Genomic DNA, 47,811 nt, shown 5'->3' with positions numbered 1-47,811 from the left:
TTGCAGTCAGGATGCCTACCACAGTGTTGCCGCTTGTCACGGGCAGTCTTCTAAACCCATAGGTACTCATGGTTTCCAGTGCTTTTCCTAGTGTTGAATTGATACTTATTGTTAAAACCGGCGTTGACATAGCTTCCCTGGCTTTTAAACCGGTCTTGATGATGCCGTAGAGGTATTTAACGAGATCATGTTCGGTGATGATGCCGTAGATAGTGTTATCCCTGTTCAATATGGGGATAACGCCTATGCCATGCACGATCATTGCTTCAAGCACGTTGATTAATGTATCGTCAACGTATAAGCTAATAGGGTTTTTCACCATTATGGTCTCAACGATTTCCTTCTCAAGGGCTGAGTAGATATTGTATTTATGCCTGTTGGCAACGATCTTGAAGTATTCTCCACCACCGAGATAACTAATTAAGTCTCCAAGGGTGAGTAAACCGTGAAGCCTCCTATCACTTAGTGAAACAAGGAGGCTTCTCCCATACGTGGATATCTCCTCAAGGGCCCGCCTTATCACGGTTGAGGGAGAGACTATCCTGGGCTCTCTTCTAGCAATAAAGTAAAGCTCCTTCTCTACCTTGAAGATATTGTCATCAAAATTGGGGGTACCATCGCTTCTAAGTAGCCTGTATGGGTCAGTTTTCCTGAGAGGACGGGGCTTCCGGGGTATTGGTACATTCATTTCGACACCAAGTATATAAATATTTGTTCCAGCATTAATTAATGTTTCCACTTAGAATATCCATGGAATACCTATTGAAATATATATATATACTAGATATATAAAGATATATAAAACTATAAAGTTCATAAATCCTGCGGATTCAAGATGTCATTAAACAAGGTATCACATATAAGGAAGGTGAATCCAGGCACCAAGATATATTGGAAAACCCTATAAGAGGGCAGAAACGTTTATTAAGGTCATTGAGGAAATTTTATAGACAGTTGAGGTCGAATGTTGGAGAGGTTGCTGAAGCCTAGGGAGTTCTGCGAGATTGTTGGGATTAGCTACAGGACTTTTAAGCGGTGGGTCTCTGAAGGCAGAGTGAATGTCGTGCGAACGCCTAGTGGCAGGATGAGAGTACCGTACTCTGAGGTAGAGCGCATCCTTGGAGGGAGGCCGGAAGCCAGAGAAGTAAGGGCAGTAGTATATGCCCGGGTGAGCTCCAGCGACCAGAAGAGCGACCTAGAAAGGCAGGTACAGTACCTTACGCAGTACTGCTCTGCGAAGGGGTATAGGGTGGTCGACGTCTTAAGTGATGTTGCTAGCGGGCTGAAGGCAGACCGCAGAGGGCTGCTCAAGCTCTTCAACTACGTAGTTAGCAGGCAGGTAGACGTCGTTGTCGTAACGTATAGGGATAGATTAACTCGTTTTGGTTTCGAGTACCTAGAATACTTCTTCAGGCAGTACGGGGTCAGGATAGAGGTCATCTATGGTGATGAGCCTAAGGACGCTCACCGAGAGCTTGTGGAGGATCTACTATCGATAGTCACCTCATTTGCTGGCAAGCTCTACGGTATGAGGAGCCACAGAAAAAAGAGGCTCGTTGAGGGCTTCAAAAAGCTAGTGGAAGAGGTCGAAAAGGGCGCTGGCGAGAGTAGCTAGAACCATTGTAGTCGAGACGCCGCCCATTCCAAGGAGACTCTTCAGGGTCTTCGCCGAGCTCGAGGGCGTGTACCGGAACATGGTCGAGCAACTCACGTTATACGCTGTGAGGGAGGGCGTACCCTCCTTCACAAGGCTGAAAGCTTTGAAGTATCGCGAGCTAAGGAGTCTCTACCCCCATCTCCCCTCCCACTACGCTTACACAGCATGCCAGGACGCCTCTGCTAGAGCCAAGAGCTTCCTCAGGCTGAAGAAGAAAGGGCTGGTTGAAAGAGAGCACCCAGAAGTCAACAGCGTCTCTATTTGGCTGGACGACCACCTGTGGAGAGCAAACAGTTTGACATCTATCGAAGTAGCTACCCATAGGGGCTGGGTACTCCTCGAAGTTATACCGCACAAGCAGTACTGGAAGTACGTGAATAAGGGCTGGAAGCTTGCTTCTGAGGCAAAGATAAAGCTGGACAAGAGGGGTAGAAGACTAGTAATCTACCTAACCTTTGTGAAGGATGTTGAGGAGCATAGGTCACGCGGCTTTGTGCCTGTTGATGTTAACGAGAACAATGTCACCGCACTGATCGACGGCTCTGTATATCTCTTCGAGACAAATACTGGGAGGATAGTTCTCGGCTACTACTACCGTAGGAAGAGGATTCAGGAGAAGTACGATAAGCTCTACGGTGTGAAGTCCAGAATTAAGAGGAAGATCCTGAAGAAGCTTAATGAAAGGAGGAAGAAGCTGGATGCTAGGTGGAAGATCGCGAACATAATTGTGAGGGAGGCTTCTAGAAGAGGCTATGCCGTAGTCATGGAGAGGCTTGGGAGGAGACCGGCTGAACATATGATTGCTAGAATAAGTGATGAACAGCTGAGACACAGGGTGTTTCAGGCATCGTTTAAGGGCGTACAGAGGGCAATTGAGGAGAAGGCGAGGGAGTACGGCGTACCAGTAATCTATGTAGATCCCAAGAACACGTCTAGGCTCTGCCCGGTCCACGGCTCGGAGATCGCCTACGAGGACGGGTCTAGGGTTGGGAGGTGCACCAAGGGCGGTGAGATTTGGCACAGAGACGCGGCAGCTGTGTGGAACTTGCTCCTCAAAGCCCTGCGGGGCGATGGGAGCGGTGCTCCAAGCCCCGCGGGCCTCAACCTAGATGGGAGCCCCGTGCCGTTGGGCTCGACAGCCGCCCATGAACCCACGGTGATAGCACGTGACCTGTGGGCGAGGCGGAAGTCCCTAGAGGCGACCCTAAATGACCCTAAAAAGCACAGAACAGCCCTCTAGGGACAAACGGCGCTTAACTTTATAACGCTCCTTGTTGAATCTTTTATAACCAGGTATGCCGCCGTAGCTCAGCCCGGTGGAGCGCCGGCCTCGTATCGGCTTATTTAACCGGAGTCGCTGGAAAGCCGGTGGACGCGGGTTCAAATCCCGCCGGCGGCTTCTTCATAAAGTTCTAAATTATTTGTCTAATCCTTATTTCATGTATACTTGTCTGAGGCTTTGCATATGTCTCAACAACTATATCGCCAGGTCTCAGATAATTCTGTTTAACTAGTGTCTCAACCAGTTTTTCAACGCCCACCTCATACTCCTTTTCAAGGTTATCCTGGATGACCTGGGACATATCAGTGATTTCCAATCCATACTTTATCGATAGCTTTTCAGCCAGGAACCGGTTACTTACGCCTATATAGACTTTGATCTGCGGCCTATATTTTGAGACTAGTGTAGGCATTCTACCAGTCTTACTATAACCTACTATAGTGCCTCCGAGGCTCTCAGCTAGTAGTACGAGTCCCTGCACGTATTTATCCAGGAGATTCATAGCTTTGATTGCGCCTCTATACTCGGATATTAGTGCCCTGGAAAGCTCGGACTCGGCTGCCTCAATAATTCTCCTAGTCCATCTAACTACTTCAACAGGGTATTTCCCAATAGCTGTCTCATTAGTGAATAACACTGCGTCGACGAGATCTTCCACGGAATTATATAGGTCTACTACATCACTCCTACTAGGCCTTGGATTATTCACCATGGACTCCAATATCTCTGTTGCAATAATCACGGTCTTACCATGTTTAATTGCCTCCCTTACTATCTCCTTCTGTATCAATGGTAGTTTCTCGAGAGGGAAGTGAAGCCCTAGATCTCCTCTTGCAACTATCACTCCATCAACCACCTCGATTATCTCACCCATATTTATGAATCCGCTCCTCGTCTCTATCTTTGCTATGAAGCCGGGCATCCATCCATGCCTGGATAATACATCCTTCGCCAATTCCACATCCTTCAGGCTCCTAACATAGCTTAGAGCGACGAAGGTCGCTTTTACATCGCTAGCGAACTTAAATACTCTTCTATCCACCTCACTGGGAAACGCCACCGGGTACTCCTTCCCCTCTATAACAACCTTCTTCCTGGGTTTCACAACCCCATCGTTTAACACTACCACCTCTACGAAGTCCTCACCTGTGTTAATTACTCTGAATGATATCTCGCCGTCCCCATAGAGTATAATGTCCCCGGTTGAAGCGGCTGTGTAAAACTCCTTGGCTGGAACAATAATTATCTTTTTCTCTCCACCACCATTACCCGGGTTCGATGAAATTACAACGTTATCGCCTTGCTTTACAGTGAACTCCTGGAAATCACCGCTTCTAACCTGGGGACCCGGTGTATCCAGTATTAGTGGAATAGCTTTGCCGAGATCACTGGACGCGTCTCTAACTAGTTTAACATATTCTATCCAAGTATTCTCATCACCATGAGCACAGTTGATCCTAAACCCGGCTACACCCTCCTTGATCATTTTCTTAATTACATTGTAATCACGAATGCTGGGTCCAAGGGTCGCTATTATTTTCACCCTACCCAACACGAGGCACCTACAGCTTGTTAATTACATCTATTAGTTTAACCCCCTTAACAAGCCCGTGTTCTCTGGCCTTACTTGTTGAATCGCTTATTTCTTTAGCCAGCATGTCCTCGACTGTTCTAACACCCTGGACTTTCACAGCAACCACGCCGAGTCTCTCAGCTGCCTGTACATCGAGAAGCCCACACATGGCAAAGCCTTTTTCACCTATTAGAATAACTGCAGGTGGACTATTTGGAAGCGAGATCTCGATCCCGATTAACTTCTTACCCTCCACATTAACCTCTCTTATACGTATAAAATCTGAAACACTCATCATAACCCCCAGCATGCCATGAGACTCTTTATATACTGGGGTTTCTTAAATATGCTGGCTCGTTAAGGATATATGAATATAGGAAGCGGTGCCCGATCCCAGCTCAGAGCGGCTGCGAGGCCTCTCGGACCTCACTGCCGCTCTGACGTGGCCGGCTTAACTTCCGGGTTCGATATGAGACCGGGTGTTGCCCGGCCACTATGGCCGGGTCGGGCACCGTAGTTCCATTATATTCATTACTGGGGTTTTAAAATCTTACTTTTTTCAACAGCGTAGATACCCCTTATTTTAACTACGCCCCCGCATTTCGGGCACTTCCCTTTATCAAGCCCTATGAAATCCCCCGCCTCAAAGTCTTTCTCAAGCCTGTATCCACAGCTACTACATTGTATAAGTACCCTTGTAACATATTCTTCCCTCGGGGATTTCTTCGGGCGAGACTCCAAGTAGAGGTAGACTATAAGTATCACCATCAGTATTACCAGTATTATATTAGATAAGGTGTTCAGGTCTATACTCATACCATTCACCCGGGTATCCCCATGGTATTCCCTATCCCGGCAACTATTATCGTTGAATTCGGTTTTGTATGTTCCTCTATAATTCTTTCAAGGTACTTTAGGGTTGAGTCAGCTGCTTCAAATATCTCCTTACGCATAACCGTTATCGCCTCGCGAAGATCCATCTTGATGACAAGCGCCCTTAATGGAATTCCATATTTAGATGCCGCCCTCTCAATAGCTATTTTCTCAGGACCGGGATCGCCTATTGCTGCCCCAACTCCCTCAGCTATCGAGCCTGATTTCTCGCCCTCGAGCTTTAATGCAGCATCCACCGTGATCATTAAGTCAACACTGCCCTTGAGCTCGTCTACTAATCTATTTATCACCGCGCCCGGGTGACCCACATTGCTTCCAGGCCCCTCAGCTTTCACAACATAGATCCTTCTATCTTTATACCAGACCTCGGTTATCGAGGTATCATCTAGAATCCTTGATGATATCTTCCTCCCGGATTCTATCAGCCTATAAGCTACCAGGGGGCCGATTCCATCGCCTATAGGCTTACCCGTTGCAAAGGCGTCGAACGCTTCATGATACGTGTTCACGTATTTCAGTATCTGCGGCATCTGGAGCTGTAGCTGCATTATCAGTATCCAATTATTCTCCTTCTCACCGGTTAGCAGGTAGTGTCTAACCACCTTATATATTACGTGTAGCGCCCCCACGATTGAGAGAGTTGTCTCTACAAGGCTTCTCTCATACTTACCCGCATGGGGTATTTCAGCCTCAATTAACCTTCTCACAGTTGTATCTGTTATACGAATCAGGTGATCCATCCTCTTTATAATGTCAACAGGCTCTATCCCGACGGGTTCTATAGTGAAGAACTCGATGACCCTATCGATAAGCGGCTCCGGTGATTGAATACCGAGGTTTCTAAGCATAACTTTAGTCTTCTGCTTATCCTCCTCCAGTATGCCCTTGATCAAATCCAGCTTCATTCTTATATCTGTGACCCAAATCTTCATCTGTATCTTCTGGTTCAACCCGGTTATAATTAGAAAGAACATTATAAGCCAGATAACCTGTATTATTAGTGAAGCAGTATCGCCATCCATCTAATTCACCGCTACTATATTCTTCTCATTAGCCATGATATTTATTAGAAGAGAGATTTAAATAGTCGTAACAATAACTTCCCTATGAAGTATTATAAATGTGTGCTCGAACTGTGAAACAATGCCATTGGATTTCTCGAGTAGAACAGGGTATTCATGCAGCAACCCGGCTTTACTCATATAGTATATTATTGACCCAGTATTCCCGCTATATTTGAGTAACCATCTCTCAGCGAATGGAAGGGTCTTCCTCTCATCCATTATCTTCTCATAAACCTCCATAACGCTTTGAGGTAGTCTACTCTTCCTCTTCTTAAGAGAATATATTGTAACCTGCTTCCCCTCTTCCACGAGGCCGACTCCCGTAGAGGCAAATGGCTCCACAGCATAGACCCCGGGTCCAAGCCTCCATCCCGAGAAGAAGTCATCGTAGTTGGGTATGCTGAGCCCGGAATGAATCATATACTGATCTATACTGTGACCACTGAGGTTTCTCACAGGGTTGAAACCCATCGATTTAATAGTCTCCATGATTATCCTCCCTATCTCATTAGCCTTGATCCCTGGTCTTACAGCTTCAACAACCCTCTCCAATGCAAGCCGTGAAGCCTCTACGAGGCCCTCGTAAGCAGGGTTGAATGAGACCGTGGCAGCTGTGTCAGCTATATATCCCTTCACATGAACCCCTATATCTATCTTCACAACTGAGCCGTCCGGTATTCTACCGGTGTCACCAGGTACAGGGGTATAGTGTGCTGCAACCTGGTTCACACCGATGTTCACGGGAAATGCTGGCTCTCCACCGAGCTCCCTTATCCTGTTCTCAACATGTTCAGCTATTTCTAGGAAACTCATACCGGGTTTAACTAGTTTAACAGCTTCCTCCCTCACAGTCCTGGCTATCCAGCCCGCCCTTCTCAGCATTTCCACTGCTTCATCAGTAAGCATACCACTCACCATGGATGTATGGAGCTATCTTGATCAAGAGATATATAGTTTTACTTAATTATATTATGAACACTGGGTGAATCCAATGGCTGTAATCAAGTATCTTGGACACAGCTTCTTCGAGATAGCTCTTACAGGCCTTGATGGAGCTGTGAAAAACATAGTCATAGATCCATGGGTCGAAAACCCGTTAAGTCCGGTTAAACTAGCCGACTACAAGGGTAGAAGGCTCGATTACATTATAATCACACATGATCATGAGGACCACCTCGGGAACGCCATAGAGTTAGCCAGGGAAACCAGTGCAACCATAATTGGCATATATGAGATAGCATTGTACAGCGAGGAGAAAGGAGTAAAGTCCATAGGGGGAAATATCGGTGGTTCATTGAGGATCCCGGATCTCGAGGTAATTCTAACACCGGCTACACACAGTAGTAACAAGGGGGCACCGGTAGGGGTTGTTATACGAGGAAAGGATATAACATTATACCATGCAGGGGATACCGGGTTATTCAGTGAAATGACCCTTATAGGAGAGCTGTATAAACCCGATGTAGCCATGCTACCAATAGGAGGACATTTTACAATGGGTGTTCGTGAAGCAGTCAAAGCTGTTGAACTAATAAAGCCAAGGATAGCTATACCAATGCACTACAATACGTTCCCACTAATACAAGCCAACCCAATCGAATTCAAGAACATGGTTGAATCCAGAACAAGCACAAGGGTAGTGGTGTTAAAGCCGGGAGAGACGCTGGCATATCCGTGAAAACAATCACAGCAAAGGCACAATCCATCCTCTGATTAATAACATGTTTAAAACCACATGTTTTTACAACTGAAAGCCTCGTCCTCGTCCTTTATGGCGGGAATGGAGTGTTTATTAGGTTTTAGTGCTTGCACTATAGCTGGATGGTGGAGTGTTACAATCAAGCCCTCAGATAGGCGGGCTCTGTTCACCCCGACTACCCCCCCCAGATGACTTAAACCCTGAATAGATGCAGGGAACAGTAAGCCACCCTCTCAGGGCGGAGAGGAGGTCAGAATTTAATCTTGGCTAAGATGACTTTAAAACCGAGTGGTGTCCCCCACCCCTAACACTTGTGGTCATCGAGGCCGTGCGGCTCTCCTCCCACAAGCTCCTCTAGGTGGGAGCGGGGCTGTCGTTTCCAACTATGTTGTCAAAGGGGTATAAACCTGTATTACAACCAAAGGCCTCACCCATTAGGGCTGGAAGAGGTTGATTAATTTATTAGACCGGTGATCCACAATATAAAGTAATAACTTAAGATTAATTTAGAACCGGTGATCCCATGGATACGGATGAAAAGGTGAAATTGGCTACACGCAATGTCCTCGAGGTAATAACAATCGAGGAGCTCAGGAAGATCTTCGAGGATAAAGAGCGTCCAAAAGGATACCTCGGCTTCGAGCCCAGTGGATTAGTCCATGTTGGATGGCTTGTCTGGATGTTTAAGGTCAGGGATCTCGTGAACGCCGGGGTCGACTTCTACATCCTGGAGGCAACGTGGCACGCCTACATCAATGATAAGCTAGGTGGGGACATAGAGATGATCCGTAAGGCTGCTAGATACACGAGGATAATACTAGACGCGATAGGTGTACCTGAGACAAGGATTAAGTATGTTGATGCCGAAGAGCTGGCAAGTGATAAGGAGTACTGGGGATTATTATTGAAGGCGGCGAAACATAGTAGTCTAGCGAGGGTTAAGAGGGCGCTTACTATAATGGGTCGTAAGATGGATGAGGGAGAGACAGATTTCTCGAAGCTGATATATCCATTGATGCAGGTGACAGATATATTCTACCTAGATCTTGACATAGCCCTTGGTGGAATGGATCAGAGAAAAGCCCATATGCTGACTAGAGATATAGCTGAGAAACTAGGACGCAGAAAACCAGTTGCACTCCATACCCCGATAATCACGGGGCTCCAGGGCCCCGGTGGGAGAATGGAGGGCAGGGAGTACGATGAAATAGCCTCAGACGTTAAGATGAGTAAGAGTAAGCCTGAGACAGCAATCTTTGTCCATGATCCACCAGAAGTCGTCGAGGAGAAAATACTTAAAGCATACTGTCCACAGCGAATCACAGAGTTGAACCCTGTGATAGAGTTAAATAAATACCTGTTATTCCAGCAAGAAGGCTTCAAGCTAGTGGTTGAAAGACCCGAGAAATACGGGGGAACCATAGTGATCGAGAGTTATAATGACCTGGAAAGAATGTATGTGAAAGGCGAGATACACCCATTAGACTTGAAGAAGGCAACAGCAAATGCATTGAATAAGCTCCTAGACCCTATAAGGAGACGAATAGAAAGTGATCCCATGGCAAAGGAAATCTTGGAAGAATTGCTAAAGGCAAAGGTTACAAGGTAGAATCATGGATTAGTTACTAGGGAAATTAATATCATAAGCTTCTAGCTTGTGAATCTTTAAAACCCGGCTAATTAATCACAGTAGATAATGGGTGGGCCGGTAGCTCAGCCTGGAAGAGCGCCGCCCTTGCATGGCTTCCAGGCTGCACCGAGGTCGAGGAAAGGCGGAGGTCCCGGGTTCAAGTCCCGGCCGGTCCACTTTACACATCACTCTTAAAGGATTCTAGGAGTTGGTTTTCATAGCGGTTTATGGTGGTTGATTTTGCCGCTTGACATCATGCCCCCCCCCCCCGTCTTCTCTCTACGCCGCCTACGAGGGTCTGCCTCCCCTAAGGAGGTGGAGAACTCCCTCAGGCGGCCTCCTCGCATCACTCATCGAGTTCATCACAGCGTCCTCAATACCTGCTTACAATAATAAATACCTTACAGCTTTTTGAGAAATAAGGACTAGGTAAAAAGGCGAGAAAAACGTCATGAACTCGTTGACTTAAACAAGGATAAAAAAGATGGGATAAGCACAAGTTTTATTGTCTAATCCTCTCCTCGACAACGATCATTGTAACAGTCGTTCTTATATCGGGGTATCTCCTTATCTTATTCGTAACTATCTCCCTTATCTTTTCAAGGGCATCTGTCTCAATTTTTAATACTATATCATATGTCCCGTAAACTACATATGCCTCCTTTACCTCGGGTATCTTGAATAATTCATCGAGGACCTTGGCCTCTGTACCAATCTCGGTTTGAAGAAGGATTATTGCAGATGATTTCGCCATCTCACTCCCCATTATAATATATATGAAGAGGAATAATAAAGATTTCTTTACAAGGTGTTACCATTTATTATAGAATATTCTAGTAAATACCGGTTCACGGTACCCATATAAAAGAGCTTGAAGATATCTGAATCCATGGTGAAATCAGCCCACTCCATGGTGTAATACCGTTTGAATACAAGGATATATGTCCTACTATACCACGAGGATGATCCCTCAAAGAATACCGCGGTTAAAATGGTGAGGATGAACATAGCCAGAGTAATTAGTCCAAGAGAGTTGAAGTATAAGAGGCCAGTCATATTAAACCCGTTTTCAAACGACTACCTAGGCCCGTGGCTTCGTGGAGAAGTGGAGGCCCGTGGAGTACTGGTGGTAGATGCTAGCTGGAGAAAACTCACCTATTCTAAATTCCATGGGTTGAAAGGCATTCATGTAAGACTGCCGCCATTGCTACCGGGCAACCCAGTCAACTATGGTAAGCCATGCATGCTCTCAAGTGTGGAGGCTGTTGCAGCATCACTATATATAACTGGGTTCACCGAGGACTATAGCGAACTATTAAATACATACAAATGGATGGAGACATTCCACGAGCTCAACAAGGAACTACTAAAGGCTTATGCATCAATTAAATCCCTTAGTGAATTAGAGTTAACAATAATCGAGTACTGGGGCAGTAATAAGCCCTGCTAAATCAAGCAAATCAAGCTGGGGCGCGGCCGGGTAGTAACCCGCATTCTGTTTCAACCCCACATTCGTCTATGCGGCCCACACCGGTCGCGTGGCCCTCACCCCGGGACCGGGCCTTGCTCCGTACGGGACGGCCGTTTCAACGCCTCCACCACCGTCCTCCATGACTTAAGACCCCTGTTGCCAGAGGCCACTCATTTCATCGCCACATGGTGGTGGCCGTGTCGTTTCTGTGCCGGAGCCACGGGGACTACCCGTGCCCCTTTCGGGGCCATACTGCCACGGGGAGTGCGGAGTTTCCTCACTCCATCACATATCCGGAGCGTTGGTGGGGCACCCGGCCGCATTTTAATCTATTCGTTTACGCCCTAATTAAACTAGCTGAAAAACGCTCTCACGAAAAGAATGGGGATATCTCTAAGGGAATTTTTCCATAGAGTCTTTTCCACCGGCAACCTAGGGGTAGAACCTTAGGTTTCAATTAAGATCAGTTTATAAACCCCAATGGAAACCCCCACCCCTTCACTTCCACTGGAGACTATAACCTTATGATTTATTAAAATGACTAATTAAGTGATCTCATTAGTTGATCAATCATTATACAAATATATCATTATACAAACTAAAGACTGCGATCTCTTCAATATAATTGATTAATGGAGTTTCTTCGATATTGATTTGCAGTGGAAGTGAAGGGGTGGGGGTCTTGGACCTCCTGTTCCACCGGCATCCTACCCCTGGAACCAAAAGTTCTTCGAGTGGGAAAAAAGTGAAGTCTATTGAAGATCCGCCCCACTCCAGTCGCATTCCAACCCTGGAACCAGAGGTTTATGATTGATCACCTATGGTTTTCCAGTCGCAATCATACACCAGAAGTTTCGGTTCTACCCCCTTGTTTCCACTGGAGGCTTCAATGTGGGAAAGCTTATATATCTTAACCCCTTGTTTCCTAAATATGGTGAAACATGTGGATTCGGTGAGAATCCTGAATATTGGCAAAAAACCACTTGAGGATTACATTGTAGAGGTAATATTAATGTTCCAGGAGGGTAGCGACAAGCTCGTTTTAAAGGGCGTCGGCCCCAATATAAGTAGGGCTGTTGACCTATACAACATGCTTGTCTCCAGGATGGGGAGCAGTATCGAGCTCGTCAACATAGGGATCGGGAGTGAGAAGGTTCGCGGTAGGATTAAACCCTATATAGTTATCGAGATCAGGAGGAAGTACTAGCGAAGTCGCCTCTATTAACCATGTTGATTGAATGAAACATGTTTAGCTTGGACCCTATGTCAGTAAGGTAAACCAATGCATCTACTTCACCATTGATTATCTTATCTATTGATTCCTCGAGCCTTCGCGTGGCCTCAATAGATACTAGTTCGGGGTATCTATCCCTGAGATACCCATAGACCTCTATTCCTCTCTTAGATGGAATAAGCTTTAGTCTCTTCTTCGAGACGAATACATAGCCATGCCTTTTAATGCTCTCAATTATCTTCGAGTAGGTGCTTGGCCTTCCAAGGCCTAGTTTCTTCATCAATGAAACTAATTCACCCTCAGTGAAGAGCGGCGATTTACTTGAATCCACCACGGATATCTCTTCCACGGGGACTTCAATGGATTCCACGGCATCCAGCTCCTTGTAAACTCTGGTTTTCTCGAAGACGTTGAAGCCCTCCTCAACTATGTTGGTTAGCAACTCTATCTCGCCGAGTTTAAACTCGTCGAAGTATACTGCGTAAATAGATTTAACGGCTTTAAACGGCTTCAGCTGGCTTGAGATGAACCGCTTGAATATTAGGTCGTAGAGCTTTAAGTGCATCCCTGTTAAAGGTATCACGGTGTTAATCACTCCCTCAGATACAGCCTTCAACAAGTCGTCGAGATCGTAGGGGTAGACAGGCCTTATTGCTTCATGCGTGCCCGGCGAGCCCCAGTGGCTTGGCCGTGCGTAGTCCTCCAGCTTCTTCCCCTCGATATACTTCATCGCGATGCCTATGCCTGTATTACTTACATAGTGACTATCAGTCCTGTGGTAGGTTATTAGTCCAGCTTCAAATAATTGCTGAGCGATACTCATCACTATACCAGTATGTAGATTCAGTTTGGCGGCGTCGCTTAGGAGCTCGTCTGTTGTATACGGTGGTTTAGGCGTTATAGTAACTATCTCCCTACCTACCCTAACCAGTTTAAGCATCTTGGCCGTCTTCAACTCCCTGATTACCTCTGAATTCTTCCCCATGAAAACACTGTAGATGATGTTCAATGGTGAGCCAAGCTTAAACCGTATCTTCTTACACTTGTTTCTCATGTACTCCTCGTACCTATCTATCACGAGCCCCAGTGTCGGTGTTTGAACCCTGCCTGCACCAAGGAACCTTAATCCATATATACCCTGTAACTCCTGGCTCAGCTTGAATCCAACCAGCCTATCGAGTACTCTCCTGTATATCTCGCCCTCGACTAGTCGTTGATTAATACCCCTCTTGTTGTTAATGGCTTTAAGGAACTCCTGTAGTGTTATCTCATGTAGCTCTATCCTCCATACTTTCTCATTATAATACTTTACGGCTAAGTAGACGTCGTAAGCTATCTTTTCACCTTCAATATCGGGATCGGTCGCTATATATACCTCATCGACCTCGCCGGCTATCTTTCTCAAAGCGGCTACAATTGTCCTTGAATCACTGAATAACCTGCTACCGCATCTTGGACAGTGATCGCCTGTAGTGAACTGTGTCCCGCATAACCTACACTTCTTTATGTACTCGTATACCGGTGTAACCCTGTTATCAGCGATGACAACGCCATAGTATCCCTCCTCGCCAGTTGTTAGATCGAAGATGTGTCCACGGGTTGGTACTATGTTTAAGTGAATTATTTCCCCGCCTATTTTAACAGGGATCTCGTAGACGGTTACATCGCCGAGCTTCCTGGCAACCGGTTTGCCGAAGAATCTAGCTATCGTCTTAGCCTTGGTTGGTGACTCTACTACCACTAGGATAGACCTGTAACTCATCCCAGGGGAGGAATCATTATTCCTCCTGCTCGATTCGATCGCCTTGATCTCAGAGTCTAGGTCGACACTGGCTAGGTCTATGAACACCAGCTCCTTGTTCAAGCCCTTCAGCCTGGCTTCAAGGCCTTTTACAGTGTTGTAGAGGGCCCTGTACTCAAATACTATTGAGAGCCCATGGGTCATCCTGGAGCCATATAACCTACTTGTTCTACCGCTAGCCTGTATATATGTCATTACATCTGGTATTAAGGCGTAGTAGTCGCCGCCAGCTCTCACCAGTGTTAAGGTACCAATATCCATGATCCCCTTCTCATCCAGGATAGACCTGGTTCTCTCCAGTGTTTCCCTGTAATACTGCTTTATCACCTGGTACTTTGAATAAAGCTTCTCACTGGCCTGCAGGGCCTCCTCGAGTATTTTACCAGTTAAGGCCAGCTTAACAAGTCTCACCTCGCCAGGGGTCAACGTGTAGAGGAGCCTCCTTAACTCTAACACTCTGTTTCGGGCATCGTTGCTGTCAACCAGTTCAAGGAGTACACGGATCATCATGCCTGGGTTGGCTAGGAGTGACTCTAGGCTGGTGGCGAAAACCGGGGATCCGATGAATACAACATACCTTATAGCCTCCGGGGCATCGATGCCTCTAACGCTTGACCCATAATAGCTTGCCGAACCGGTTAGTATGTCGAGCTCCCCCTTGATCAGCCTTGCTACATTACCCGGTGTTGCATCCCCTATTCTGAATCCTTTATCTGCTAGAATGTTCACAGCCTTATCTAATTCCTCCTTGAGCATGTTCTTAAACGGGTGGTGTGGCGCTATATATATTATTCCTCCTGGACCCAGTTTCTCAATGATCCTGGCCAGCTCCCCATGTAGCTCGCCTGGTTTAATCAGCATGTATGCATCGGTGACGTCTCTCCCGTAGATGGTCACGCCTGATATATCAACATGGAGTAGCTCCTTAAGGATCCTGCCCATTAAGCCTTTCATACGGCCGGTGGCTGATGCAACGATGAATTGCGCGTGGCGTGTACTAGAGAGTGTTTTCTCGATGAGCGAGTCCACCTCTATGTACTCCTTTACTAATTCAGCGTACTTATCGTTGTTGTTGAAGGCCTTGTTAACCATTAGCCTCCAGAGAAGGCTAATCCTCTTCTTAGCCAGCTCGATGACTTCATCACTATAGCCCAGTATCCTCAGTAGCCTCAGTACATTCTTCTCACTCCTCACTACGCTGTCAACATCGTCAGCTATCACTATATCTGGTCTACTCCTTGAAAGCAGCTCGGACTTCCTCGATAGGAAGCCGTTTGTTGCGACGAGTATGCTATACTCTCCTTTTTCAATCCTAGATAATACCTCCTCCCTTTTCTTCTTACTCATGGATGAATCATAAGCGATCAAGTTGACCCCATTAATCCCGGTCCTTTCAGCTGCCTCCACTAGTCTACGATGGATCTGGGTTAAGAGGGTTCTCGTTGGTGTTATATAGACAACTCTCTTACCTCTCCTAGCCGCGTAAAGCGAGTAAATGATCAGTAGTGTTGTCTTACCCATACCAGTTGGCGCGATCAACACAGTGTTCTCCCCGGAGACAAGCCTCTTAGCCCAGATCTTCTGAGCCCCCCATACACTAAGCCCGTTACTAGCCCTCCTGAAGAACTCCTCGAAATCGCCCAGTCCACTTGATGTAATATCCCTGAGTATACTCGTTAAACCACTATTAGCACACCTGCTACAGAAACCACGTAACTCTACTTCGCTTGACAAGATATCTCCGCCACATACTGGGCAGAAACCCTTATATAAAGGGTTAAAGGCACCAGGCAAATCAATCCCTCACTAGATCAATGGCTTCAACATGATGGATTTAAAAACAGGGGAACCGGTACTACGATATTTATTCGTATTTGTGAAAATAGGGTACGTATTCAGTAGCATGTTTATAATTTGACTAAATGGTCACACTACCATTACGGCGTCTATAAAATCATAGTACCCATACTTGTAAGAAGTGACCTATATAGTCATCGTGAAAATAATAAAATTAAAAACATATAGAATCGATAACACGTTTGTAATGGGCCTATCCCTATTGAAATACGAGGTATTAGCAGGATTTGTTTTTAAAGTTTCAAATAATGATGAATATGACGAAGATGAGGAATAATTAGATGAGTAGTAATTCTTAGCATTACATAAAGCGAAAAGTTTTTATAGAACCCCCTTTATTTCAAAAATCCCAGTATATAATCTAAGGAAGAGGTGGAATATATGGCACAACCACAAAGTGCAAACACCGTGCTAGTAGGTAAGAAGCCTGTAATGAACTATGTTATTGCAGTATTAACTCTGGTGCACCAGGGTGTAAGAGAGATATATATCAAGGCTCGTGGAAGAGCCATCAGCAAGGCGGTTGACACCGTAGAGATAGTGAAGAACAGGTTCCTACCAGGCAAGGTCGATGTAGAAGAGATAAAGATTGGCAGCCAGACAGTGACCAACCCGCAGGGAAGAGAATCCAGGGTCAGTATCATTGAGATAAAGATAAAGGTAAAGGAGTAAACACTGTATTTTTACAGTTTTTCCCAACTCATTAACCATTCACCAGAAGCCGGCTGTAGGAGATGCCTAGGATATTCTCGGGTTCAATACTAATAGAGCCAACAGCTCTATCACTATCTAAACACATAGATCTCCTAAAGTTTCTAAGAGGTTTCATTAACGAGATAGGAGTACTCCACAGGCCTGGAGCAATTGACACCCGTGTATCCGGGAACATGCTTACCATAGCACTATCCCCCTACACAGAGATTGTTGATTCCAGAAACATTGAAGAACTCGAGGGATTACTGGAATACGTTAGGAGAGAAATAGGCAGAGTATATATAGCTGAAAGAGATACCTGGCTCGACTTCACCAGTATACCGGTCGACGACCTCCTGGACTTGTTAAACACGGTTAAGAACAGGGGTAGTGGATGCATCGGTTCTACATGTTATGTTATCGATGACGCAAGCGTGGAATGTAGGAGGATCATCATAGTTGATGAAAGACTAGTCTACTTAGCTGGATTACATGGCCACATCTTCACAGACTTCAAGGTCGAGCCCCCAGGTAGTAGCATATTCAACTATATGTATTGTGAGACAGACAGTGGACACCACTCACTCATATCGGGAACCAGGGATGCGGGGGTTGTATCCCTTAGCGTTAAAGTGCCCCCGGGTCTAGACGACCTTATCCAATGGGCATTACTGGGGCTGGTCTACCTCCAGTAATAGATGTCTAGCATTAACCAGGGATTAAATGAGCTCGCTAACTAAGTATGGTAAGGATTCACTCATAGTCCTTGGCGTCGAATAACTCGTCGAGACCCGTGGTCTTCCTTCTTCTAGCCTGGAACTCCTCACTGGTCTTCTCAAGTACTATCTCGTACAGGATGGCCTCCTTCCCACCCGGCTTAGGCCTTAGCAGCCTCCCAAGCCTCTGTATAAACTGGCGTCTCGAACCGGTGCCGGAGACTATTATACCTACGTTGGCATCAGGTATATCTAGTCCTTCATCACCTACGGTTGTAACTACTAGTATACCCTTCTCAGATCCCTTGAACTCCTCTAGTATGTGCTTCCTCTCGCTGGTGGGTACCTCACCAGTTAATAAGTATGCGTTAAGCCTCTCGCTTATTTCCCTGGCTTGATCCACATACTGAGTGAAAATTATGACCTTGCTCCCGTTCTCCAGCTCCCTTCTAGCTATCTCCACAGCTTTCTCTATCTTAGCCCTAGCCCTTGCAAGTATACTCCTCATCTGGCTATGTACCCTGAGGGCTTCCCTGGCTTTTTCATTGGTTCGCGCCTCCTCTAGGACCTGTTTAAACTCCTTTCCATTCACGAGACTATAGTACTTCCTCCTTAGTTCATCATATAGTTTTCGTTCTTCACTACTCAGCTTAACCTTAATAGTCTCCACTCTGTAGCGTGCGAGGTAACCCATTGCCACTAGGTCCTGGGGTGTCTTATAGTATATAACACCCCCGAGTAATGGGAACAACTCTTCGTGTCTCCCATCCTCCCTAAACGGTGTTGCCGATAACCCCATACGGTACCCAGCTATACTATGCACGGCTATATGCTTGAACTTGTCTGCTGGGAGGTGGTGTACTTCATCGACTATTAATAAATCGAAGAATGGCGAGATCTCGTTTATCTGGCGAAAGCCGCTTTGATAAGTTGTTATGGTTATCGGCGCGATCTTCTTTTCCTCGCTATAGATCAAGCCTATCATTGACTGTGGTATACTAGTGTACTCTAGTATAGCTTTCCTCCACTGCACCATCTGCTCCTTAGTGTATACTATTATAAGACTACGGACAGCCTTTTCAATTATTGCGGCAACACCGATTAATGTTTTACCCGAGCCCGTGGGCAGGGCGATGATCCCGCGGTAATTGTTCTCAATCCATTTACTCAGAGCCTCCCTCTGGTAATCCCTCAAGGCTATATTCCTCAGTTCTGGCTTGACTTGGAGACTTTTAGATGCAAGTATCCCTAAGGGGTCTTTAACGGGGATGCCAAGCCTCCTAAGGCTCTTCCCTAGTAAATCAGAGTTCAACGGGAGTATCTTGAAGACCAGGGTTGACGGAGTTTCAGAGCTCCGTTTAGCCTCTACTAGGGAGAGGATGTGTTTTAACCTAGGGTATATGGTCTTAGGTACATGTAGAATTACATATCCCCTGACATTATCCCACTCGATTAGGGGCGAGTACTCGTCGAAAGCCTTCTTTAGATCCTCTAGTGGGCCTTCGAGTTCGGCGTTGAAATCCCTGAGGAGGTTTAACACGTCTTCAACGCCATAGTTATTCCTTAACGCCTTCTCGGGGTTCAGTGAGAACAAGCGGTATCCATCCCTATACCCGATGTAATCGGAGATCTTGAGTAGCTCTCTAAACTCGTCTTCTTCAAGCCACCTCTTTACCTTAAAGTAAACCAATTCACTCACCTGTAAGCACTAGTATATCCTCGTATTCTACCGGCTCGTAATCCGTTAACACTGGCTTATCCATGCATGTCATATAGAATACCCCGAGGGCGTATGTCTTATCAGTATAGAACTCAGCGGCACCTCCAAGACTCCTAACCACCTTAGAGTAGTTTAATAAACGGGTGACATACTCGTCTACAACTGTGTCTAAGCCGAGTTTCACTGAGACCCCGAGAAGCCTGACCACTACTTCTTCACCCGTATTTTCAAGGTGTAGGTATATACATATTCTTCTCTCACCACATGGTCCACACGTTCTAATGTACTCGTAGCCCATTGCCACGGCATCGTCTAGTATCTTCGAGAGGTGTTCTAGGCTGGTGATCAATGCTAGTTTTTCATCTAGTTTGAACACGGGTTGTTAACCACCTCTATGAATGGTCGTCGCGTGGGTTTTACATCACTTTAATCAGCTCTTAAAACCCTCTTCATCCCATTGAGTCATTATTATTTTTATATTCCTTATTTAAAGATAAATAACTAAGGCTTATTTAATCAGGAGAGGGCAGGTATGATTAGGATTAAAGGTAGCAGGGTGCTAGTTGTAAAGCGCCCCAGCGAATCCGAAGTGAGGGCTTTCGCTGAAAAGCTGATGGCAGCTCACTCGAAGAGTAAGGCCGATAGAACCAAGATGAGGCTTATGGCTAGTGAAGTACTTAGATTGCTCAAGCCTAATTTATCTTACAAGGATCTATACGAGATAACCGGTATCCCTGAGTCCGTGCTCTGCAGGTATGTGAGGGGCTCTATAATCCCTGGCTTCGAGCAGGCAGCCTTCATACTCTCAAAGATATCTCTCTCAATAGACTTAAGCTACCTGCTCAGAGACCTAGTGGAGAAAGAGAAGAGCCCTATAATAGACTTGCTAAGAGTCCTTAAAGACCCCTATGTGGCTAGATTGCTTTCCATAATATTGATCCTGGAGTTAACAGGTAAAGAAGTCACAAAGATCATAGCTACAGCCGAAGCAGTGCTCCCACTAGCCACAATGCTTTCACTAGAGTTCAATGCACCAATAGTTCTAGTCAAGAGGAAGAGTTATCCGGGTGTTCAATACTATAGTACTTCATTTATGAAGAGCCCGAAAGATATAGAGACCCTCTATCTTGACAGGGATTTACTGAGTAGAAAGGATAAGCTATTGATATTATCCGACGTAGTGTACTCTGGTAGAACATTGGAGGCGGTATTGGAGCTGGTCTCCAAGTCGAGGGCTGAGATCACTGATGTAATAGTAGTACTTGGCTTAGGCGAGATTTGGAGGGAACGCCTAGAGGAGTATAATATAAAGGTACTTACGGTGATCCCGTTTACCATGTAACCATGATATGGAGATTTAAATAGGGTATGTATCTTAAGCATCATTCCGTATCTAGGACTTAAAGAGGGAAAGACATAGTTATAAGCATGTATTAGATCAAGAATATCTAGGAACTAGGTGATTTGGAATGCCGGCCATGATAGAGGAGACAGTTAAAGTAGACTCAAAGGGCAGGATAACCATACCAATAGCTGTGAGAGAGCTCTTTGATATAAGGGAGGGAATGTACATGTTGATCATAGCTGATAAGGAATCAAGGGAGATAAAACTGGTTCCACTGCCTGTGGCAGCCAGGCTAGCTAAGCTAAAACTACTCGTCGAGGATAGGACGGGCGTCCTTGCTGAGTTAACCAGGTTTATTGCAAGCCATAACGTTGACATAGTGTCAACTAAGTGTGTCGTGTTGAAGCGCGAGGAGCTTGGGGAATGCGAGATGATTATTGATATAAGTAAAACTGGTTGGAGCGATCCATCTATAATAATAGAGAACCTTAAGAAGCTAGAGCCGGTTAAAAACGTTGAGTTAGCACAGCTAAACATTTAAACCTGGGCCTGCCCTAATGGTTCCCAACGTAATCAGGATAGGATGTTGTGGATTCCCGGTGTCAAGAAAAAGATACGTTAAGGAATTCAACGTGGTTGAACTCCAGAATACTTTTTATAACCTTCCATCTAGGGAATGGTGTAGAATGCTCCATGAATCCCTTCCACAGGGCTTCGAGATAACTATTAAGGCGTGGCAGGCTGTAACACACCCATCGACCTCGCCGACATGGAGGAGAATGAGGAGTAAGCCTAGAGGAGAGCTCTTGAACTACGGGTACCTGAAATATACCAGGGAGAATATTGATGCCCTAACAGAGATCGTTGAAAGGGCTAGAATACTTGGAGCTGGAATAATAGTTTTTCAGACACCCTCGAGCATGCCTTGCGACAAGGAGAGCCTTGAAAACGTTGGTCGCTTCTTTAAAGAGGCTATTAATATTGCCGGCGAGGATGTGAAGCTTGGATGGGAACCCAGGGGAGAATGCAGTAGGCGAAGAGAGGTTTTAGAGTTGATCAAGGAGAATGGGTTAATACACGTTGTAGACCCGTTCAAAGCAATGCCGGTAAGCCTGCCTGGTGGAGTAGCATATTTCAGGCTCCACGGGATCGGGGGAGAAGTTAACTACAGGTATAGGTATAGTGATGGAGACCTCATGGGGCTCTATAAGTTGATTACTAAGCTGAATCCACGCGTAGCATATGTTATGTTCAACAATATATACATGTTCGAGGATGCTTTAAGGTTCAAGAAACTCGTTGAATCAATGAAAACGTGATGAACGCCCTATCCGGGCGACCGTTTAAACGGGATGAGCATTAACGAACCCTGTCTGATCCAGTGTACAGCTAATTGTTAACCATCCTTAACCATTACCGGGGCTCGTTTTCACATTAGCTGAAACGTATTTGAGCAGGGATATTTTCCTACTTAACTCGGTCTCCAGCCTATAAACCTCTGTGCCTGGTAGACAATTCCTTAAAGCACTACCAGGTAGCATCCATGTCGCAGGGCTTATCCTGCCCCATACCACTTTGGCGAGCACCCTGTTCCCCCTCCTCATCACGTATATAAGCCCGTCGCCAACCTCTATAACCGGGGGTCTAGCCACCATATTCTGCACTGGTAGGATAGCCCATACTTCTACACATATTGTTTTAAATAATGGGGTAGCCTCGTTTAAGGCTGATATAATATTCTTCACTGAATCATCAGCTTCCTCTAGTTTAAACCTGTAAACAGCCCTCACTGAGTCCGGGGTTAGAATAGTTGTTACAAACCCCCTACTTCTAAAGTGCTTCTCCAGCTTTGTAACCCTTCCGATTTCACAGGTAACATCTACTAGTACCGTGGCTACAGTGTTCATTAGACCACCTTTCTCAAAGTTAGGGATCAGCCGGGGACAACTTCTTCACTGCTTCAGGGCTGGATTACTCATCACTATTATAGTATAGATTCAACACGGGCTTAAATCCTGTATACCTGGAGACATTGGTTGAGTCAGAAACACGGACCTTCTTCACTAATCCGTGAAGTGGCGATTCATCATCTTTAATAACGTAAGGTTATTAAGGATTAATATGCTTTAGTAACACGGCTTAGGGTGATAGTAGTGTCTATGCCGTTTTCAAGGAAGACAATGATAGTGATGCAGGCGGTCTCCATATTATTGTTTGCACTAGTCTCAGCCGCTATTCCGAAGTATGCTTTCATAATATTCCTATTATACTTCTTAGTGTTCATGTTTCTCGCTATTAGGGCTACTAAGAGAACCATGAAGATCCCTCCAAGAAATGAATTAGGTTCGCCATTATTCAAGGAGCTCAATGCTCTCCAAGTAATGTTATCCGATAAAATATTTCAGGCTGAGATGAGTAGGCAGATGAAGCCTATGTTTATAAACCTTGGGCTAGTGTTCCTCTTATTCATCCTGCTCCCGGTATATAACAACTACATATGGCCCTTCATTAGCGGGGTCTTAGGGTTGACCGGCGAGTCTGTCCTAGTAAACTTCATACGGTTTCTAGGGCTATACCTATTCTTCCTGGGTGTTATGCAGGGCATGAGATACATGCTTATACGTGGGCAGTCTTCAACGCCGCCGGTTATCCCTGCTAGGGTGTTCGCAGTGTATAAGAAAGGCGTTGTATTGGATGAAAGACAATTTGTAAAGTTCACGGAGGATATATGCTTCAGAGTCGACCACGATAGGAAATTCGTAGAACTCGTGAACACTAGGGGTAACACTGTTTTAACCAGGCTATACACTCTTGAGGTTGGAAAGCTCACCGAGAAACTAAGGGAGGCAGGTGTAAATGAGTGTAAACAATAGGCATAGATGCGTGGTCTGTGGAAGAATATTCCCGAGGGGACAGGGCATAGTAATCAATAAGGAGGGTGTTGTCCTGGAATTCCATAGTTCCAAGTGTGCATCCAAGTTCTTCAGTATGCTACTGGAGAGAATACCGTTCGAAGAAGTATCGCCATATATTAGGAAACTCATTAATGAATTCAATGAGTTAAACGAACAGAAGGCAAGGGCCAGGGCTAAGAAGATATAGTTTTGAAAACTATTATATTCTCCATATATATAGTGAAGATAATTGGATGAGGATCACTTGCCCCCAAGCGACCTTGGATAGGGATGAAGAAATTACCGCGGACTGACAGTCCTGATCGAGCCCGTAATAGTGCTACCGGAGACTCCATGCTTTATATGGGTGTAATAATAAATACTTAAACTAGGTGAGGTAGCCCTCGATCACTGATGAGCCATGTGATGAGGGCAGGGTTTAGCCGAGGTTTTAGCATTTCGCATGTGTGCCAACCTTCTCCCTGATCCTCTCCAATGCTTCATCGCTTAGCCCGATATTGTCCAGTACCTCCAGTGCCTTCCTAAATGCCTCGTCATCATTTGATGCTTCAACGTTGACTACTATATTCGTGCCTTTGACACATAATCTATAGCGTTGCTCGTTTAGTAAGCTGTATTTCTCTAGTATGATCAGGTCCCTGGATGAAACCATCTCAAGCCCCCTGGATCTCATTAAGGGTTTTCCTGAGTATAGAGTATGTTTCTTGGAGACTTATGGGAAGGGTCTTGACCCCGGCTATTACACCCATGAAATTTGTATCACCGACCCAGCGGGGTACTACGTGTATGTGTACGTGTCCAGGCACCCCGGCCCCGGCAACCCTGCCGATATTGACTCCAATATTGAAGCCATCCGGGTTGAATGCCTTCCTGATAATCTTCATTGATAGCTTAACTAGTTTAACCATCTCTAGTAAGGCTTCATCTTGGAGATCTTCGAGGCTTCCTATGTGGTCATATGGGGCGATCATGACATGGCCGGAGTTATAGGGGTACGCATTCAATACTATGAATGAGTATACGCCTCTATAGATTATGAGTGCTTCGTTATCGTTCATGGACTTCAACCGGCAGAAAAGGCATTCGCCAATCTCCTTCTCCCCACTGTTGAACCGTTTAATATACTCGTACCTCCATGGATTCCAGAGGATCCTCATCTAGCAGAACCCTTCAAGGTGCTTCATTATCCCTTATAGACACCCACTTTAAAAACATATGTATCCTTATCCGCTGGGTTAGGAACATCCCGGCAACAGGGAGCATAGAGTCCTAAACCACTTGTTTTTAAGTAATTTATTGAATCATAAAACTAGTGGTTTCGGAAACGTTTTCCAGGTGTTTCACTATGGGTGAGACCCCGGTAGAGAAATACAGGGCTATTAGTCCGGCCGAGTTCTTCTACAAGTACCGTGAGATAGCTGGATTCTCCAATCCAGCTAGAGCTATTTATCAGACTGTCAGAGAGCTAGTTGAGAACGCCCTCGACGCCACGGATGCGCACGGTATAATGCCTGATATAAAAATCTCTATTAGGAAGGTGGATGAGATACAAGAATTCTATAGGATCACTGTTGAAGACAACGGTATAGGAATACCTCCAGACGTAGTTCCAGATGCCTTCGGCAGGGTGTTATTCAGTAGTAAATATGTGTTAAGGCAGACACGTGGAATGTATGGTCTTGGAGTGAAGATGGCTGTCCTCTATGGGCAGATGACCACTGGGAGACCTGTAGAGGTGATCACCAGTAAACCGGGTTTTAAGAGGATATACTACTTCAAGCTCAGGATAGATGTTAATAGGAATGAGCCAGTGATAATTGAAAGGGGCTCCTGGAGGAAGAACAGGGAGTGGCATGGAACCATAGTATCTATAACCATAGAGGGGGATTGGGGTAGAGCGAAGCCAAAGATTAAGGAATACTTGTTTAAGACGGCTATAGTGACTCCCTATGCCAACATAGTGGCGTTGACCCCTGATGATGAGATAATATACTATCCGAGGATAATAGATAAAATACCCAGGCCACCTCTCGAGGTCAAGCCGCATCCCCACGGCGTAGACCTCGAGCTCTTGAAGCAGATTATTTCGAGCCATAACTACACTAGTGTTGAGGAACTACTCATCAAGGGATTCCAGAGCATTGGGGAGGCAACAGCTAAAAGCATCCTGCAGCAGGCCGGGATAGACCCTGGTAAACCCGTCTCAGAGCTCTCGGATAACGAGTTGCTATCGCTGGTTAACACGCTTAAGTCCATGAAGGATATCAGGGCTCCCTCGATAAAGGCTATTTCACCTCTTGGAAGCGATGTAATTATAGCTGGCTTGAAACGCGTATTCCAACCCGAGTTCGTCTATGCTGTCTCAAGACGTCCACAGGCATATCAGGGACACCCCTTCATTGTCGAGGCCGGTATAGCCTATGGCGGTAAGACGCCGATGAGCGATGATGATAAGCCAATAATACTTAGATACGCGAATAAGATTCCATTGCTCTATGATGAGGGAAGCGATGTCACAACGATGGTTGTCAAGGAGGATATAAGTTGGGACCACTACATGGTCAGCTTCCCAGCCCCCATAGCAATACTTGTACATGTGTGCAGTACAAAAATACCCTTCAAGGGTGTTGGGAAGGAGAGCATAGCAGATATCCCCGAGGTTAGGAAGGAGATAAAGCTAGTACTCATGGACGTGCTCAGAGAGCTTAAGAAGTATCTTTCAAAGAAGGCTAAAGAAGAGGAGTTGAAGAGGAGGGCCGAGCATCTGACAAAGTATATCCCGGAGGTGGCTAGAGGGCTCTCGGTGATAGTGGCGAATGGTAGTAAGGACTTCGAGGTGAAGCTGGTTCAAAAGCTGGTCTCAATAATATCTAGGCGTACAGGTATGCCTGTATCCGAGATACAGCAGGTACTTGAATCAATTAGAATAGGGGCTTAGGTGATTGTATAATGGTGTCCGCAATCGATCTTGAGGCGAGGAAGAAGGCGGCTGAGTTAATGAGGAAAATATTTATGAATATAGTAAGTGAGATAGAAAGGGAAGGGCGTCCAGTACTCGTGTTACCTAAGAGAACCCTCTCCAACACCATATACGATTATAAAAATAAGCTTCTCTTGCTTGGTCCTGAGACATCGAAGAGAAGCTTCATGGATGTCAATGAAGCAAGGAAGTTCATGCAAACGGTTCTCGTGGCCTCGATAATTTATGATTCACTAGTTAACAACGAGTATCCCACTATCCGTGACCTCTACTACAGGGGGAAGCATAGTATAAGCTATAGGAGCGGAGGGAAGGAGGTCCATGAAAACACGTGGGACGAGCAGAAGGAGTCTGATGGGGTGATAAGGGATCTAGAAGTATATCTCAACATCTTAAGGGAGGAGCTCCTCATACTCAGCAAGGAGAAGGGTAAGGTCGTAGGAAACCTCGTTATAAGGAGCGGTGATGACGTGATAGATTTAAGCCGTATGGGGCATGGTGCATACTCAATTGAACCTACCCCTGACCTAATAGAGTTCAAGGATGTTGATGCAGAATATATCCTAGTAGTTGAGAAGGATGCGGTTTTCCAGCAGTTACATAGGTATGGCTTCTGGAAGAAGCATAAGGCTATATTGATCACTAGTGCGGGCCAGCCTGACAGGGCTACAAGACGTTTCCTGAGAAGGCTCAGCGATGAGTATAATCTACCAGTGTATATCCTAGCCGACAGCGACCCCTATGGGTTTTACATATATAGCGTCTTCAAGATAGGTAGTATAACACTGTCATATGAAAGCGAGAGGCTTGCAACACCTAGGGCTAAATTCATAGGGGTCATGATGACCGATGTCTTCGGGGACGACATCTTCAGGGAGATGCTCAGGGAAAAGGATTCCAGGAGCAGGTTAAACTCCATTGTTAAGGGACTAGATAAGCTGGCTAAGAAGAAGCCCTACCTCTCGGAGGCGGAGAGAAGAAACTATATAATCAAGGCTAAACAGCGAGATCTAGAGAGAGCAGTAGAGCTAGTGGGCTACGATATAGCGGATGTATGCCTCGACAACACAGAGTTGAAGAGCAAGCTGAAGAAGAAAGAAGGATTAACAGGCTACCCATGGTTCCAGACACCGGAATGGATCAGGGAGCTCTGCATATTCTTCAAAACACTGAGCAAGCTTGAAATAGAGGCGATGGCGAGCAAGGGATTGAAATTCCTAGCTGACCATTATATTCCAGAGAAAATATCCGGCGGGGACTGGATAGATTAGGGATGGGTTTTCATAGCGGTTTATGGTGATTGATTTCGCCGCTTGACATCATGTCCCCCGTCTTCTCTCTACGCCGCCTACGAGGGCATGCCTCTCCTCGGGCGAATAGGTTGTTTCATTAAGCGGTTTTCTCTCCTCTTACAACTGCTTGTTGAGTTCATGGCGCTGCTCTCAATATAGGTAATGGCTGAAAAACTATAAGTTATTGCATACATATAACACCAGCGTACCCCAATATCAACAACTATAAATCTACATAAAACGAAACAGCGTCAAGAGGCATTGTTCTCTGGGCTATTTGCTTGAACTATTGACCTCCTCCCCGCTCTAGAGAGCAGGATTTTCAGTTGTAATTGCATTCAGTTGAGACAGGTTTTATCATCCTTTTAGTCAATCCCGTGGTTTCATCACTGTTGATTTTTAATCTTCATAGACCTATTAATAGATTTTAATGGCTTGACGGTGGTTTCCATGGGTTACTGGGTTTTAAAGTGTAGGGAGTGCGGTATCGAGTGGAAGCTGCATGTTAGTTTTCCATTGAAGAAGGAGTTTAAGCAGTTATACCACTACTGCCCTAACTGTGGGAGGAATACTTTCCACGAGATACTTGTTTACGTTGAGGAATAGAATGCGGAAAAACTATTGTTTATACGAGAATAGGGGTCTGGATGCAACGCTAACTGGGAGAGTCATTTCTACCCTGGGATACTCCTTGACTTCTTCCTCGAGTAACTTTATGAATTCCTCCAACTTCATGACCCGTTGATCATTGCTTCTCCTTACCCTGATGTTGATGGTTCCAGTATTAACTTCTCTCTCGCCTACCACTATTATGTATGGTATCCATTCTTTCCCGGCATCCCGTATCTTTTTCCCAAGGGTTTCATCCCTGTCGTCGACATCTACCCTGAACCCATGTGAGAGTATCTCGCCGGCTATTTTGAAGGCGTGTTCATTATATTCTTTTGAAACAGGTACTATTCTTACTTGGACCGGACTCATCCAGGTTGGTATGTACGGGGTTTGACCACTTGCCTCTATTAATGCCCCGGTATCCAATACCATGTAGATATATCTCTCAACACCGCCCAGCAATGCGGTATGTATTATGACTGGATGGTGTTTCTCTCCCTTCTCATCTACGTAGGCTATATTAAACCTCCTACCGTTCCCTACATCTATCTGGAAGGTTGCTATCTCCCTCGGTCTCTTCAGGTTGTCTATTATATGGTATTCAACGTTGAGTACCCAGTAATATATCCCTGATGGTATCACCGCGAGGAGGACGGGATATTTCTCCCTCTTAACGAACTCCACTAGTTTATCTCTGTACTTCTCCAGGAATTCATCGGTTATATTGTATAGTGCCACATAGCTTCTCCCAGCCTTCCCAGCCTCCTCATGTATCTTGGCTTGAACCCTCATAGATACGTCGATCGCTTCACCTATGTTCCTGGTTAAGATATGGAGGTCTGGCATGTAGAACTTTCTCAGCCTGAAACATAGGGCTAGTTCACCGCGTTGCTCAAGCCTGTAACTATCGGCTACCTCGAACACGCCGAAGGGGAGGTCCTTATAGCTTATAACCCAGTCCCTGAGCATCGCGAACTGTTGATGGCATGCAGCATACCTGAGAATAAAGCGGTCTTCATCCAACTGGACCTCATATAATCTATCACCGAATAGGACAGCGTGCTCATATACGGGTTTCTCCTTAAGGTTAAACATATTGCTACCCATGACTTTGAAGACCGGTATACCTAGGCTCTGGGCAACCATCCATGAGTACCTCATTACAGCCTCCATTATTGCAGTTGCATGGGGTCCATACCTCATGTGTCCATGGTCACTCATTGGCTCCCATTCGAACCCGAACTTCCTACAGTACTCGTTTACCCTATTCTCGCCACCGGTGAGCTCTTTGCCGAATACCTCCTTATCTACGAGGATCTTTAACTCCGGGTAGTTGGTGTAGTCGAAGCTTGTTGGATCATGTAAGCTGCCATCAGGAGTCATAATGTAGAACTTCTTCTCGATAATCCTCTTTGCAACGGTCTCGGACTTCTTAATGGTCTTTGAGAGTTCGCTTAACGGGTGTCCATAGCATTCAAGAGTAAAAGACTTATACCATCCAAACGGAGCCTTATATACTTGTAAACCGGTGTTCTTCAACGCGGTGTAGAAGGCGTTGAGTATTTTTACAGCCTCGAATGGTGGGGCGAGATCCGGTGAGAGATGTGCGTAGGGGTATAGTAGTATTGAGGATGCCTTAACCTGGTTGAATACGTTGATCACCTCGTTGACGGCACTGGATATTATGGATTCATCATCACCTCTCTCAATACTGGTGAAGACCACCAACACGTTTTCAAGCATGAGGGTCTTTCCGCCTTCTTCCAAGGGCTCCGGTTCCTCTACAGCTGGCTTAACAACACTATAGCTAAATCTGCGTGCATGAATAAGTAGTATCCTCAATGTGGACACCTTTTATCTAAGTGTTATCTAGGGGGATATTAAAATATGTATTGATATATTGATTTACCATATACTAAAGGTTACGTGACCACGTTATCCTATATTAGGCTAGAAAACAATAATTTAGAAAAGGTGCTGGATTCATGAGTGAGGAGAAGGAAACCATAAAGGAGCGTTCCTCGGGCTTCATCTCTGTGAGGGATATACCTGGCGTAGGATCCAGTATAGCTGATAAACTAGAGGCAGCTGGATACTTATCGGCCTGGAGCATTGTTGTTGCACGCGCAGAGGAGTTGGCTGAGAGAACCGGGCTCCCAGTTCTCACTGTTCAGAAGATCATTGAGAATGCACGGAAGATGTTGGGTATAACGTTTAAGACCGCTAGGGAGGTTAAACAAGAGAGATCGAATATCGGGAAGATCACGACGGGGAGCAAGAGCCTTGATGAACTACTTGGTGGGGGAGTCGAGACGAAAACCATCACGGAGTTCTTTGGTGAATATGGATCCGGGAAGACACAGATTTGCCACCAATTGAGTGTAAATGTCCAATTAACCCCTGAGAAAGGCGGCCTCAATGGTAGGGCTGTCTACATTGATACAGAGGGCACATTCCGCTGGGAGAGGATAGAGGCGATGGCAAGGGCCCTCGGCTTAGACCCTGATAAAGTCATGGATAATATATATTATATGAGAGCATACAACAGCGATCACCAGATAGCTATAGTGGACGAATTATTTACGTTCGTACCGAAGAATGACGTCAGGCTAGTAATCCTTGACAGTGTCACAAGCCACTTCAGGGCTGAGTACCCTGGTAGAGAACATTTGGCCGAACGCCAGCAGAAGTTAAACTCCCATCTACACCAGTTAATGAGGCTGGCTGAAGCATACAATGTTGCTGTAGTTGTAACAAACCAGGTAATGGCTAGGCCAGATGTATTCTACGGTGACCCGACAACGGCTGTAGGAGGACATGTATTGGCGCATACACCGGGGGTGAGGATTCAGCTAAGGAAGTCTAAGGGCAATAAGAGAATTGCAAGAGTAGTTGATGCTCCTCACTTACCTGAGGGAGAAGTAGTATTCGTGATAACTGAGGAGGGTATCAGGGACTCCGAGGAAGAGTAAGAGTAGGTGCGATCTGTAATCTAACACATACTGTCTTTTAACAATCATTGCTGGATGAATCATACCTTGGTTGACTATGCTACAGGATCAGCTCGAGTAATCTAAGGATAGGGGTATCCCCGACGAGAAGGAATATTATGGTTCCAAGGAACAATGGGATTATGTAGGGTATCCCGTATGAGACCCATATATATATCGTATCAGGAACCACGCCACTTTCGATAAGCCTTTTAAACATCTCCCTATATGCCCCGGGATCTTCTTCTTCGACATCATAATGTAGTCTATAAGTGGTTTTCACACTGTTATCCTTCAACTCTATGAGTGTTAATGGATAGTAGAACTCTGTCCCCAAGTATTCATTCAGCCTCATTGGTTTAGCTATAAATGGGTAGATAAACCTGTATTTCAAAGGCACCTCCTTTAACAAGCCCCTATACCTGATTAAGATGTAGGCCCCGTATAATAGTGAGACCAGCACTATGGATAAAGTAGAGTATACCGTGATCGAGAGCGGTGGAGGTAGTAGTGACCTTGGTAGAAGGCTTGAATGAGGCGGTACAGGGTATAATAGGGTTAGTGAGAATATAACGTAGACATCTCCCTCACCCATTAATCCGGCTAGATACATTGCTATGAATAAAGCTGGAACCATGAATGAGAATGCGAGGTATAGTGGAGGGGGTTTATACATATAGATGGTCAGAGAGCAGAACACTATGGAGCCACCGGTGAATACGTAGACTAGGTTATCACTTATCTCGCGTCTCTTGTAATCTTGTATGGAGAACACGAGTAAAAAGCCGAGGAAATAGATTATTTTAATAGCCTCTACTAAGTTGGATAACTCGTACTGCATAGTCAATCACTAGTATTCTCTGACTTCCTCTCCCACCTTAAGCATGCGTCTTTCAGCCACGATCCTTCATTATCTTCTCCAGGTTCTCCTCGAAGGGGGGATATACAATTCCTTTCTCAGTTATTATGGCTGTCACGAGGTCTGGATCGGTTATGTCGAACGCGTAGTTTAACGCGTTTACTTCTTCAACCGTTATAAGCTTATCCAATACATATTTCACCTCCCTTGGATTCCTCTCCTCTATCACCACATCGTTAATGCTACTCGACAAGTCTATTGTACTAGTGGGCGCTGCAACGTAGAATGGTATATTGTTCCTTTTCGCGGCTAGGGCTATCATATACGTGCCTATCTTATTAACCACATACCCCTCCCTTGTCACTCTGTCTGCCCCCACTATTACAGCGTCTACTAGCCCCCTCCTGATGACGTAGCCAGCCATGTTATCGGTTATTAATGCAACCGGTATACCCTCCTTCCAGAGCTCCCACACCGTTAACCTAGCTCCCTGTAGCATGGGGCGGGTTTCAGTAGCTATAACCTTTATCTTCTTGCCCTTATACCATGCAACCCTCATAACTGCTTCAGCTGTCCCGAAGGCCGATGTGGCTAGTGCTCCTGCGTTGCAGTGTGTTAGTATAGTGGCACCATCCGGTATTAGCTCGGCGCCGTACTCGCCGATCCTTATATTAGACTCTATATCCTCCCACATTACTTTAAGGGCTTCATCCAGGATCCTCTTGGCTATCTCGCTTGGTGAAGTATTCTTCTCAACGTTTTCTTCAAGTATCTTCCTCAACCTATTCAATGCATAGAATAGATTATGTGCTGTTGGACGGGTTCTCCACAATGTATCAATGGCTTTCCCCACACTCATAGCGAAGTCTCCTAGAGGTAGACTGCTTACTCCAACAGCATAGCTTCCAACCGCTAGGGCAGCGGCGACACCTATTGCCGGTGCCCCCCGTATCTCCATCTCGATGATCGCCTTGGCAACTCTCTCAGGGCTGTTGCTGCAGTAGACCTCTTCTTTAAATGGGAGTTTAAGGGTGTTCACCCAGCATACAGCGTTGGATTCTTTATCGTACCATACAGCCCTTATTTTAAGTGGGTAGGGAGTACTCATTGTCAATCGACATCACCTGATTCAGATAACACAATCTTAAGCTTAAATTATAACCTTGAAACCCGATACTAATGCTTGATACAGCAAGGTGTTTAAGTTGAGTAAAGTGGATGGTTTCGAAGTAGTCTTTAATGATGAGGCGTGTACGGCGTCGACGAGCGATCAAAGAGTAGTCAATATGCTTGAGGAGAGATGGATCGGTAAGAAACGGGGCAGGGAGCTCATCCTGGAGCTCGTCGAGGTCGCTTACTTAATCCTAGAGGGAAGAGCCACTGTGAAGACTACGGATGGCAAGTATATTCGAAGCCTTAACGAGCTCATGCAACATGAATACAAGTGCTTTAAGGACTTCTTCTGGCCCCAGTTACTCGTCTACAAGGATTTAAGGGATAGAGGTAGGAGGGTAAGGGTAGTAGACCAGGAGAGGTTCCTCATTAAAGATAAGTCAGGTGATTTAAGGCTGGTACTGGTTCTCGAGGAGAAGAAGATGAGGGGTATAACGGATATAATGAGGGAGGTGGAGAACGCTAGAAGCAATAGTCTTCAACTAGTTCTAGCAATAGTTAGCCTCCAGGGGGATATAACATACTATGAGGCAAACAAGATAGCGTTGGAGGTGGTTTAAACAGTGAGTGAGGAAGACGTATTGAACCCCCCGAGGGGGATGAGGGATCTAACAGGTGTCGATGCTGAGTTACACGAGTACATGGTTGAATTATTTAAGGAGACGGCTAGGCGAAACGGGTTCAAGCCTATTATAACGCCTACAGTAGAATACTTTAGGTTATTCGAGAAGAAGAGCGGCGAAGAGATAAAGAGGTCTATGTATGTCTTCCAGGATAAAGCCGGTAGAACACTCGCGTTAAGACCCGAGGTCACTGCAAGCGTTGTTAGAGCGTATCTTAAGGAGATGAGGTCTCAGCCTAAACCCATTAGGCTATACTATGTAGCCCAGTGCTTTAGATACGAGGAGCCGCAGAAAGCGAGGTACAGGGAGTTCTGGCAGGGGGGATTAGAGATCATAGGCGACCCCGATATAAATGCTGATGTCTCAGCTGCTTTCACAGCTAGCAACTTCCTTGAAGAGCTTGGTGTGAAACACTACTATGTAGTAGGTAATGTCGCAACCTACAGGGTCATCATGGATAGAATAGGTATCCCGGAGGAAACACAGGACCTGGTGCTACACTTAATCGATAAGGACAGGGTTGGCGAAGCCCTTCAGGTGCTCAGGGATAAGACTAGCAGGGAGGATGTCGTTGAATTATTCAGGAGGCTCCTGAATAGCGGGATAGATGAAGCATTAAGCGTTATAATGGACTTCAAGGGGCTGGGCGAGGGATACTCTATCATAGAATCCGAGCTGGCTAAGACAAGGGAGTTCATAGAGTTGTTGAATCAGGTGGGATTTAACGCTGCATACGAGCCTAAATTGGTTAGGGGGCTGGCCTACTACACCGGGTTGATCTTCGAGTATAAGACAAGTGGTGGATTAAGTGTGAGCATTGGTGGGGGCGGTAGATACGATGGATTAACAAGGGTGTACGGGGGAGAATACGAGTATTCTACCGGTTTAGCACTGGGACTGGATAGAATTATGCTGCTACTGGACCCCGGTAAGATACTTCCCAGTAAAACCACCGTGCTAATCTCAATACTAGAGGGTGTTCCACTTAAAGCCGGGTATGAACTAGTGAGGCGAATCAGGGTTAAAGGGGTTGAAGTAATCCCGTATAGGGCGCGCTCGTTATCCAAGGCGCTGAGCCTGGCGAACAAGATTAACGCTGGATTAGTAGTGATAATTGGTAGGAAAGAGTATGAGTCAGGCTCTATAACAGTAAAGAATATGATCACGGGTGAGCAGAAATACATAGGGTTAAACGACATCAATGCATTCTTGGACTGCATAAAGGGCGCCGGGGCGCAGCAGCCCCAGGATGATGCGGGCTAGACAATGTTCTACCCGTGTTTATTAAAACCCATTTACATAAACCATAATTATAGAGTTGAAAAAGGTGCATTTCTATGACCAGGATAAGTCTTGAGAAAATAAGCGAGTATGAGTGGAAGATACCTAGGAAGTATAAGCCCTGTATGAAGACTGACGCTGTGGTCTTCGCGGATGAATACCTGCTCGATAAAATGGAGAGCGATTTAACTTTAGAGCAAGCGGCAAATGTTGCATGCCTGCCAGGTATAAGGCTATACTCGTATGTGATGCCCGATGGACACCAGGGCTACGGGTTCCCAATAGGGGGGGTAGCAGGCTTCGATATCGAGGAGGGTGTGATAAGTCCTGGAGGAGTCGGATACGATATTAATTGTGGAGTAAGAGTGTTAAGGACCGAGTTGGATATAGAAGATGTTAAACCCCGCTTAAAAGACCTCGTTGAGGCGTTATTTAGGAATGTACCAAGCGGTGTCGGCTCCACGGGGCATTTAAGGCTGAGCTTTAACGAGCTCGACGACGTGTTAAATAGGGGTGTTGAATGGGCTGTAGAAGCCGGGTTCGGGTGGAAGAGGGATTTAGAACACATCGAGGAAAACGGTAGGATGAAGAGTGCTGATGCCAGCAAGGTGAGTAAGGTAGCCAAGGAGAGAGGTCATGAACAACTGGGCACACTTGGCGCGGGCAATCACTTCCTCGAGATACAGGTGGTTGAGGAGATATATGATCCCGAGGCCGCTAAGGTGATGGGTATAACGAGAATAGGGCAGGTCACATTAATGATCCATACTGGTAGCAGGGGCCTCGGGCATCAGGTGGCAAGTGATTACTTGATGATAATGGAGAGGGCGATGAGGAAGTATGGTATACAGGTACCTGATAGAGAGCTCGCAGCACTACCATTTCAATCCAATGAGGCACAGGACTACTTTAAAGCCATGTCGGCTGCAGCGAACTTCGCCTGGGCTAACAGGCAGATTATAACGCATTGGACAAGGGAGAGCTTTAAGCAAGTGTTCAAGAAGGATCCGGAGGCCCTTGGAATAGAAATAATATATGATGTAGCACATAATATTGCTAAGATCGAGGAACATGTTGTAAATGGCGAGAGATACAAGGTAGTAGTACACAGGAAAGGAGCTACAAGGGCGTTTCCACCCGGTCACCCCGATATACCTGGCGATTACAAGTCTATAGGTCAACCTGTGTTGATACCTGGTAGTATGGGTACTGCAAGCTACATACTCCTGGGTACGGAGAGTGGGGCAAGGACATGGTATAGTGCTCCACATGGGGCGGGCAGATGGCTCAGCCGTGGAGATGCCATCAGATCCTATAGCCCGGATAAAGTAGTGGATGAGTTGAGCAGGAAGGGAGTAGTATTGAAGGCGGCTACTAGGAGAGTTATAAGTGAGGAGGCCCCCGGGGCATACAAGGATGTTGACAGGGTTGTATTAGTAGCGCAAAAAGTAGGGATTGCAAGGCCCATCGTGAAGATGCGTCCAATAGGTGTTGTAAAAGGATAACGAGTACCCATCCATATGTTTTTCTATACCTGGACCTTAGAGCGCTATGGATAATTTGGTGATCCCCACACTAACTCATTAATATAAGATATCTAGGCATAGATCTCCAGATGTCCTGAGGGGTGGGTCGATGTCGAAGAAGAGGGAGAAAGCCGAGAAGGCTCTGCCACCCGAGCTCGCCTTAACGTCGCCGGACTTGACTGGGGAGTCGCTAGCCAAGGTCGAGAAGGAGATCGTGAGGGCCGAGGACCCGTACGTGACCCCCAGTACTATAGCACAGAAGTACGGGGTCGAAGTGAACACCGCCAAGAAGATCCTGAGGCTTCTCGAGGAGAAGGGTCTCGTGAAGCCGGTCTCCCGCACGAGGAGGACCCGGGTCTACGTTATCGTGAAGTAGCAGCGCGGCCTTCCCTCACCCCCTTCCTACCCGAGAACGCTGTTCAGGCTTGCGCCGCTTGAGGACCCGCCTTCTGTCTGCTGGATCTGGCCGGGTCAGGCGACCCTGCTCCGGGCAGTCCGGTTTTATCGGGTTGCTAGACTACTTGGTTGCAGAGTGCTGGCGTAGGGCTTATCGCCGCGCCGGCACATCTCTAGGAGTGGTGGGGATGCGAGAGGTCCCTTTAAGCGAGTACCTCGAGTTCGTCTCTAGAAACAGGGAGGTCGTTGTCGAAGACCAGGTGATAAGGCTCGACCCTATAGAAGTCAAGCGGCTAGAGCCCCTCCCAGAGGAGCTCACAGACGTGTCGACAACGGTCTGGAGCTTCCCGGTCAGGGGGAGCTGGGCCACCCACAGGGGGGACTACAGGGGCAACTGGGCGCCGCAGATCCCCAGGGCGCTCATACCCATGTACACGAGGCCCGGTGACGTAGTACTAGACCCCATGGTGGGTAGCGGGACTACGCTGGTAGAGGCAAAGCTCCTGGGTAGGAACTCGATCGACGTCGACATAAACTACAACGCGGTTATGCTCGCGCTCCACAGGCTCTACTACCTCGAGAAGGCCCTCGCGGATTACTTGAAGAGGCTGAGGGAGCGGGCCGGGGCGGGAGGCGGAGGTGCGGGCCCGCCGCCAGGGGTTAGGTATTTATCCTGGTGCCTCCGTGTTTAACAGATGGCTTGCGGGCTCGGAGGGTTTGGAAGGTGTGGTTCTTCGACCCGGCGTTCAACGATAGGGTTAGGGCGTTCCGGGAGGCTGTTGTCGAGTGGTACAGGAGCCACGGGGATAAGAGCCTCCCCTGGAGGACCGCGAGGAACCCCTGGCACGTGCTCGTAGCGGTCTTCCTCCTGAGGAGGACGTCCAAGAGCAAGGTCGTTAAGGTCTACGAGGAGTTCCTGAAGCGCTACCCCAGCCCGGGGGCCCTCTTGTCCGCCGGCGAGGACGAGGTGAGGGAGCTCATACGGCCCCTGGGCTTGGAGCACGTGAGGGCCAGGCAACTCAAGGAGCTGGCCGAGCAAATCGAGAGGAGGTTCGGGGGCAGGGTCCCCTGTAGCAGGGAAGAGCTCAAGGAGCTCCCGGGCGTGGGGGACTATGCCGCGTCGGAGGTCCTGCTAGCGGCCTGCGGCAGGCCGGAGCCCCTCTTGGACACGAACATGATAAGGGTTATCGAGAGGGTGTTCGGCGTCAGGTCGACCAGGAGGAGGCCACACAGGGACCTCCGGCTCTGGGACTTCGCTAGAGCCCTAGTGCCCTCCGACCCACAGCTGGCCAGGGAGTTCAACTACGGGGTTTTCGACATAGCGAGAAAGTACTGCAGAGCCCGAAGCCCCAAGTGCGCAGGGTGCCCCCTAACACACGTATGCGACTACTACTCGAGGCTCGGGAAGCCGCATCAACCCCAGCGGCTCAATGGGCCGTAGGGCCCCGGGAAGCCCCAGAATGTCGGCCCGCCGATCTTCACGAAGCCACCTCATGAGCATAGCTAGTGGTCGCCCGCCCTCCAGCCCCCCACGAATCCGCGGACCAGCCACGCGCCCACAAATATACTCGCAGGGCCCACCCGAGCAGGCCTACTCCTCGTCCACCAAGACCCACATTCCCTTGATCGACTTGAATGAAGCAGGCAGTTATACTAACCTGCTTTCGACCGTTTGAGGCTCCCTGGGGCCGGCCCACCCGATCTATCATAACCCGGCTTAAACCTCTCCACGATCCCTAATGCCAGCCCCCCACACGAACCTCAGCGCGTAGCCTGCTGGCGCGTACTTCATGGCAAACATTTGTAGCGGGTTTATCGAGCCGCAAGTACACCATGGCTTATCGATGCTGTAGGACTTCTCTACGGCAACCCAGCCTAGGAGGGCGATGGGAAAAGCGGATCGTCTAAAACTCCTTGGGTGTCAAATCCAGCTACTCACACGGACCGGGCTTCATTTTGCGGGAGAGTTATTCGACGTGTTTGAGGTTCTATGGTGTTGGGTACTGTGGGCTCACCGATGCAGTGCCGTCGCAGGGAGCCCACACCTCGTACAGGCCGCAGTCCCTAGGGCGTAGTCTGTGTGAGGGCCTTCTACCCCTGTAGTTGAGTGGAGGCTCTTTCGATATTTCATTGATTCTGGTTCGAACGCTGGGCCACTCAATGAAAAGTCTGCCGGAACTAACAGTTATGCGGTAATGTAGTGTCCTACCCTCGTATTCGATTACTACCGACTCCAGGCCGCGGCATCTAGGCTTTACCAGCGGTAGCTCGACGTATTTAACGAAGTCCCTATATCCCGGCATCTGGTAGTGGTGGTAGGCAATCTATATATCATGTTACTTCTCTTGAAATATTAATACTTGCCAGAAGACGAGTAGGCACGAACACATTTGGAGTCACCACACTTCTTCCTATCGCATCAATACTTCCAGCTACACCTTAAGACTAGATCCAGGCCGGATCGCAGGCCAAAATAATGCTAACCCAAAGCCCTTAAGGTTAGCTCTGCTCCTCGGGTTCATTGCTGTCTTTAGCTCCCTGTTTTAACCAGAAACAGAAACTACAACCTCGTAATAATGCTAGGTCGTGGATAGTGCGGCAACCTCTAACATCGTGCCCTCCATTTAACCATTTAATGTGAGCAATACGAGAAACGCCTTCGACCCTCCTAAAGCCACCGCTGGGAGTGCTGGGGGAAATTCGATGCTGTGAGGGCTTGGAACCCCTTAACGGCTGCTGAGGTAGTGTCGAAGGCCGCAGATGCTATCTCCTATCAGTGTGTGGGGGGGAGTTCCCAGCGATCAATACATTCTCAGTGTATGAATCGGACCCCGGGATCTGGTCGTTTATGAATGAGGTTCAACGGTAGTGGAGGATTTAGCGGACCCGCCGGGACTTGAACCCGGGGCCTCCGGCTCCGCAGGCCGGCGCCCTATCCTGGCTAGGCGACAGGCCCCGTGTATTGTATTGGGCTGTCGAGGTTTTATTACTGAACACCACGTGTTTCCGCGGGTCAGGCGCGCGTCCCGCTGTTGCACCTGCGCCCTTTGCGCGGCCATACAGCGACGACGTGGTATGGTCTCGAAGTAGAGGTTTGGGCTAGGGACTTGAGCCTGGAAGGGGTCGTGTCTGCATTGTTGACCGCGATCAACAGGCTCGGAGACCCGAAAAGGCTCTTCCTCCGGGAGCGGGAGACCGCCTAGACGGCTCCGAAGAACCTGAACACCATTATCTTAGCTGCGTCCGTCAGCATTAGCGTTACGGCAACCGAGTACAAGAAGCCCACCGATATAGCGTGTAGTGGTATCGCGGGTATTACCCTGCCCTGGTAGACTAGTATAGTCCCCACGATTATGTCCCCGACTATCGAGAGTGCCACGGGTAGGCTGGGCTTACTACTCCAGAACCAGTTGGTCTCCCTGAAGTTGAGTATGTTGAAGAGCCCGGAGAGTAGCAGGACGTAGAAGACGAACGTCCTGGTCTGGTCGAGCGGGAGGGCCAGGTAGTCGAGCGCGATATAGAGCGCTAGGAACAGCTCAAGAATCTTAATGAAGCCCAGCACCACAGATACGGTCACTAACTTCCGTATGTTCCACCTCTCGGGCTTCCTGCTTGGCTTCAGCCTGTCTGTGCTGATCGAAAGGGTTACAAAGTCGTAGAGGAACAACATGAGTATCATGTGAGTGGGTGTGAGGACGGGGAGGCCGAGGAAGAGCGTGGATATCGCGACGAAGTAAACAATCTGGAACGTCTTGACGACCTTGTTCAGAGACCATACAACGATCCTCCTGTAGACCATTCTGCCGAGCTTGATTATGTCAACTATATTCCTGAGTCCGGGCTTGGTGAGGACTACTGACGCCGATAACTTCGCGATGTCTGTGGCGTTGCTCACGGCCACGCCGAGGTCGGCCCTCTTCAGTGCGGGGGCGTCGTTGACGCCGTCGCCCGTCATGCCTACTACATGTTCCTTCTTCTGCAGGGCGACCACGATGTCGTGCTTCTCTTCGGGTATCACCTCTGCGAAGGCGTCTATGTCCTCCACGAGGCTCGGTATCTCCTCTCTGGGTACCCCCTTAAGCGTGACCACCCTCCCACCTATACCGACGACACCCGAGATCGTCTTCGCCACGTAGACGTTGTCACCAGTTATCATGATGGGCTTGACGCCCATCTCCTTGATCTCCTTGATGAAGAGCGGCGAGTCGTCTCTAGGCTTGTCGTACAGGCCTATGAGACCCACGACCTTGAAGACGCCACTCTTCTCGACCCCTACTGCCAGGGGTCTCTCGCCTTTACTGCTCATCTCCTTGATCAACGCCTCGTATCTCGACTTGTCTAGGTCCTTGTCCATCTCGGCGAGTACCTGTGGAGCCCCCTTCACGGCCCTCACCTCTACACCGTTGACTCTCGCTATTGCCTCCGTCCTCTTGGTCTCCGGGCTGAAAGGCTTGAACTCCAGCACCTCGACACCTTGTTTCGAGACGCCTTTTTGTTTGGCTGCCTCTATTACGGCCCTGTCGATCGGGTCTTTACTGTCCTCCTCGGACGCTAACAACGCGTAAAGTAGGACTTCTCTCTCGGAGTACTCGCTGGAGAGGGGTACGACCTCCCTCACCGTTATCCTGTTCTCGGTGATCGTACCCGTTTTATCAAGGCATATCACGTCCATCATGGAGCCTGCCTCTATCGCCTCCAGCCTCCTAACAATGACCCCCGCCTTCGCTAGCTCAACACTCCCCAGCGCGAGTGTTATAGTGGTCATCGCGGGAAGCGCTATCGGTATAGAGGCTATCAAGAGGGTTAGCGTGAAGGGGAGGAGGTCTAGGAAGCTTGTCCTACTCATTATGAGCTTTACGGCTACTAGGAGAATGAAGAAGATGTCGGCGGCCAGGAGACCCTTTGTTATGCTCGCAGTTATCTCCTCTATTATCAGCCTCGGTTTGCTGACCTGGACTAGCTCGACCGTCTTCCCGTACCTCGTCGACGCTCCTGTCGCTGAGACCCTGACAACCCCCTCACCCCTCAATACTGTGCTACCCGCGTACACCTTATCGCCTGGGTTCTTGTCCACTGGAAAGGACTCGCCTGTCAAAGCAGACTCGTCGACGATCAGGTGACCTGTGACGAGCTCGCCGTCAGCCGGGACTACGTCTCCCAGCTTCAGCTTAACGATGTCGTCTGGAACTATGTACTCTGCGGGGACGTCAGTCCACTCCCCGTCTCTCAGGGCTCTCACAACGACTCTTAGCTTGGACTTGAGGAGCTCTACCGCCTTCTCAGCCCTGTGCTCGTGTATAATGCCTATAACAGCGTTCACGAGTAGCAGAGCAACCATTACAGCGAAGTCGACGTACCTCCCCAGCACGAACGATATAACGGCGGCCGCCTCAATAGTGTACGGGGTTAGGCCCGTGAACTTCTTCAGGAAGAGCTTGAGGAGGCTCTCCTTCTTCTCCGGTACGACGTTGAGCCCGTACTTCCTAATCCTCTCCTCGACATCTGCTTTTGTAAGCCCGCGTAGGCTACTCAAGTAGAACTACCCTTACTCCGTATCTACAACAGTGTATGTTGATGTTACGTTGAGGTTAAGAGCCTTACTTCTAGTGGAGCAAGTACACGTACTCGTCGTTCGCATCCATCTTGAAAAGGCCGAGGAATGCGCCCCACTGGAGTATGTTCCGCTTAGCGTCGTTCAAGTGGAGATTGTAGTACTGTGAGAGAACGCTCTCGTACTCGTCGGAGGTTATGACCCTCCTCCTGGAGAGCACGTCGAGTAGGGTGCTAAGCGGCTCTACTCTCTTAACGTTCTCCCCCAACAACTTCTTAACGTTCTTTATGTTACCTGTCACTATCTTCTCGCCAAGTTCTGTAAGAACCACGTCACCGTTTGGGGCAATCGAGACGAGACCCAGGATCTCCGCAACATCGATTACGTGGGGGAGTATGTCTATGTTCTCGCCCAGCAAGTCTCCTAGGTTCATTGGGTCCGCTCTCCCGCCCAGGCTATGTAGGACCTCGACAAGGCCGAGTAGGTGGTCTGGTGTCAAGTTGTACGGTAGCACGATTTTCTTTGTATCTTGTGACAACCCCCTCTAGGCACCTCGGTGGATATATTAAACGCTCGGGATCCTAAATATACTATAGGATCCCAAGCATTTAATATATATAACGCTCGAGATCCTAATAAACTTGACAACTTGGAAGGGTGTCGTCTTTGGTCCCGGAACTCGTAGTGGCCACGCTCTTGAGCCTCTACAGGATGTTCGCGGCCTACCTTTTATCGCTCTTGATTGCCCTGTTCACAGGCATCGCGATGGCCAGGAACAGGGTCGTCGAGGCCGTTCTTCTACCCATACTAGACGTCCTCCAGTCCATACCCATACTGGGCTTCTTCCCCGTCGTATTATCCGCGTTTGTTTACGGGCTGGGCCCAGGGTTAGGAGGCGAGCTGAGCGCTATAGTCCTGATATCGACGAGCCTGGTTTGGAACATGATCTTTGGCGTCTACGCGTCCATTAAGTCCCTTGACCCGAGCTTCGACTTGATGGCCAGCGTATACAGGATACCCCTCCCCCTCAAGCTAGCCTTGGTGTACGTCCCCGCCTCCCGTACATCTCTCCTCTCCAATAGCCTAATATCCTGGGCCGGCGGCTGGTTCTTCCTCACAAGCGCGGAGGTGATCTCGATGGGCACTCAAACCCTCAAGTTGGTCGGGCTGGGGAGCTTCATATTCGACGCATCGAACAGGGGGGACGCCCAGGCTTTTGCGGCTGGGATGGGCGTCTTATTCACTGTTATCCTCGCGACCTACATAATTCTCTGGAACCCAGCCGTGGTGAAGTACACAGGGCTCACCATACTGCCTGGTGTAATGGCGGTCTTCAACGCTCTCGAGAGGCTTACGAGACTATTCTGGAGGCTTGTCGTGGAGGCTATCCTGAGAGCCTGGTTATACTCCAGGAGGCTCGTGCTACCTTCTTCCACGGCCTTAGTCTTGGTAGCACTCTTGGGTCCCCAGATAAGGCCCACAGGGTTCTCCACAGGCCTCCTCTACGGGAGCCTGGTCAAGTACTTGAACATGTTCCTGACCAACGTCTGGCCGACGCTGCTAAGAGTCTACGTCGTACTGCTCGTCTCCCTACTGATCTCGCTCCCGTTAGCATACCTATCCCACAGGAGAAGGGCCGTGGGGCTTGCCGCGTGTACGGCTGGGGAGCTTCTATCATCGATCCCAGCCATGATCTGGTGGCCTCTACTACTGCCGGTCGCGCACGTCGCCCCGTGGTTCGTCATGTTCTTCGTCTACCTCCAGGGTGCCCTGTGGTACGTGTACTTCAACGTGATGATCTTCGGGCTCCAGTACGTGAAGAGGGACATCATCGAGCTAACGGACGTGTACAAGATAAGAGGGTTCCTCTACTTCAAGTCTGTGTTCATACCAGCCATGCTCCCCTCTATACTAACAGGCCTACTCTCTGCCTCGGGAGGTGCTTGGAACGCTTCTATAGCTGCAGAGTACATCGCGTTCGGAGACTTCGAGGTGGACACCGGTGGAGTGGGGAGCCTCATAGACAAGCTGGCTGCACAAGGCAACTCGCTCGGGGTGTTGTTCGTAGCTTTATACATGAGTCTCGTGATAGTCTTGCTAAACAAGCTCATCTGGGGTAGGCTATTCGCGAGGCTGGGGGCGAGGTTCGTTGTCGACTGAGCTCACACTTAGTATAAGGGGGCTTACGAAGAAGTACAAGGCGCCCGGCAGGGAGGTCCTGGTACTGGACAACATAAGCTTCGATGTCGGTGAGGAGTTTATTGCTATACTAGGACCCAGCGGTTGCGGGAAGTCGACCCTCCTGAGGATCATAGCCGGTGTTGAGAAGCCGGACTCCGGTACCGTGGAGTTCCACCTCGGCCGCGAGCCCAGAGTAGGCTTTGTTTTCCAGTTCCCCACACTCCTACCATGGATGACGATTCTAGCCAACGTAGCGCTACCGCTCCTCGCCAGAGGAACCAGGGAGAATGAGGCTAGGGAGAAGGCCAGGAGAGCCCTGACCCTCGTAGGGCTAGGCGAGTTCGAGGACTTCTACCCCAACGAACTAAGCGGGGGAATGAAGCAGAGAGTAAACATAGCACGGGCAATCGCTATCGAGCCCGACCTCCTTTTACTCGACGAGCCCTTCTCCCAGCTCGACCCTCTCACAGCTGAGACTCTGAGAAGCGAGGTGCTCGACCTATGGCTGTCCAGCGTCCTGTCTTTGAAGGCGATCATAATGGTCACCCATAACGTTGAGGAGGCCGTTTTAATGGCGGACAGGATCATAGTCTTGTCGCCGAGGCCCGCGAAAATAGTAAGAGACGTTAGGGTGGACATCAAGAGGCCTAGGAGCAGAAAGATGCCCGAGGTGCAGGAGCTAGTAGACAGGATATACGAGTACGTCAGCTAGCCTGGGGCTAGAGCCCCCCACCTCCATGGGGTACACGTGAATTAAACCACAACGTCCCGTAGACAAGGTAAGCGTGGTTGGGTCGTCCGGCACCCCTTCTGCCGCCCTCTAAACCTGCTCACCACACAGCCCATCCCTAGGAGGAAGTAGCTTACGTCATCTTCTACCGCTCTAGACCCGAGACCGCCCCTATCTAGCCTATCTCTCGTTATATACGGGAGGTGAATCATCTCACCTAAGAGGCTTGTCGTCCAGGATAAGGAGGGAGACAGGCCATAATCTTCTTCGGACCCATTACGTGGAGGTGGACTGGGATAAGCGAGAGTTGACCAGGACGAGGGTGGGACCAGGCGAGTGCCGCTGGGCTAGCCTACGCCCTCTTTGTCGTGGTTTGTATAAGTTTTTATACATGTGAACTATATAAGTATAAATATGTAGGGGTTGACATGAGACGTATTAGCGTCCCTGTACTAGCTTTGCTCGCTGTGTCGCTACTACTGTTACCGGTTAGGGTTGAGGCGCTCTCCACCGGCGGAGGCTACGTGACCGTCCCGCTAGACACGTTCCTAGCTATCGCGAGGCCCGGAGACCTGATCATCGTGAGGGGGGACACCTGGTACATGAAGATAGCGGGCTACTGGCACCACGTCGCGATCTACATCGGCAACGGGTATGTGGTAGAGGCGACCCCGGACTACGGGGTCAAGATAAGCCATGTCTCCACCGTCGTGTCCAACAGGCTCGCAGTAGGCCTGTTCAGAGTCAAGACCACCGACTTGGTGAGGGAGAGAGCAGTCCAGTTCGTGCTGGCCCAGCTCGGTAAGCCCTACGACTATGGCTGGTTGCTGTACCCGGGCGGTAAGCAGGTATACGGGGCCAGCTACTACTGCAGCGAGCTCGCCTGGGCCTCCTACCTGGCCGCAGGAGGCCCCGACATAGACGCGAACCCCGGCTTCACACTCAGGTACGGCTTCAACGTAGCACCGGACGAGATAGCTATGGACAACGACGTCTACCCGGTAGCCGTTTGGACAGCTTAGGCTCTCCTCACATACTGTTTTTAAGACCGGGATACTCCTCGTAGACTCCTAGGCACAGAAGCGTTGTTTGTGGCGCCGCTGCCCAGTGTCGCATTTACCTGTCCGGTCGTACGCCTATGCTTACTGCCCTTAGTACTCGATCAGGGGCTGTTCACAAGACCACGGGAACCTTGTTAGCTTAACGGCGCCCGGGGCATATTTAGGTGTTGGAAGACCAGCAGGGTGTGCTAGGACGGCTCGTGGTCAGGTCGACACGAGAGAGCTCCTGAGGGCAGTCAAGGATAGAGTCGTTAGATGGAGTTTAGAGCACAGGTTCAACTACCCTTAGAGGGTGGAAATGACGCCCTACAGGGTTTTACTCGCCGAGTTCCTGCTCAGGAGGACCACTCGAGCAGCAGTGTCCAGGGTCTTCCAAGCCCTCGTTGAGAGGTTCACGGACGTGGAGTCGTTGTACAGAGCACCCCAGTCACCGGCCTCGTATACCTCTACCTTGATCGCGAGAAGGGAGACGGTGTGACACGGCTTGTAGAACACGAGCTTCACCTCCCCGCCTACGAGCCCAGTCGTCCAGAAGGTAAGGAACGGTTGAGTGGCATAGTATTAAATACCCTTCCATAAAGTAATTTTTATCCAGGGGCCCGTCGTCTAGCCTGGACTAGGATGCGGGGTTCGGGACCTCGAGCCGCTGAAGAGGCGGAACTCCCCGTGACCCGGGGTTCAAATCCCCGCGGGCCCACTGCGCCTCGGTATGCTGTTTCTGCTTTCATATAGGTTTGCTATTGAATTCTTTTATTGAAGAATGTAATCGCATGCATGAATCTCTTCCTTGAATCCCTTAATTCAAGATGTACGGGGCTCCGGTGTGCCAGTGAACACCCCTAAGCCATATGCAGTCCCAAGCAGGATACAGGGGGAACAAGGATGAAGAGATGAAACCAATTTAAATAAACCTACATGGGACCTGAACCCCCTGGTTTTATATACCTTGTTAGGAATCCTATCGCCAAGCCTAATACTAGCAGTAATATAGCCAACGGCACGTCA

Annotated in this window: 46 protein-coding genes, 4 tRNA genes, 1 rRNA gene, 1 other RNA gene and 1 pseudogene (1 of these 53 cut by a window edge); 30 read left to right on the top strand and 23 right to left on the bottom strand. The window is 48.1% G+C overall.

The genetic code is table 11. From position 1 onward, the window contains the following. A partial coding sequence (locus tag SPHMEL_RS07015; protein WP_042667869.1) for a CBS domain-containing protein occupies nucleotides 1-688 on the bottom strand: 688 nt, incomplete at its 3' end. Between the two features lie 276 nt (nucleotides 689-964). Between SPHMEL_RS07015 and SPHMEL_RS07010 the strand changes: the two genes are divergently transcribed. From SPHMEL_RS07010 to SPHMEL_RS07000, 3 genes are all read left to right on the top strand, one after another. Further along, on the top strand, nucleotides 965-1,615 hold the full coding sequence (locus SPHMEL_RS07010; RefSeq protein ID WP_042667868.1) for an IS607 family transposase: 651 nt from the start codon (nucleotides 965-967) through the stop codon (nucleotides 1,613-1,615). After that, nucleotides 1,599-2,897 carry an RNA-guided endonuclease InsQ/TnpB family protein gene (locus SPHMEL_RS07005; RefSeq protein WP_042667867.1) on the top strand — a complete coding sequence of 433 codons (1,299 nt, stop codon included), beginning with the start codon at nucleotides 1,599-1,601 and terminating at the stop codon, nucleotides 2,895-2,897. The genes SPHMEL_RS07010 and SPHMEL_RS07005 overlap by 17 nt, the downstream gene beginning before the upstream one ends. Before the next feature lie 57 nt (nucleotides 2,898-2,954). Then, nucleotides 2,955-3,056, top strand: a tRNA-Thr gene (locus SPHMEL_RS07000). Nucleotides 3,057-3,069: 13 nt separating this feature from the next. Here SPHMEL_RS07000 and pyk read toward each other — a convergent pair. The 6 genes from pyk to map all read right to left on the bottom strand — a co-directional run bounded on the left by pyk (nucleotide 3,070) and on the right by map (nucleotide 7,376). After that, nucleotides 3,070-4,494, bottom strand: coding sequence for a pyruvate kinase (pyk, locus tag SPHMEL_RS06995; protein WP_012608910.1), 1,425 nt, complete (start codon nucleotides 4,492-4,494; stop codon nucleotides 3,070-3,072). Between the two features lie 7 nt (nucleotides 4,495-4,501). Further along, nucleotides 4,502-4,807 carry a YunC family protein gene (locus SPHMEL_RS06990; protein ID WP_084322182.1) on the bottom strand — a complete coding sequence of 102 codons (306 nt, stop codon included), beginning with the start codon at nucleotides 4,805-4,807 and terminating at the stop codon, nucleotides 4,502-4,504. 93 nt (nucleotides 4,808-4,900) lie between these two features. Next, nucleotides 4,901-5,019: ribosomal RNA gene (gene rrf / locus SPHMEL_RS06985) — 5S ribosomal RNA — on the bottom strand. A 24-nt stretch (nucleotides 5,020-5,043) separates the two neighbouring features. Beyond that, the gene (locus SPHMEL_RS06980; RefSeq protein ID WP_042667984.1) at nucleotides 5,044-5,328 is read right to left on the bottom strand and encodes a hypothetical protein; all 285 of its coding nucleotides are present in this window, start codon (nucleotides 5,326-5,328) and stop codon (nucleotides 5,044-5,046) included. A gap of 5 nt (nucleotides 5,329-5,333) precedes the next feature. Next, nucleotides 5,334-6,428: a DUF1512 domain-containing protein gene (locus tag SPHMEL_RS06975; protein WP_012608907.1), complete on the bottom strand. Its 1,095-nt coding sequence runs from the start codon at nucleotides 6,426-6,428 to the stop codon at nucleotides 5,334-5,336. Between the two features lie 57 nt (nucleotides 6,429-6,485). Then, on the bottom strand, nucleotides 6,486-7,376 hold the full coding sequence (map, locus tag SPHMEL_RS06970; protein WP_042667864.1) for a type II methionyl aminopeptidase: 891 nt from the start codon (nucleotides 7,374-7,376) through the stop codon (nucleotides 6,486-6,488). Nucleotides 7,377-7,461: 85 nt separating this feature from the next. Here map and SPHMEL_RS06965 point away from each other — a divergent pair, with 85 nt between their 5' ends. The 4 genes from SPHMEL_RS06965 (at nucleotide 7,462) to SPHMEL_RS07400 (ending at nucleotide 10,214) form a co-directional block, all read left to right on the top strand. Beyond that, entirely contained in the window at nucleotides 7,462-8,148 is a 687-nt protein-coding gene (locus SPHMEL_RS06965; protein WP_042667863.1) for a metal-dependent hydrolase, read from the top strand. Between the two features lie 544 nt (nucleotides 8,149-8,692). Then, nucleotides 8,693-9,778, top strand: a complete 1,086-nt coding sequence (locus SPHMEL_RS06960) for a tyrosine--tRNA ligase (protein ID WP_042667862.1) — start codon at nucleotides 8,693-8,695, stop codon at nucleotides 9,776-9,778. 93 nt (nucleotides 9,779-9,871) lie between these two features. Continuing rightward, nucleotides 9,872-9,975, top strand: a tRNA-Ala gene (locus SPHMEL_RS06955). A 71-nt stretch (nucleotides 9,976-10,046) separates the two neighbouring features. Beyond that, on the top strand, nucleotides 10,047-10,214 hold the full coding sequence (locus tag SPHMEL_RS07400; RefSeq protein ID WP_156915455.1) for a hypothetical protein: 168 nt from the start codon (nucleotides 10,047-10,049) through the stop codon (nucleotides 10,212-10,214). A gap of 87 nt (nucleotides 10,215-10,301) precedes the next feature. Here the strand turns inward: SPHMEL_RS07400 and SPHMEL_RS06950 are convergent, their stop codons facing one another. Continuing rightward, entirely contained in the window at nucleotides 10,302-10,553 is a 252-nt protein-coding gene (locus tag SPHMEL_RS06950) for an Lrp/AsnC ligand binding domain-containing protein (protein ID WP_042667861.1), read from the bottom strand. A gap of 171 nt (nucleotides 10,554-10,724) precedes the next feature. Here SPHMEL_RS06950 and SPHMEL_RS06945 point away from each other — a divergent pair, with 171 nt between their 5' ends. Further along, the gene (locus SPHMEL_RS06945; protein WP_042667860.1) at nucleotides 10,725-11,249 is read left to right on the top strand and encodes a DUF367 family protein; all 525 of its coding nucleotides are present in this window, start codon (nucleotides 10,725-10,727) and stop codon (nucleotides 11,247-11,249) included. A 22-nt stretch (nucleotides 11,250-11,271) separates the two neighbouring features. On the opposite strand, the gene rnpB is transcribed toward SPHMEL_RS06945, so the two are convergent. Continuing rightward, an RNA gene (rnpB, locus tag SPHMEL_RS07080) (RNase P RNA component) lies at nucleotides 11,272-11,591 on the bottom strand. 622 nt (nucleotides 11,592-12,213) lie between these two features. On the opposite strand from rnpB, the gene SPHMEL_RS06940 reads away from it, so the two are divergent. Continuing rightward, the gene (locus SPHMEL_RS06940; protein WP_338083765.1) at nucleotides 12,214-12,477 is read left to right on the top strand and encodes a DNA-binding protein; all 264 of its coding nucleotides are present in this window, start codon (nucleotides 12,214-12,216) and stop codon (nucleotides 12,475-12,477) included. Here the strand turns inward: SPHMEL_RS06940 and rgy are convergent. Continuing rightward, on the bottom strand, nucleotides 12,461-16,099 hold the full coding sequence (rgy, locus tag SPHMEL_RS06935; RefSeq protein WP_042667859.1) for a reverse gyrase: 3,639 nt from the start codon (nucleotides 16,097-16,099) through the stop codon (nucleotides 12,461-12,463). The genes SPHMEL_RS06940 and rgy overlap by 17 nt on opposite strands. 444 nt (nucleotides 16,100-16,543) lie before the next feature. On the opposite strand from rgy, the gene albA reads away from it, so the two are divergent. Further along, on the top strand, nucleotides 16,544-16,834 hold the full coding sequence (albA, locus tag SPHMEL_RS06930; protein WP_014768092.1) for a DNA-binding protein Alba: 291 nt from the start codon (nucleotides 16,544-16,546) through the stop codon (nucleotides 16,832-16,834). A 62-nt stretch (nucleotides 16,835-16,896) separates the two neighbouring features. Further along, nucleotides 16,897-17,550, top strand: a complete 654-nt coding sequence (locus SPHMEL_RS06925) for a hypothetical protein (RefSeq protein WP_042667858.1) — start codon at nucleotides 16,897-16,899, stop codon at nucleotides 17,548-17,550. 58 nt (nucleotides 17,551-17,608) lie between these two features. Here SPHMEL_RS06925 and SPHMEL_RS06920 read toward each other — a convergent pair whose 3' ends face one another. Together SPHMEL_RS06920 and SPHMEL_RS06915 are read right to left on the bottom strand one after the other, a co-directional pair. Further along, nucleotides 17,609-19,261, bottom strand: coding sequence for a DEAD/DEAH box helicase (locus SPHMEL_RS06920; RefSeq protein WP_042667857.1), 1,653 nt, complete (start codon nucleotides 19,259-19,261; stop codon nucleotides 17,609-17,611). 1 nt (nucleotide 19,262) lies between these two features. Then, nucleotides 19,263-19,667: a hypothetical protein gene (locus tag SPHMEL_RS06915; RefSeq protein WP_012608895.1), complete on the bottom strand. Its 405-nt coding sequence runs from the start codon at nucleotides 19,665-19,667 to the stop codon at nucleotides 19,263-19,265. A gap of 156 nt (nucleotides 19,668-19,823) precedes the next feature. Between SPHMEL_RS06915 and SPHMEL_RS06910 the strand changes: the two genes are divergently transcribed. From SPHMEL_RS06910 to SPHMEL_RS06900, 3 genes are all read left to right on the top strand, one after another. Beyond that, nucleotides 19,824-20,633, top strand: a complete 810-nt coding sequence (locus SPHMEL_RS06910) for a phosphoribosyltransferase family protein (RefSeq protein WP_042667856.1) — start codon at nucleotides 19,824-19,826, stop codon at nucleotides 20,631-20,633. 127 nt (nucleotides 20,634-20,760) lie between these two features. Then, nucleotides 20,761-21,177: an ACT domain-containing protein gene (locus tag SPHMEL_RS06905; RefSeq protein ID WP_083757840.1), complete on the top strand. Its 417-nt coding sequence runs from the start codon at nucleotides 20,761-20,763 to the stop codon at nucleotides 21,175-21,177. A 58-nt stretch (nucleotides 21,178-21,235) separates the two neighbouring features. Beyond that, the gene (locus SPHMEL_RS06900; protein WP_232216793.1) at nucleotides 21,236-21,955 is read left to right on the top strand and encodes a DUF72 domain-containing protein; all 720 of its coding nucleotides are present in this window, start codon (nucleotides 21,236-21,238) and stop codon (nucleotides 21,953-21,955) included. An 87-nt stretch (nucleotides 21,956-22,042) separates the two neighbouring features. On the opposite strand, the gene SPHMEL_RS06895 is transcribed toward SPHMEL_RS06900, so the two are convergent. Then, nucleotides 22,043-22,543: a hypothetical protein gene (locus tag SPHMEL_RS06895; RefSeq protein ID WP_042667854.1), complete on the bottom strand. Its 501-nt coding sequence runs from the start codon at nucleotides 22,541-22,543 to the stop codon at nucleotides 22,043-22,045. Nucleotides 22,544-22,795: 252 nt separating this feature from the next. Here SPHMEL_RS06895 and SPHMEL_RS06890 point away from each other — a divergent pair, with 252 nt between their 5' ends. Next, entirely contained in the window at nucleotides 22,796-23,509 is a 714-nt protein-coding gene (locus SPHMEL_RS06890; protein ID WP_232216826.1) for a DUF2208 domain-containing protein, read from the top strand. Then, on the top strand, nucleotides 23,493-23,738 hold the full coding sequence (locus tag SPHMEL_RS06885) for an eL24 family ribosomal protein (RefSeq protein WP_014768083.1): 246 nt from the start codon (nucleotides 23,493-23,495) through the stop codon (nucleotides 23,736-23,738). Before SPHMEL_RS06890 ends, SPHMEL_RS06885 begins: the two co-directional genes overlap by 17 nt. A 243-nt stretch (nucleotides 23,739-23,981) precedes the next feature. On the opposite strand, the gene SPHMEL_RS06880 is transcribed toward SPHMEL_RS06885, so the two are convergent. Further along, on the bottom strand, nucleotides 23,982-24,203 hold the full coding sequence (locus SPHMEL_RS06880) for a hypothetical protein (protein WP_042667852.1): 222 nt from the start codon (nucleotides 24,201-24,203) through the stop codon (nucleotides 23,982-23,984). Between the two features lies 1 nt (nucleotide 24,204). Then, nucleotides 24,205-24,708 carry an HIT family protein gene (locus tag SPHMEL_RS06875; protein WP_012608887.1) on the bottom strand — a complete coding sequence of 168 codons (504 nt, stop codon included), beginning with the start codon at nucleotides 24,706-24,708 and terminating at the stop codon, nucleotides 24,205-24,207. Between the two features lie 188 nt (nucleotides 24,709-24,896). Here SPHMEL_RS06875 and SPHMEL_RS06870 point away from each other — a divergent pair, with 188 nt between their 5' ends. The 3 genes from SPHMEL_RS06870 to SPHMEL_RS07460 all read left to right on the top strand — a co-directional run bounded on the left by SPHMEL_RS06870 (nucleotide 24,897) and on the right by SPHMEL_RS07460 (nucleotide 28,429). Then, nucleotides 24,897-26,489, top strand: coding sequence for a DNA topoisomerase VI subunit B (locus SPHMEL_RS06870; RefSeq protein ID WP_042667851.1), 1,593 nt, complete (start codon nucleotides 24,897-24,899; stop codon nucleotides 26,487-26,489). An 11-nt stretch (nucleotides 26,490-26,500) separates the two neighbouring features. Beyond that, nucleotides 26,501-27,802, top strand: a complete 1,302-nt coding sequence (locus SPHMEL_RS06865) for a DNA topoisomerase IV subunit A (RefSeq protein WP_042667850.1) — start codon at nucleotides 26,501-26,503, stop codon at nucleotides 27,800-27,802. Nucleotides 27,803-28,273: 471 nt separating this feature from the next. Then, the gene (locus tag SPHMEL_RS07460) at nucleotides 28,274-28,429 is read left to right on the top strand and encodes a hypothetical protein (protein WP_012608884.1); all 156 of its coding nucleotides are present in this window, start codon (nucleotides 28,274-28,276) and stop codon (nucleotides 28,427-28,429) included. A 12-nt stretch (nucleotides 28,430-28,441) separates the two neighbouring features. Here SPHMEL_RS07460 and SPHMEL_RS06860 read toward each other — a convergent pair whose 3' ends face one another. Next, complete coding sequence (locus SPHMEL_RS06860; protein ID WP_042667849.1) at nucleotides 28,442-30,277, bottom strand: threonine--tRNA ligase; 1,836 nt, start codon at nucleotides 30,275-30,277, stop codon at nucleotides 28,442-28,444. A 143-nt stretch (nucleotides 30,278-30,420) separates the two neighbouring features. Here SPHMEL_RS06860 and radA point away from each other — a divergent pair, with 143 nt between their 5' ends. Continuing rightward, the gene (radA, locus tag SPHMEL_RS06855) at nucleotides 30,421-31,407 is read left to right on the top strand and encodes a DNA repair and recombination protein RadA (protein WP_042667848.1); all 987 of its coding nucleotides are present in this window, start codon (nucleotides 30,421-30,423) and stop codon (nucleotides 31,405-31,407) included. A 79-nt stretch (nucleotides 31,408-31,486) separates the two neighbouring features. On the opposite strand, the gene SPHMEL_RS06850 is transcribed toward radA, so the two are convergent. Continuing rightward, nucleotides 31,487-32,266, bottom strand: coding sequence for an A24 family peptidase C-terminal domain-containing protein (locus SPHMEL_RS06850; protein WP_012608881.1), 780 nt, complete (start codon nucleotides 32,264-32,266; stop codon nucleotides 31,487-31,489). 52 nt (nucleotides 32,267-32,318) lie between these two features. After that, nucleotides 32,319-33,392: an S-methyl-5-thioribose-1-phosphate isomerase gene (gene mtnA, locus SPHMEL_RS06845; RefSeq protein ID WP_042667983.1), complete on the bottom strand. Its 1,074-nt coding sequence runs from the start codon at nucleotides 33,390-33,392 to the stop codon at nucleotides 32,319-32,321. A 97-nt stretch (nucleotides 33,393-33,489) separates the two neighbouring features. Between mtnA and SPHMEL_RS06840 the strand changes: the two genes are divergently transcribed. From SPHMEL_RS06840 to SPHMEL_RS06815, 6 genes and pseudogenes are all read left to right on the top strand, one after another. Further along, nucleotides 33,490-34,017, top strand: a complete 528-nt coding sequence (locus tag SPHMEL_RS06840) for an endonuclease (RefSeq protein ID WP_156915453.1) — start codon at nucleotides 33,490-33,492, stop codon at nucleotides 34,015-34,017. Nucleotides 34,018-34,020: 3 nt separating this feature from the next. After that, on the top strand, nucleotides 34,021-35,343 hold the full coding sequence (gene hisS / locus SPHMEL_RS06835) for a histidine--tRNA ligase (protein WP_042667847.1): 1,323 nt from the start codon (nucleotides 34,021-34,023) through the stop codon (nucleotides 35,341-35,343). Between the two features lie 74 nt (nucleotides 35,344-35,417). Continuing rightward, a complete protein-coding gene (locus SPHMEL_RS06830) occupies nucleotides 35,418-36,866 on the top strand; it encodes an RtcB family protein (protein WP_042667846.1) in 1,449 nt (482 codons plus the stop codon). A gap of 130 nt (nucleotides 36,867-36,996) precedes the next feature. Next, nucleotides 36,997-37,263, top strand: coding sequence for a 30S ribosomal protein S25 (locus SPHMEL_RS06825; RefSeq protein WP_042667845.1), 267 nt, complete (start codon nucleotides 36,997-36,999; stop codon nucleotides 37,261-37,263). A gap of 208 nt (nucleotides 37,264-37,471) precedes the next feature. Continuing rightward, a pseudogene (locus SPHMEL_RS06820) lies at nucleotides 37,472-37,873 on the top strand (DNA methyltransferase); the annotation flags it as partial. Nucleotides 37,874-38,007: 134 nt separating this feature from the next. Continuing rightward, nucleotides 38,008-38,724 carry an HhH-GPD family protein gene (locus SPHMEL_RS06815; protein WP_051401028.1) on the top strand — a complete coding sequence of 239 codons (717 nt, stop codon included), beginning with the start codon at nucleotides 38,008-38,010 and terminating at the stop codon, nucleotides 38,722-38,724. A gap of 1,440 nt (nucleotides 38,725-40,164) precedes the next feature. On the opposite strand, the gene SPHMEL_RS06805 is transcribed toward SPHMEL_RS06815, so the two are convergent. The 3 genes from SPHMEL_RS06805 to SPHMEL_RS06795 all read right to left on the bottom strand — a co-directional run bounded on the left by SPHMEL_RS06805 (nucleotide 40,165) and on the right by SPHMEL_RS06795 (nucleotide 43,372). Then, nucleotides 40,165-40,239 (bottom strand) — tRNA-Arg (locus SPHMEL_RS06805). Nucleotides 40,240-40,482: 243 nt separating this feature from the next. Continuing rightward, the gene (locus SPHMEL_RS06800; protein ID WP_042667843.1) at nucleotides 40,483-42,816 is read right to left on the bottom strand and encodes a plasma-membrane proton-efflux P-type ATPase; all 2,334 of its coding nucleotides are present in this window, start codon (nucleotides 42,814-42,816) and stop codon (nucleotides 40,483-40,485) included. Nucleotides 42,817-42,886: 70 nt separating this feature from the next. Next, nucleotides 42,887-43,372 (bottom strand): AAA-associated domain-containing protein, encoded by a 486-nt coding sequence (locus SPHMEL_RS06795; protein ID WP_232216792.1) that lies wholly within the window; start codon nucleotides 43,370-43,372, stop codon nucleotides 42,887-42,889. A 128-nt stretch (nucleotides 43,373-43,500) separates the two neighbouring features. Here SPHMEL_RS06795 and SPHMEL_RS06790 point away from each other — a divergent pair, with 128 nt between their 5' ends. The 3 genes from SPHMEL_RS06790 to SPHMEL_RS06780 all read left to right on the top strand — a co-directional run bounded on the left by SPHMEL_RS06790 (nucleotide 43,501) and on the right by SPHMEL_RS06780 (nucleotide 46,767). Then, entirely contained in the window at nucleotides 43,501-44,994 is a 1,494-nt protein-coding gene (locus SPHMEL_RS06790; protein ID WP_042667842.1) for an ABC transporter permease subunit, read from the top strand. Continuing rightward, nucleotides 44,984-45,727: an ABC transporter ATP-binding protein gene (locus SPHMEL_RS06785; RefSeq protein ID WP_042667841.1), complete on the top strand. Its 744-nt coding sequence runs from the start codon at nucleotides 44,984-44,986 to the stop codon at nucleotides 45,725-45,727. The genes SPHMEL_RS06790 and SPHMEL_RS06785 overlap by 11 nt, the downstream gene beginning before the upstream one ends. A 446-nt stretch (nucleotides 45,728-46,173) precedes the next feature. Next, a complete protein-coding gene (locus SPHMEL_RS06780; RefSeq protein WP_042667840.1) occupies nucleotides 46,174-46,767 on the top strand; it encodes a YiiX/YebB-like N1pC/P60 family cysteine hydrolase in 594 nt (197 codons plus the stop codon). Between the two features lie 345 nt (nucleotides 46,768-47,112). On the opposite strand, the gene SPHMEL_RS06775 is transcribed toward SPHMEL_RS06780, so the two are convergent. Beyond that, nucleotides 47,113-47,310, bottom strand: a complete 198-nt coding sequence (locus SPHMEL_RS06775; protein ID WP_198011727.1) for a hypothetical protein — start codon at nucleotides 47,308-47,310, stop codon at nucleotides 47,113-47,115. 91 nt (nucleotides 47,311-47,401) lie between these two features. Between SPHMEL_RS06775 and SPHMEL_RS06770 the strand changes: the two genes are divergently transcribed. Beyond that, nucleotides 47,402-47,503 (top strand) — tRNA-Pro (locus tag SPHMEL_RS06770). A 214-nt stretch (nucleotides 47,504-47,717) separates the two neighbouring features. Here SPHMEL_RS06770 and SPHMEL_RS06765 read toward each other — a convergent pair. Further along, nucleotides 47,718-47,811, bottom strand: partial view of a hypothetical protein gene (locus SPHMEL_RS06765; RefSeq protein ID WP_042667838.1) — the 3' end only. Its footprint extends 1,394 nt past the window's final position; the window shows 94 of its 1,488 coding nt (coding positions 1,395-1,488); its start codon lies off the right edge, out of view; it ends in the stop codon at nucleotides 47,718-47,720.

Source organism: Desulfurococcus amylolyticus Z-533, assembly GCF_000513855.1.
GTDB lineage: Archaea > Thermoproteota > Thermoprotei_A > Sulfolobales > Desulfurococcaceae > Desulfurococcus > Desulfurococcus amylolyticus.
The sequence above is the reverse complement of the archived record's forward strand: the minus strand, read 5'-3'. Positions and strand labels throughout refer to the sequence as shown.

Bases quoted from the DNA above. Each gene is read 5' to 3' on its own strand.
- SPHMEL_RS07460 (WP_012608884.1), top strand. From the start codon at position 28,274: ATGGGTTACTGGGTTTTAAAGTGTAGGGAGTGCGGTATCGAGTGGAAG.
- radA (WP_042667848.1), top strand. From the start codon at position 30,421: ATGAGTGAGGAGAAGGAAACCATAAAGGAGCGTTCCTCGGGCTTCATC.
- SPHMEL_RS06890 (WP_232216826.1), top strand. From the start codon at position 22,796: ATGCCGTTTTCAAGGAAGACAATGATAGTGATGCAGGCGGTCTCCATA.
- SPHMEL_RS06960 (WP_042667862.1), top strand. From the start codon at position 8,693: ATGGATACGGATGAAAAGGTGAAATTGGCTACACGCAATGTCCTCGAG.
- SPHMEL_RS06865 (WP_042667850.1), top strand. From the start codon at position 26,501: ATGGTGTCCGCAATCGATCTTGAGGCGAGGAAGAAGGCGGCTGAGTTA.
- SPHMEL_RS06825 (WP_042667845.1), top strand. From the start codon at position 36,997: ATGTCGAAGAAGAGGGAGAAAGCCGAGAAGGCTCTGCCACCCGAGCTC.
- SPHMEL_RS06965 (WP_042667863.1), top strand. From the start codon at position 7,462: ATGGCTGTAATCAAGTATCTTGGACACAGCTTCTTCGAGATAGCTCTT.
- SPHMEL_RS06980 (WP_042667984.1), bottom strand. From the start codon at position 5,328: ATGAGTATAGACCTGAACACCTTATCTAATATAATACTGGTAATACTG.
- SPHMEL_RS06850 (WP_012608881.1), bottom strand. From the start codon at position 32,266: ATGCAGTACGAGTTATCCAACTTAGTAGAGGCTATTAAAATAATCTAT.
- SPHMEL_RS06925 (WP_042667858.1), top strand. From the start codon at position 16,897: ATGCCTAGGATATTCTCGGGTTCAATACTAATAGAGCCAACAGCTCTA.
- SPHMEL_RS06990 (WP_084322182.1), bottom strand. From the start codon at position 4,807: ATGAGTGTTTCAGATTTTATACGTATAAGAGAGGTTAATGTGGAGGGT.
- SPHMEL_RS06975 (WP_012608907.1), bottom strand. From the start codon at position 6,428: ATGGATGGCGATACTGCTTCACTAATAATACAGGTTATCTGGCTTATA.
- SPHMEL_RS06950 (WP_042667861.1), bottom strand. From the start codon at position 10,553: ATGGCGAAATCATCTGCAATAATCCTTCTTCAAACCGAGATTGGTACA.
- mtnA (WP_042667983.1), bottom strand. From the start codon at position 33,392: ATGAGTACTCCCTACCCACTTAAAATAAGGGCTGTATGGTACGATAAA.
- SPHMEL_RS06905 (WP_083757840.1), top strand. From the start codon at position 20,761: ATGCCGGCCATGATAGAGGAGACAGTTAAAGTAGACTCAAAGGGCAGG.
- albA (WP_014768092.1), top strand. From the start codon at position 16,544: ATGGCACAACCACAAAGTGCAAACACCGTGCTAGTAGGTAAGAAGCCT.
- SPHMEL_RS06885 (WP_014768083.1), top strand. From the start codon at position 23,493: ATGAGTGTAAACAATAGGCATAGATGCGTGGTCTGTGGAAGAATATTC.
- SPHMEL_RS06830 (WP_042667846.1), top strand. From the start codon at position 35,418: ATGACCAGGATAAGTCTTGAGAAAATAAGCGAGTATGAGTGGAAGATA.
- SPHMEL_RS06875 (WP_012608887.1), bottom strand. From the start codon at position 24,708: ATGAGGATCCTCTGGAATCCATGGAGGTACGAGTATATTAAACGGTTC.
- SPHMEL_RS06910 (WP_042667856.1), top strand. From the start codon at position 19,824: ATGATTAGGATTAAAGGTAGCAGGGTGCTAGTTGTAAAGCGCCCCAGC.
- SPHMEL_RS06895 (WP_042667854.1), bottom strand. From the start codon at position 22,543: ATGAACACTGTAGCCACGGTACTAGTAGATGTTACCTGTGAAATCGGA.
- SPHMEL_RS06870 (WP_042667851.1), top strand. From the start codon at position 24,897: ATGGGTGAGACCCCGGTAGAGAAATACAGGGCTATTAGTCCGGCCGAG.
- SPHMEL_RS06780 (WP_042667840.1), top strand. From the start codon at position 46,174: ATGAGACGTATTAGCGTCCCTGTACTAGCTTTGCTCGCTGTGTCGCTA.
- SPHMEL_RS07010 (WP_042667868.1), top strand. From the start codon at position 965: ATGTTGGAGAGGTTGCTGAAGCCTAGGGAGTTCTGCGAGATTGTTGGG.
- map (WP_042667864.1), bottom strand. From the start codon at position 7,376: ATGCTTACTGATGAAGCAGTGGAAATGCTGAGAAGGGCGGGCTGGATA.
- SPHMEL_RS06880 (WP_042667852.1), bottom strand. From the start codon at position 24,203: ATGGTTTCATCCAGGGACCTGATCATACTAGAGAAATACAGCTTACTA.